Raw genomic sequence first — 56468 nt, forward strand, 5'->3', positions numbered from 1 at the left:
GCGGCCATGCTTGCCGGCCGGGAAGACCTCGCGGATTTCGGCGCGGCCGACGACCGTTTCGAACGCCTCGGGGCCAAGCTCGCCCGCCATGCCGGCGCGAATCTCGTCGATCAGGTCATAGATGATGTCGTAATATTTCAACGCCACCTTCTGCCGCTCGGCGATCTCGCGTGCCTTGGCATTGGCGCGCACGTTGAAGCCGATGATCGGCGCGCCGCTGGCACCCGCCAGCGTCACGTCGCTTTCGGTGATGCCGCCGACGCCCGAATGCAGCACGCGGGCACGGATGTCGGCTGTGCTGATCTTGTTGATCGAGGCAACGATCGCCTCGACCGATCCTTGCGTATCGGCCTTAACCACCAGCGGATATTCGATCGCCTGCTTTTCCTTCAGCGCGGAGAACATCATCTCCAGGCTGGCGGGCGCAGAGGTGGTGCGCTTGCTCGTCAGCACGCCCTGGCGATACTCCGCGACTTCGCGCGCCCGCGCTTCGTTTTCGACGACCTGCAACGGATCGCCTGCCATCGGGATGCCCGACAGGCCGAGCACCTCGACCGGCATCGAGGGGCCCGCTTCCTTGATCTGGCGGCCCTTGTCGTCGATCAGCGCACGGACCTTGCCGCTTTCGGCACCGACCACGAACACGTCACCGACCTTCAGCGTACCCCGGCTGATCAGGATGGTCGCGACCGGGCCGCGACCCTTGTCGAGCTTGGCCTCGATGACATTGCCCTCGGCCATCCGGTCGGGGTTGGCCTTCAGCTCCATCAGCTCGGCCTGGATCTGGATCTTCTCGATCAGCTCGTCGAGCCCGGTCTTCTTGAGCGCCGACACTTCGACATCCTGGACGTCGCCCGACAGTTCCTCGACGATGACTTCATATTGCAGCAGCGCCTCGCGCACCTTTTTGGCGTTCGCCTCGGGCTTGTCGATCTTGTTGATCGCCACGATCATCGGCACGCCCGCCGCCTTGGTATGGCTGATCGCCTCAATTGTCTGCGGCTTCAGGCCATCATCGGCGGCTACTACTAGGATGACGATGTCGGTAACATTGGCACCGCGCGCGCGCATCTCGGTAAAGGCCTCATGGCCCGGCGTATCGAGGAAGGTGATCTGCGACTTGTCCTTCATCGTCACCTGATAGGCGCCGATATGCTGGGTGATGCCGCCGGCCTCGCCACGCACCACGTCGGTCCCGCGCAGCGCATCAAGCAGGCTGGTTTTGCCGTGATCGACATGGCCCATGATCGTCACGACCGGGGGCCGTGGCAGCATCTGGTCTTCGGTGTCCTCGCCGGTGTCCAGCGCCAGATCGATGTCTGAGTCGCTGACACGCTGGATGTTGTGGCCGAATTCGGTGACGAGCAGCTCGGCGGTGTCCTGATCGATCGTCTGTGTCATGGTGACGGGCATGCCCATCTTGAACAGCGTCTTGACCAGGTCCGCGCCCTTTTCCGCCATGCGGTTGGCGAGTTCCTGGACGGTAATCGCCTCCGGCACGATCACATCGCGGACCTGCTTGGCTTGCGCCTCACGCGGGCCGCCGAAATGGCGCTTTTCCTTCTCACGTGCACGCTTGAGTGCAGCGAGCGAACGCGCGCGCGCGCCGTCACCATCGTTGAGCGCCCGGTTGACGGTGAGCTTGCCCGACTGGCGACGATCGTCGACGCCCTTGCGGTCGCGCGCGGGGCGTGCGGGCGGCTCGGACGGGCGCTTGGAGCCCGGTGCCGATGATGGGCCTGCATTGCCCGATGCGGGCGCGGGTGCGGGCGTAGCGGACGATGCGATCTCTGGCTCTGGCTCGGGCTTGCGCACGGGCTGCGGCCGTTCCGGACGCGGCACCGGCGTGAAGCGACGCGGTGCAGGCATGCTGCTGTCCAGCGTCAATTCCATCGGATTGGCGGCTGGCGCTTCTGGCGTGGGAGCGGGGTCGGCGGCCACGACGGGTTCGATCGGCGCCGATTCTGCGGCTGACTCTGGGGCCGCGACATCGATAACCGGTTCCGGCGCGGGCGGCGCATTGCGCGCTTCCTCGGCACGGCGGCGTTCTTCCTCAAGCGCTTCCTGACGCTCGCGCTCTTCGCGACGACGCGCTTCCTCAAGCGCGTTCATCCGTGCTTCGTCGGCCTCGCGCAGCAGCTTGGCCTGAAGTTCCTGGCGTGAAAGCAGGCTGTCGCCCGCCTTGCGCGCTGCACTTGGCGGCGGCGGCGCAGGGGTGACGGGCGCTGGAGCGGGGGCAGGGGCCGCGATAAAGGGTTCGTCCTGAACGACAGGCTCGGGCTCACCCGGCCGGCGAAGGACGCGGCGCGACTTCACCTCCACCACCACGGTGTTGGAACGGCCATGGCTGAAGCTCTGCTTCACCTTGCCGGTTTCGACCGTGCGCTTAAGGCCCAAAGGCGCGCGCATGCCCAGTTTCGGCTTTTCGTTGTCGGTATCGCTCATCAGGTCGCTCAAAGTCCTCAAATATTCATGTCGGCAATTGCCGCATCATCGTCAGCCGGTCCGGATGGTTCGCCGGAAAGGTCGCCAGAAATATCGGCCCCATTTTCAAACGCCGATGCGCCCTGCGAGGCCGTTTCGCAAGGCGCAGACTCCTGTTCGGGTCCGATAAAGTGCAGCCAGCGATCAAGCGCTTCGCTCAGTCGCCGGGCAGCGCCAGGGTCGGTAAGCCCGATATGTACCACGTTTTCGCGGCCCAGCGCCACGGACAATATAGGGCGCGCCAGCGGGATTACCATTCCACGCAAGCCCCCGCCCTCTTCATCGCGGCCAATGCGCCATGCCTGATCGAGTTTGCGGGTGCCGTCGGCGCCCGCATCGCTGGCATGCAGCAACATGTGCAATTTGCCGCTACGCGCCGCCTTTTCAATCCGTTCACCGCCGATCACGATGCTGCCCGCACGCGATTCGAGGCCAAGCCGATCGAGCACCGCCTTTTCAAGCGCCGTCGCAATCGCGCCGGGCAGATCATCGGGCAGGCGGAAATCGTTCGTCTTGAACGCGCGGGCCAGCGCGCCTTTCAGCTTGCCCTTGGCCATCGCGGTTTCAAGGCTGGCACGCGGCACGCCAATCCACGCCCCGCGCCCGGGCGCCTTGGCCCGCACATCGGGATGGATCATGCCATCGGGCGCGAGCGCCAGCCGCACGAGATTCGCACGCGCCGCCCGGTCGCCGGACAGGATGCAGCGGCGGATGGGATCGGTCATCGCTCGCCTCCCTTGTCAAAGGAAGGGCAAACCATGCCGCCCGGTTCTGTCTGAAGCCCTAGCGCCTCATCGGGGGGGAACCGCATGCGCGTCCTCCCTGGGTGCAGCAACGGGGGCATCGCGATCGGCAATTAATTGCCCACCGGCGCCGTAATTTTCGGTCGAGACTTCCTCGATAACGATCTGCACCGCATCCGGGTTCTTGCCCAGCCGGTCGACCAGCGAGCGAGTCACGTCGGCGACGATCCCCGCTTTTTGATCGCGCGTGGCTGAACCCGAAATGCGGATGCTGACGAATGGCATCAGGCGTCTTCGCCCTCCGCAGCAGCGTCCGCTTGCGGGCCGGTTTCCTCATCCTCGAACCAGTGCGCGCGGGCGGCCATGATGATCTCATTGCCCTGATCTTCGCTCAGGCCATATTCGGCGAGCACGCCGCCCTTGTCTTCGGGGCGCTTATTGTCGGTCTCGACGCGGCGGCGCTGCTCCTGGCGCTTCTTCTGCACCAGTTCGTCGGTCGCGAGATCAGCGAGATCGTCGAGCGTCTTGATCCCGGCCTTGCCGAGCGTGACCAGCATCGCCTCGGTCAGATGCGGCATGGCGGCGAGCGCATCCTCAACGCCCAACTCACGGCGCAGCGTGCGATTGGCTTCTTCGCGGCGCTCAAGTGCTTCGGTCGCGCGGTTCTGCAGCTCGGCGGCAAGATCTTCGTCAAAGCCCTCAATCGAGGCGATTTCATCGACCTCGACATAGGCGACCTCTTCCAGCGCACCAAAGCCCTCGGCAACCAGCAGCTGGGCGAGCGTCTCGTCGACGTCGAGCTCGTTCTGGAACATTTCTGAACGCTCGACGAATTCCTTCTGGCGCTTCTCGGACGCATCGGCCTCGGTCAGGATGTCGATCGCCTTGCCGGTCAGCTGGCTGGCAAGCCGCACATTCTGGCCGCGACGGCCAATCGCGAGCGAGAGCTGATCGTCAGGCACCACGACCTCAATCCGGTCCTCTTCCTCGTCGATCACGACGCGGCTGACTGATGCGGGCTGGAGCGCGTTGACCACGAAGGTCGCGGTATCGGGCGACCAGGGGATGATGTCGATCTTCTCGCCCTGCATTTCCTGCACGACGGCCTGAACGCGGCTGCCCTTCATGCCGACGCAGGCGCCGACCGGATCAATCGACGAATCATGCGAAATCACGCCGATTTTGGCGCGCGAACCGGGATCACGCGCAGCGGCCTTGATCTCGATGATGCCGTCGTAAATTTCGGGCACTTCCTGCGCGAACAGCTTCTTCATGAAATCGGGATGCGCGCGGCTGAGAAAAATCTGCGGGCCCCGGTTTTCGCGGCGGACGTTCAGGATCAGCGAGCGGATACGATCATTAACGCGCACCACTTCGCGCGGGATTTGCGCGTCGCGGCGGATAACGCCCTCGGCGCGGCCAAGATCAACCACGACATGGCCGAACTCGACACGCTTGACGACGCCCGTGATGATCTCCCCGACGCGGTCCTTGAATTCCTCGAACTGGCGGTCGCGCTCGGCATCGCGGACCTTCTGGAAAATCACCTGCTTGGCGGCCTGGGCGGCGATGCGGCCGAATTCGATCGGGGGCAGCGGATCGACGATATAATCGCCGACAACGGCACCAGCCTGAAGCTTCTGCGCTTCCTTCAGGTTCACCTGCTTGAAATAGTCATCAACCGCCTCGACCACTTCGACGACGCGCCACAACCGCAAGTCGCCACTTTGTGGATCGAGCTTGGCGCGGATGTCGTTCTCGGCGCCATAGCGCGCGCGTGCGGCGCGCTGGATCGCGTCCTCCATCGCTTCGATCACGATGCCGCGATCGATCAGCTTTTCCTTGGCGACGGCATCCGCAATCGCGATCAGTTCGGCTTTGTTGGCGGAGACGGCAGAGCCGCCGAGGGCAGTGGCCATGAATATCAGTCCTGTTCTTGCGTGTCGGGTTCGGCCATGTCGGCCGCAGGTTCATTGTTATCGTCTTCGAATTCGTCTGCGCCTGCGGTCGAAAGCGGCGCAGTCGCCGCCAGCAGCCGGTCGGTAAACAGCAATTTCGCATCGGCGACCTGATCAAAGCCGATTGTCATCGCTTTGTGCTTTTTTACGTCGATCGTGATCTGGTCGCCGTCGACGCCGACGAGATCGCCGGTCAGCTGTTTGCGTCCATCGATCGGCTCGACCAGGTGGATGCGCGCCTCATGGCCTTTCCAGACATCGAAATCGGCAAGGCGCGTCAGCGGCCGATCAATCCCCGGCGAGCTGACCTCAAGCCGGTACGCTTCCTTGATCGGACCACGACCGGCCTCTTCCAGTGAATCGAGCACATCGGAAACCCGGCGTGAAAGGGCGGCGCAATCGTCGATGTTGAGCTGGCGGGTGTCGGGCCGCTCGGCCATCACCTGCAGCGTCAAATCGCCCGCCCCACCAAACATCTTGACGCGCACCAGATCAAAACCCAGCGCACGCGCCTCGGGCTCGATCAGGTGCGACAAAAGCTGGGCGACATCCGCCAAAAACATTCTCCAGATAAGCGACCGCGCCGCCGGGCCCGGTGGGGTCCAGCCTCTGCAGCGTTGCCGATGTAGAGAAAAGCGCATGGGCGATATAGGCGGAAGCCGCTATGCTGGCAAGCATCCAAGCGCGCAGCAGTGCGTTTGCGGTTTTTATCCTGTTTCGGAGAGCCTGATGCGTCCTTTTCTTGTCCTGCCATTGCTGCTGATATCCTGTGCAGGCGTGGCCCAGCGCAACAGCCCGTCAACCTCGACGGACAAGCCCTTCACTGAAACCGTGATCTCCGATTTCGACGCGCCTTGGGCAATGACTTTCCTGCCCGATGGCGGGATGCTCGTCACCGAAAAGGACGGGCGGCTGTTGCTCGTCTCCGCCGATGGGAAGGAACGATCGGTGGTGAGCGGCACGCTGCCGGTCGATAGCGCTGGGCAGGGCGGGTTGATGGACGTGGTGCTGGCACCTGGCTTTGCCACCAATCACCAGGTCTATTTCAGCTTTTCCGAAAGTGGGGAGGGCGGCAAGGGCGTGGTGCTGGCGCGCGGCGTGCTCGCTATCCAGCAGGTCCAGTGCATCCGGGCACCGTGCCCGCCGATTGTGCGGCTCGACAAGGTAGAGATACTCCACCGCGCGACGCCCTATGTGCCCGGCAACGGCCATTATTCAGGCCGCATCGCCTTTTCGCCCGATGGCCAATATCTTTTCTACACCAATGGCGAGCGCCAGAAATTCGATCCCGCACAGGATATGACGGTCACGCTCGGCAAGGTGCTGCGGCTGACGCTGGAGGGGAAGCCAGCGTCCGGCAATCCCTTCTACCCCGAAACCCCGGTCAAGGCCGCCATCTGGTCCTATGGCCATCGCAACCTGCTGGGGCTCGCCTTTGATGCGGACGGGCGGCTATGGGAACAGGAAATGGGGCCAAAGGGCGGCGATGAGCTCAACCTGATTGAACCCGGCAAAAATTATGGCTGGCCGCGTGTATCCAATGGCAGCCATTATGACGGCCGCGATATTCCCGATCATGCGCCGGGGGATGGCTATGAACCCCCCAAGGTTTTCTGGAACCCCGTGATCTCGCCGGGTGGGTTAATCATCTATTCGGGCAAATTATTTCCAGCATGGAAGGGCGATGCTTTTATCGGTGGGCTGTCGAGTCAGGCGCTGGTCCGGGTCGACCTGAACGGCGCGAGCGCGAAAAAGGGCGATCAATGGGACATGGGCGCGCGCATCCGTGAAGTGGAACAAGGGCCGGATGGCGCGATCTATGTGCTGGAGGACGGCGATGATGGGTCGCAGGGGCGGCTGATCCGGCTGACGCCAAAGGAGTAAGCTCATGAAGCGTGCACTGCCATTATTGCTCACCGTCAGTCTCGCCGCGTGCAGCGGATCGGGAGGCTCGGGAAGTACGGGCGGGACCGGCAGCGTGCCGATCGTTTCCCCGGCACCGAACCCAACGCCGACCCCAACCCCAACGCCAACCGCGACACCCACGCCCACTGCTGCGGTTCAATCACAGGCAATCGCGACCTTCACCTCGCCCTGGGCGATGACCTTCCTGCCAGATGGCCGGATGCTGGTGACGCAGACCGGCGGCGTGCTTCGGCTGGTCACCCAGGCAGGTGTTCTGTCAACCGTTACCGGTGTGCCAACGGTTGCCACCGGCGGGCAGGGCGGCTTGCTCGACGTGGCGATCGATCCTGCCTTTGCCTCCAATCGCAGGGTGTATCTCAGCTATTCGGAAAGCGGCACCGACGGCGCCGGGCTTGCCGTGGCACGCGGTACGCTCGCGGCCAATGATGCCTCGCTCGAGAATGTTAGCGTAATCTGGCGGCAAGCACCGAAGGTCGCCAATGACACGCGGCACTTTGGCGGGCGCATCGCATTTTCGCCCGATGGCTTCCTGTTCGTCACTGCGGGCGAGCGGCATCAGGGCGCGCCGGCGCAGGATTTGGCACAGACGCTCGGCAAGACAATTCGCCTCAACCCGGACGGAACGATCCCGTCGACCAACCCCTTTTTCGGCACCGCCGGCGCTAGGGCCGAGATTTGGGCGCTTGGGCAGCGCAACCAATATGGCCTGGTATTCGCGCAGGACGGCCGATTGTTCGAAAGCGAGATGGGGCCGGCCGGTGGCGATGAGTTCAACCTGGTCACCCGCGGTGCCAATTATGGCTGGCGGATCGTCTCCGAAGGCGATGATGGCGAGGTGCTCCCCCGCCATTCGACCCGCCCCGAATTTGCTGCGCCGCTGGTTAGCTGGACCCCCGTCATCGCGCCAAGCGGGATGATCCAATATACCGGCACGCGTTTTATCGGCTGGACCAATGATTTCATCCTCGCTGGATTGGTGTCACAGGGTCTGGTCCGTGTGCGCGTGACCGGATCGACCGCCGCTGAAGTCGCCCGCATCCCGCTCGGCGCGCGCATTCGCGAAGTGGAGCAGGGGCCGGATGGAACGATTTGGGTGCTGGAGGACGGGGCAAGCGGCAGGCTGCTGAGGCTCACCCCGCAATAGAGGGTTGGGCGGTTTTTTAGGTTGGCCTCGCCACGCATCCCGTCAATCCCGGCGCGGGCGTGCAGTGACGAGAATGATGATTGTGGGCAATGACGCCCGCATATCGCGCTTACTCTAACCCCCGCCCCACCCATTTCCCCTTGCGCCTGCTCGTCAAATGAAACGCCCCACATCGGTCACAGCGATAGGGAAACAGCGCTAGGCCCGCCGTCTGCGCCGCCGTCACCGCTGCCTCGGCGGTGGGGTAGCGCTTTTTTCTGACGCAGGTGCTTAGCTTGGTGCGCAGGGCCGGTCCTCCTTGGGGCGATCGTGTTTTCTTCCATTGCGCAACGTCGAAAGCGTCCGCCCGGTCTGTGCCTGCGCAATATGGCCGGTTTCCCGCACGTTCCGGCACTTTATCCCTGTCTATTCCCCGCCGAGCGCCTCGATTCGCATCGTCGCCTCCGCCACGCCCGGATTGGCGGCACTGCCCGTCATTGCCTCGAACACGTCGCTGAGCTTGGCATAGCGCGTGCGTGCATCGCGCCACAGGTCGATCGCACCGGCCACATCGCCCACCGCCTCCGCCTGGCACGCGGCGCAGCGCACCGCGTTGGCGATGTCGAGCGGCGGCGCGTCGGGCACTTGTGCGTAAAACCACAAAGCCTGCGCGCAATCACTTTCCGCCTCGGCAGCGCGGCTCGCGCCGATCAGCATGTCGGCGCGGTGGCGCAGCGCATGGGCGAGCGCGAGCGGGTTGGTCCCCTGGCGCAGCATTTCAATCGCCACGCTCTGCTGCGCGATTGCGGTACCCAAATCGCCCGCCGCGCGCGCTGCCCGCGCGGCTTCGAGCAGCACCGCGATCTCCCTCATCCGCGCACGATCAGATAGTTCATCCGCGCGCTGGCAATGGGCTTGGTGCGATCATCCTGCCAGGCATGCGCCTCAACATTGGCGACGCGGTTGCCAAGCCGCGTGACAATGCCCCCGGCGCGGGTTTCCTTCTCGCGGCCGCCACGCATGAAATCGATCGTCACGTTGATCGGCTTGATCTGAACGTCATCGCCGTTGCTCTCTTCGGCCAGCGCATGCTGGAGCGAGGCGATCGCCGCCATTTCGAGCAACCCGCCAATCGCCCCGCCGTGCAAAAAGCCGGGGCGGCCCATCACGTCCACCGCAAAGGGCATCATCAGCAGCGGCGGCCCGCTGTCAGCGGGTTCGATCACCAGCCCGAGCAGATCGGCATAGGGCGGCAGCGTCATGTCGACGGCCCTGTCGGCAGGCCCGTCATCATGAACATGCCGGCGACATGCGCGAGCGGATTGGCCGGATCGCCATCGTGCGCCATGCCGCGCACGAACGAAATGTTGCGCGTGGTGCGATAGCATTCGCCGCGCCCGATCACCGTTTTGCCTGGGGTTGCCGGACGAAGATAATCGATCCGCAGATCAAGCGTGGCATGCGGACGAAACTGGCCGAGCCTGGTCCACACCGCCAGGCTCGTCGCCTGGTCCATCATCGTCAGAATCGGGCCAGAGGCGATCACGCCGGTGGCCGTGTCGCCGATCAGAAAGGGCGCATAGGGCAGTTCAAGCTCGACCCAATCGGGCCCATGGCAACGATAGCGCACGCCAAGCCGCCCGCCATGCCCGCGCCCGCCAAAGGCGAAAAAGGCCTCGGGGTCGAAAACAAATGGGGCGGCAGGGGCAGTCATGATCGCGCGTCTATACATGCCCCGGTCAAGGTGCAAAGCCCGGTCGCATTGGGGGCATCCGATCTTGCCCGTTGCCGCCGGGCGGCGCGCCCGATAGCGTGGCGCATAACCATATAGAGGAGAGGCGGATGCACCCCAGCGTCCATGCAGCGCTAACGCCTGATAAAGCAGCGCTGATTGTTGCCGAAACCGGCGAGACGATCAGCTTTGGCGCGCTCGACGCGCGCTCAAACCGGGCCGCCCATCTGTTCCGCGCGCACGGGTTGCAGACTGGCGACACGATCGCATTGTACCTCGACAATATCCCTGAATTTTACGACATCGCCTGGGGCGCGCAGCGGGCCGGGCTGTTTTACGTGTGCATCCCCAGCAAACTCACTGCGCCCGAAGTGGAGTATATCGTCCGCGATTCAGGCGCGACGTTGGTGATTGCTTCGGCAGCCACGGCCGCGGTCGCTGCAACGCTGACAGGTCCATTGGCGGATTGTACCCGGCTGATCATCGGCGGCGCGATGGCGGGTTGGCAGCCCTGGGCAGAGGCGGTCGCGGCCCTGCCCGATACGCCGATTGCCGATGAACGCGCCGGCATCGATATGCTCTACTCGTCCGGCACCACTGGCCGCCCAAAAGGCGTACGGGTCGCGCTGCCGCCCGAACCAGCAATTGCCGCGCCGACCGTGCTGACCATGCTCGCCCAGGGGCTCTACCGGCTCGGGCCCGACAGCATCTATCTCTCGCCCGCGCCGCTCTATCACGCGGCACCGCTGCGTTGGTCGATGACGGTGATGCGGCTGGGCGGCACCGTGGTGATGATGCAGCATTTCGATCCCGAAGCGGCGCTGGCCGCGATCGAACGCTATCAGGTCAATGCCAGCCAATGGGTGCCGACGCATTTCGTGCGGCTGTTGAAGCTCGATGAGGCGACCCGGGCGCGCTATGATCTGTCGAGCCTGAAGGTCGCGATCCACGCCGCCGCGCCCTGCCCGATCCCGGTGAAAGAGGCGATGATCGCCTGGTGGGGCCCCGTCCTCTACGAATATTATGCCGGATCAGAAGGCAATGGCCTGACGACGATCGACTCCACCCAGTGGCTCTCCCACAAGGGATCGGTCGGGAAGGCGGCCTATGGCGCGCTGCATATTTGCGACGAAGGGGGCAATGAGGTGCCGCCGGGGACCGAGGGCCTTGTCTATTTCGAAGGCGGCGGGGTGTTCGAATATCATAATGATCCCGCGAAGACCGCCGAGGCAAGGAACGCGCAGGGCTGGACCACGCTGGGGGACATTGGCCGGGTGGATGAAGAGGGCTATCTCTACCTCACTGACCGCAAGAGCTTCATGATCATTTCGGGTGGCGTGAACATCTATCCGCAGGAGATCGAAAACCGGCTGATCACGCATCCGCGCGTGGCCGATGTCGCTGTCATTGGCGGGCCGTGCCCCGATATGGGCGAACGCGTGATCGCGGTGGTGCAGCCCGTCGACATGGCCGAAGCCGGGGAGGGCCTTGCCGCCGAGCTTACCGCCTGGTGTCGCACCGAATTGTCGGGCGTGAAGACGCCGCGCCAGATCGATTTCGCAGCAGAGCTGCCACGTGCGCCGACCGGCAAACTCTATAAGCGGCTGTTGCGCGATCGCTATTGGGGTGAGATGAGCTCACGTATTGTCTAACCTTACCGTCACCCCGGACTTGTTCCGGGGTCCACCGTGCGGCAAGTATCGCCACTGGTTGACTTGCTGCATCGTGGGCCCCGGAACAAGTCCGGGGTGACGAAAGAAGGAATGAAATCTGATGGAAGACCGCGTTCGCATTACCGTTACCGATCATGTCGCCGACGTGAAATTGATTCGCAGCGAAAAGATGAACGCGCTCGATCCCGCTATGTTTCAGGGCATTGCCGACGCGATTGAGCAGCTCGCTGGGATGGCTGATGTCCGCTGCGTGGTGCTTTCAGGCGAGGGGCGGGCGTTTTGCGCGGGTCTCGACATGGCGAGCATGGCCGCAGGCGGCACCGGCACGTCGCTGGCGGATCGCACGCATGGCGATGCGAATCTGCCGCAGCACGTCGCCTGGGGCTGGCGGACTTTGCCGATGCCGGTGATTGCTGCCGTCCACGGCGTTGCCTTTGGCGGTGGCTTTCAGATCATGTCAGGCGCCGACATCCGCATCGCCAGCCCGCATACCCGGTTTGCCATCCGCGAAGTCTATTGGGGCCTGGTGCCCGATATGGCCGGTATCGCGCTGTGGCGCGGCATTGCGCGCGACGATGTGCTGCGCGAACTGACCTATACCGCGCGCGAGTTCGAAGGCGCGGAAGCGCTGGCGCTCGGTTTCGTGACCAAACTCGCCGACGATCCCTGGGCCGAGGCACACGCGCTCGCCAAGCAAATCGCTGCACGCAATCCGGAAGCGGTGCGGGGGTCAAAGAAGCTGTTCAATCTGCAACCTGATCTGGGCAGCGCTGCTATCCTGCAGGCCGAAAGCGATGTGCAGCTTGGGGTGATCCGCCGCCCGAACCAGATCGAACAGGTGATGGCGAATATGGAAAAGCGCAGCCCGGTGTTTGTGGATTAGAGAAACGACTAAAGAGGCAAGACGAGGAAATGAGTGACGATCATCTTCGTCGCATCGCGCCCGGTAAGTTCGTTATGGACGTTACCTTACCAAATCCGAAGAAGGGTGATTTCAAAGCTTCCGAAAATCAAATTCGTGCCGTTCAAGAATTCTATGGACCGTTTGCGAGTAACAGTCTGACAGATCACCAGTGTCATGTACTGTTATCCGTTCGTTCATATTCACGAGCTGTGACAAAATCGTTGCTGCCAAGTTTTGAGTTTTCTCAACGGGAAAACATTTCGCGAATAGCCGCCACTCTCTTGCTTAAGGACCCTCAAAAGATAAGGGCGGTTCTTGTTTGGTCCGGAATTCAATGGCATCGCCAACCAGATGATCCCACCGTTATCAGAACAAAATATTATTCGTGGCTCATAGCTGAACTAAAAAAGATAATTGTCGCGCAAAACCTTTAGACTATCTCATTTTTCCCGTTCGTATCGAGCGAAGTCGAGAAACATGCCGCGAGCGCCGCGTAGGGTTTCTCGACTTCGCTGGACCCGAGCGGTTGCGAGATGACCCAACAAGATTCATTCTTCCTCAGGCGTCCCGCACCTGCCACCGCTCTAGCGCCGCGCGGAAGTCATCGGGCAGCGCGGTCGCGCCGTCTTCGCTGCTCATCACCACCACCGTGTCGCACGTTGCTATCGCCACGCCATGCTGGAATGCGGTGGACAGGATCGTCCAGCTGCGCGTGCCGATCGTCCCAATGCCGCTCATCACCTCGACATCGGCGGGGAAATGCCCTTCGGCGAGGTAATTGATCACCACTTGGGCGACCAGCCAGCGTTGCGTGCGCCAACCTTCCAGCCCGACAGTGCGGTTGAACTTGACCCGCCCGGTTTCAAAGATCGCCGCCATGCCGACATTGTTGATATGGCCAAGCACGTCCAGGTCCTGAAAACGGGTCTGGACGCGCTCGGTATGCGGGTATGCGGCGGGGTCAAGCCGCCAGGGATCGGGCCGGGCCATTGATCGCCCCCGGTCAGAGTCCGGCGGCGAACAAGTCCATCTTGCCGATCTTGACGCCCTTCATCCGCAGGATCGCATAGACCATCGACAAGTGGAAATAGATGTTGGTCGTGCCGAACACCGTCAGCCACTGAGCGGCTGGCAGGGTGGGCTCCATCGTTTCGCCGAGCTGAACCGTCAGCGGCACGTCATCGCGTCCGGCGAACTGATCAGCGGTGATCGTGGCCAGGAACGCCTTGGCATCGGCAATTGCGGCACGATAGGCGGCAAGATCGAGATCGGCGGTGACTGGTTCGGGCACCGGCAGATCAGCGACGCGCGCTGTCCAGGAGCGGGTGAAATTGATGACGACCATCAGCTGGAAGCTCAAAGGGTGCATGTCATCGGCAAGCCGCCAGCCGAGCATGTCTTGCTCTGACACGCCGTTGGTGATGGCGAAATCTGCGCCCTTGGTGAGCAGGTGCGCCGCGGCGTCGAGCTGACGGCGATAGAGATCGACGAAGGAAAAAAGCGATACGGTCATCGGGGGAGGCTCCTTGATTAGTGACGCGACCCGGCAGTGCATGCCGGGTCGTCGGACGGGGCCGCGGCCCCGCCGTTCGCGCTTGGGCGAGTCAGCGCGCGCGCCCGCGCGCTGCTGCCCTGCGCGTCAGCGTGGTGCCATCCGGATTGCGCCGTCGAGCCGCACGTCTTCGCCATTGAAATAGCTGTTTTCGATCATCGTCAGCGCCAGATGCGCATATTCCGGCGGTGCGCCGAGCCGCTTTGGGAACGGTACGGATGCGGCGAGCGCATCCTTCACATTCTGCGGCGCGCCCTGCATCAGCGGGGTTTCGAAGATGCCAGGCAGGATGGTGTTGATGCGGATGCCTTCGCCCATCAAGTCGCGCGCGATGGGCAGCGTCATGCCGACGACACCGCCCTTGGAAGCGGAATAAGCGGCCTGGCCGATCTGGCCGTCCTCAGCAGCGACCGAAGCGGTCATCACCATCGCGCCACGTTCGCCGTCTTCTTGCGGTTCGAGCGTGAGCATCCCGGCAGCGGACTTCGCCACGCAGCGGAAGGTGCCGACCAGGTTGATCTGGATCAGCCAGTTGAACGCTTCCAGGCTGAAATGCTTGATGCTGCCATCTTCCTTGGAACGGCTGGCGGTCTTCATCGCATTGCCCGTGCCGGCGCAGCAGACCAGCACGCGTTCCTGGCCATGCGCTTCGCGCGCCTTGGCGAAACCGGCGTCGACCGATTCTTCGCTCGTCACGTTCACTTCGCAGAAAATGCCGCCGATTTCAGCAGCGACGGCCTCGCCCTTGGCGGCCTGCATGTCGAAGATAGCGACCTTGACGCCCTTGGCAGCAAGGGCGCGGGCAGTGGCGGCACCAAGGCCAGAAGCACCACCGGTGACAACGGCGGCAGTGGTTGAATCGAGTTTCATATGTGTTCTCCTAAGCCCCTCCCCTTCAGGAGTGCAGTGCAGTTTGTGCTCCCAGCACAAACTGAAATTGCCGGGGACAATTTCACCCTGCACTGGGTTGGGGTGGGGGCTGTCCACCCGGATCACGGTCGATGTGCCGGAGGACAGCCCCCACCCCCGGCCCCTCCCCTGAAGGGGAGGGGTGAAGAAGGTTAAAGCCGCTCGATGATCGTGACGTTGGCGATGCCGCCGCCTTCGCACATCGTCTGCAGGCCGTACTTGCCGCCGCGCGCCTTGAGCGCATGGACGAGCGTCGCCATCAGCTTGGTGCCCGATGCGCCAAGCGGGTGGCCGAGCGCGATCGCGCCGCCATTCACGTTCAGCTTGGCATGGTCGCCACCGGTGTGCTTCAGCCAGGCGAGCGGCACGGGGGCGAAGGCTTCGTTGACCTCATAAAGATCGATATCCTCGATCTTCATGCCTGCCCGCTTCAGCGCCCGGTCGGTCGCGAACAGCGGTTCTTCGAGCATGATGACAGGATCGCCGCCGGTCACGGTCAGATTGACGATGCGCGCGATGGGGGTGAGGTTGTGCTCCTTGAGCGCCGCCTCGCTGACGATCATCACCGCTGACGCGCCATCGCAAATCTGGCTGGCATTGGCGGCAGAAATCGACCCGCCTTCCTGCAGCAGTTTGACCGAGGAGATCGATTCGAGCGTCGCATCATAACGGATGCCTTCATCGGTGCGGTGCATCTCCATGCCCTCGGGCGTCTCTACCTCAATGCCGATGATCTCGTCATCGAACGCGCCGCTTTGCGTGGCGGCGATCGCGCGCTTGTGGCTTTCGAGCGCGAAGGCATCGAGCTGTTCGCGGTTGAAGCCGTGCTTCTTGACGATCATCTCGGCGCCCATGAACTGGCTGAACATGATGCCGGGATATTTCTCCTCCAGCCGTGGCGACTTATAGTTGCCCATGCCCTCTTTCATGTGGAGCATCATCGTCGAGCCCATCGGCACGCGGGTCATGCTTTCCACACCGGCGGCAATCACGATATCCTGCGTGCCCGACATCACCGCCTGAGCGGCAAACTGCATCGATTGCTGCGAGGATCCGCATTGACGGTCGATCGAGACGGCGGGGACGCTGTCGGGCAGCTTCTTGGCGGCGAGCACGGCATTGCGGCCAATCTGGCCCGCTTGCTGTCCGCCCTGCATCACACAGCCCATGATGACGTCGTCGACAGCCGCGCCATCAATGCCGGTGCGCTCGATGATTGCATCGAGCACAGCGGCGGCCATGTCTACAGGGTGGGTGCCAGCGAGTTTGCCGCCGCGGCGGCCTCCGGCGGTGCGGATTGCGTCCACGATATAGGCGTCGGGCATGCCATTCTCTCCATCAGCTATTGCGATTTGGAGCGCGTTGTTGCGCAAACCGAGCGGACCGGCAAGGGTAGTTGGTAACAGGAATGTCAGTAACAAGGGCCTCAGCATGAATGTAACGGATGCCGTAGCGGCACGTCGATCCGTTCGCGGATTTCTGGACAAGCCAGTCGATCCAGCGCTGGTCGAACGACTCGCGCAGACGGCGGCACGAGCGCCGTCTGGCGGCAATTTGCAGCCCTGGCATATCGATATTTTGTCAGGCGAGTCGCTCGCGGCCCTAAAGCGGGTCATTGCCGAAAAACAGGATGCGGGCCTGATGGAAGCGGCGGCCTACGACATCTATCCGCGCGAATTAAGCGTGCCCTATAAAGATCGGCGCTTTCAGGTCGGTATGGCGCTCTATGCCGCGATGGGCATCGAGCGCAGCGACAGCGAGGCGCGCAACCGCGAGTTTCGCCGCAACTTCCAGTTCTTCGGCGCGCCCGCCGCGTTATTCTGCACGGTTGATCGACGAATGGGTCCGCCACAGTGGAGCGACCTGGGCATGTATCTGCAAAGCTTCATGCTGCTCGCGGTCGAGGCCGGGCTGGCGACATGCGCGCAGGAATGCTGGGCGATCTATCCCGATACCGTTGACGCTTTTCTCGACACGCCGCCGGAGCGGATGCTCTTTTGCGGCATGGCGATCGGGTATGAAGACGAAAGCATCCCCGCCAACCGGCTACGCGCCGAACGCGCGCCGGTGGGGGAGTGGTTGACGGTCAGGGGGTAGGATTAAAGCCCCTCCCCTTCAGGGGAGGGGTTGGGGTGGGGGCTGTCCCAAAGCACGTCGGTCTCGGTGAGACTGAAAGTCCCCACCCCCTGCCCCTCCCCTGAAGGGGAGGGGTGAAAGGAGGCTTACGCCGACGCGCGGGCACCGCCGCCACCGCCACCGCCGCCACGGCCGCGTCCACCGCGACCACGACCGCCACCGGGGCGACCCTGGCCATTGCCGGCGGGACGACCCTGGCCTTGACCCTGGCCGTTACCAGCCGGACGGCCCTGACCCTGACCAGCAGGGCGAGCTGCCGCTGCCGCCGGATTGGCGACCGTGCGCGGGGCACCGCCAGCCGGCGCAGCACCCGCCGGGCGCGCACGATGCGTCGCCCGCGGATGGGCAGGCTGGCGGTTATTGCCGATGTCACGACGCACCCGCTCAGGCGTGTCAGACACGCCGGTTGCGGCGCGCGCTGCCTTCAACCGTGCGCCTTCAGCCACAAAGTCCGCTGGCAGCTGGCGATGCTCGATCTTCTGCTTGGTCAGCTTTTCGATGTCGCGCAGATAGCTCTTTTCGTCCTCCGCGCAGAACGCGATCGCGACGCCTGATGCGCCAGCGCGCGCGGTGCGGCCGATGCGGTGGACATATTGCTCGGCCACATTCGGCAGCTCAAAGTTGATGACATGGCTGACGCCCGACACGTCGATGCCGCGCGCAGCGATGTCGGTCGCGACCATGATCTTGACCCGGCCCGATTTGAACTCGGCGAGCGCGCGTTCACGCTGCGGCTGGCTCTTGTTGCCATGGATTGCGTTGGCGGGAATGCCGTTCGCGCCCAGCAGCTTCACGACGCGGTCGGCGCCGTGCTTGGTGCGGGTGAAGACGAGCACGCGCTCAATCTCGGTGGTCTTGAGGATGATCGTCAGCAGCGCCTGCTTTTCAGCCTGCTGGACGAAGGTGACATATTGCTCGACGCGCTCGGCGGTGCTGGCGACGGGCGTGACCGAGACCGTGACGGGATCGTCGAGGAACTTGTCGGCCAGATCGCGGATCGCCTTTGGCATCGTTGCCGAGAAGAACAGGCTCTGGCGCGTCTTGGGCAGCAATTGCACAATGCGCTTGAGCGCATGGATAAAGCCCAGATCAAGCATCTGATCGGCCTCATCCAGGACGAGGATTTCGATATCGCCGAGCGTGACAAAGCGCTGCTCGATCAGGTCGATCAGGCGGCCCGGCGTGGCGACGAGAATGTCGACGCCATTTGCCAGCGTATTGCGATCCTTGCTCACCGAGGTGCCGCCGAACACGGTCGCGATCGACAGCTTCGAAAAGCGGCCATAATCACGCGCGCTCTGGGCGATCTGGCTGGCGAGTTCGCGGGTCGGGGCAAGCACCAGCATGCGGCAGGCACGTGGGCGGACATGCTCGTTCGCAGCGACAAGGCGCTGGATCGAGGGGAGCATGAAGGCAGCGGTCTTGCCGGTGCCGGTTTGTGCAATGCCGAGCAGATCGCGGCCCTGGATCAACGGCGGGATTGCCTGGCGCTGGATGGGGGTCGCTTCGTTATAGCCTTTGTCGGCAAGCGCGCGCTGCAGGGACTCGTTGAGTCCGAGATTTTGGAAGGACATGGTATTCTTTCGATAAATGCCAGCATCCCGGGCCTTTTCTGGGCGCACGGGGAGGCGGGCGGGGACAAAAATGTCGCGCCCCGCGTGATGTGGGAAGCTTTGGGTTAGAACCGAGGCAGAGCCGGGGCGTTACGCCCGATCACGCTGCATAATGCCTCGCTGTGCAGCTTCTTTGCATGCTGCATTGCAAAATGTCAATCCCGGATGGTTTCCGAGCTGTCTTGGGCTGCCTTGGTTTGTCGGGCAGCGTTCAGAACATGCCTGGCACGTCACGCTGCGCCGGGCTCGGGGCGGCAGGGGCCAGCAGCTCTGATTTGGCGGCCGTGGCGCTTGCCGATTGCGGTCCCTGGCCGCCGCCCACACTGCCGGCAATGGCGGTGCAGCTGTTGCCAGCAAGATAGTCGAGCGCTGCGCGCACAGACGCCTCGCGCGGATCGCCCAATGGGAAGCTGATATCGTCATTGGCCCGGCAACTCGCCTGGACCACGCTGGCCAGCCCGTCGAAATAATCGCCGCGCCGATCGGCATTCTGGGTGGCGAAGGCGACAACGCGCAAGCGATCGTCGCAGATCGCGCGATCCAGCCCGATCTGGCCCACTGGCTTGCCGAACGTGTTTGACCCGATCAGGCCGACATTGGCGCGCAGATAGGGAATGAAGGCGTTGGTGACGAGTTCACTGGCCGACGCAGTCGATCCGGTGCCGATAAAGGCAATCCGGGTTGGCGTTATCGATTCGGGTTGGGGCCGGAAGAGCCGGGTGGAGTTGTTTGCCGATTTCTCGCTGCGAAAGCTGGTGATGCTGAACACTTCCGATGTCGCGCGATTGGCACCCAGCAGATCGCCCATTAGTTCAGCGATCGAAACCAAACCGCCGCCATTATAGCGAAAATCGATGATGATGTTGGTAATGCCCTGCGTCCGGAATGTGGCAAAGGCCTGGCGCAGCGCAGGATCGGCGGTCGAAATAAAGGTCCGTAAATTGAGATAGCCAACCCGGCGCCCGCCATCGTTGATGATTTGCGCGCCATAGCGGCTGGAGACCGGCGTCAGCGCAAAATCGGTCTTGGTGATCGTCACCTCGCGGGTGCCGCCGGCGTCCCGAATGCGGAGCAGGCGACTGGTGCCTGCGGTGCTCGGGCCAAGCGCGTTGGTCACGCCATTTACACCTTCGGCGGCGATGATGGCGCTCACGGTGCGCAGGTCGCTGGCCGTGGTACCGATCGCTAGAATTTCAGCGCCCCGGTCAATCCCTGCACCGAGCGCCGCCGTCCCCTCAAAAGCTTCGGCAATGAAGATGCGTTGCCCGGTCGAATCCGCGATCAGGCGGAAACCGAAGCCGGCGCTGGATCCGGCGTTGATGAACGCGTTCTCTTCGGCAATCGATGTCAAAAAGGTGAAAAACCGGTCGCGCCGCTGCGCGCGGGCGGTGGCTGTCAGCGCATCGACATAGGCGGATACCGATGCAAAGGGCGTGGGATCGAGCGACGCCGGCAGCGTTTCGGGAAACAGATACCATTCGCGCAATTGCGCCGCCGCCCAATCCTGGCGCTCACGCAGCGAACATCCGGCGGTTGCTGTCGGGGTCGGCGTGCTGACCGGTACAGGCGCGACAGCGGCAGCGCTTGTGCTGCCTGCATTGCCGCCGCTGCCGCCACCACTGCATGCGGAAAGCATCGCCAACACGCTGACCAGCGCGGTTGCCCGATGCCGAACCATACGCAAACTCGCCATTCTATCTTGTCCTGTCCAATCGATGCCCCTGCATCGCTTCGATCTCTGCCAATTGCAAATGGCTGGCTTGTCTCAATTTTGCCGAAGCCCAAAAAGGCCTATCGCTCATAGGCCTTGGGCAGCGCCCCTTCCTGCGGCTGCAGATAGCGCTTGAGCAACAGCGCCTGGCGCGTTTGCAGGGGTTGTTTGACGCCGCTGATCCATACTGACAGCGCAGCGGAATCGAGCTCGAGCGGATCGCCCGACCAGATCACCACATCGCCCTGCCGTCCGGGCTTGAGCGAGCCGATATCGCCGCCCAGTCCGACCGCTTCGGCGGGGACGGAGGTGATCGCGGCAAAGGCCGCATTCCAGTCAAGCCCGTTCGCGCCGGGCACCTTGCCGAGCGCGACAAGATTACCGGCATATTGTTTTTCGAGCCGTGCCTGCCGCGCTTCATTGTCGTTGATCGTGCCGATGGCCACCGTCACGCCAGCTGCCTTCATGCGCCCGACATTGGACTGGGTCGCCGCCAGCGTTTCAAAGGATTCGGGCAGATCGTTCAGCGCACTGGCGATCACCGGGATCTTTGCGGCGGCAAGCTCGCTGGCAATCGTCCAGCCTTCCGACACACCAACAAAAACCATGCGCAGTTGCGGCATCGTCTTTTTGATGTCGATCAGCGCCAGCATGTCAGACGCGCGTTCGACATGGATCAACAGCGGCATTTTACCCGTGACGACTGCGCCCAAAGCCTCCGCATCGGCGCGCGTCAGCAACGCGTCCTTGCCTTGATCAGCATAGCCTTTGGGATTGCTGGCATAGGCACGCGCCTGGACCAGCGCATTTTTGAACATGGCCAGCGCCGCCGGGCGGCTGCCCCCTGCCGCACCCGCGCCGCCTTCGCCATATTCCATGAATTGGAAGGCGTGTGGCGTGCTGATCGGATTGGTGTCCGCGCCCAGATCGATCACCGCGCCGAGCCCGGCAAAGATCGATCCGCGATTTTCCGGGGCAACAATGGCGCGAGTCACCCCCTCTGCGCGGTTGAGCGGGATTGAGCTGGTGTGCGGATTGACTGCCGGCGCGATGTCGATCGCTGCATGGAATGGGCTGCCGCTGGCACCGGCATCGTTGGTCTGATCGACACCATCGACCTCAACAATGCCCATCCGCGTGAAGCCCGCGACAATGCCGGGCGTCACATACCGCCCACCGGCATCAATCGTCTCGATCCCCGCTGGCACGGCGACCCCGACGCCTGCCGCAACGACCTTGCCGTTGCGGACGACGACAGTGCCGCCGTCAATCGGCGCGGACCCGTCCCCGATGACGAGCCGGGCGTTAGTGATCGCCACCGACTGAGCGGCGGCCGGGGTGGCCAGAATAGCGGCGGTGAGCAGGAGCAGATGCTTCACTTGGTGTCTCCCGAGCCTGGCTGGCCGAGTTCGAAATCGGATACGGGGCGCAATTTCGGATTGGTGGCGTCATAGAGCAACGCGCCATCGATCCAGACCTTTTCGGGCCGCGAATAGACGCTGAATGGGTTGCCGTTCCACAGCACCAGATCAGCCATCTTGCCGACCTTCAGGCTGCCGGTCTTGTCGGCAATGCCCAGCGCCTTGGCGGGGTTGATGGTGAGCCAGGTCCAGGCGGTTGCGTCGGAAATATCGATGCCCGCGCGGCGGCCGGCGGCCAGCGCCTTGGCGACTTCCTGGTTCAGCCGCTGGATACCGTTGGCATCATCGGAATGGATCATCCCGCACGCCCCCGCCTTCTGCAGCAGCGCCAGATTTTCGCTAATCGCGTCATAGCTTTCCATTTTGAAGCCCCACCAATCGGCCCAAACAGCCGCGCAAGTGCTATTGGCCTTCAGCAGATCGCCGATCTTGTACGCTTCAACGGCATGATGGAATGCAGTGACCTTATAGCCAAATTCCTTGGCCATATCCATGACAATGGCCATTTCATCGGCGCGGTAGCAATGATTCTGGACCAGAATTTCGCCGTCCAACACGCCGCGCAACGTATCCATCGCGATATCGCGGGTCGGGGGTTCGCCGCCGTCCTTTTCATATTTGTCCCAGCGGCGCTTATACTCAGCCGCGCGCGCCCAGGTCTGGCGGTCGACAGCGATATTGCCCATCCGGGTCGATGGCTGGCGACCCTTGCCGCCATAAATGCGCTTGGGGTTTTCGCCGCACGCCATTTTCAGGCCATAGGGTGCGCCGGGGAATTTCATCCCCTGTTCGGTGCGGGCATAAACATTCTTCACCACCACCGATCGGCCACCGAACAGGTTCGCTGATCCAGGCAGAATCTGCAGCGTGGTGACGCCGCCATTGGCGAGCGCCCGGCTGAAACCCGGGTCCTGCGGCCAGACGCTATGTTCGGCCCAGACATCGGCAGTAACCGGGCTCGTGGCTTCATTGCCGTCGGAATTGGCCTGGACGCCGGGGGAGGGGTAGTCGCCCAAATGGCTGTGGATATCGATGATGCCAGGGGTCAGCACCTTGCCGGTGCCGTCGATCACCGTCGCGCCAGCGGGGGCAGCAATGGTCTGGCCGATTTCGACGATCTTGCCATCAGCGAACAGCGCCGATGCCTTGGTCATCGTACCGCCTTCGCCGTCAAAAATCGTCACATTGGTCACGAGCGTCGGCACGCCGGGATAGGCTTTGTAGGTCGAAGGGAAGGGATCGTGGCTATAGCCCTTGCCCAAGCCAGGGCCGGATTTGGCCGGTGCGCTGGCGGTACTCTTTGGCTTGGCATCGCCGGTGGTCGCACAGGCGGAGAGCAAGGATGCGCCCAACAGTGCCGAAAACAACAGGCGTGGCCGCGCTGGCAAACTCCGGTAACGCATCGATTTCCCCTTTTGCGCCTTATCGGCGGCTGTTCACACCATTTCGAGATCGCGGTCCCAAGTCAACGGCTTGCCCTGGGGATTGGACTGCTGCGGGATGATCGACCCCGCAGCAAATCCCGGGTGACGGAACCGAGAATGAGGCGGCTTTAAGACCAGCCCTAAAGCGACCGCCCGATCAGCTCCTTCATGATCTCATTGGTGCCGCCATAAATCCGGCTGACACGCGCGGCGCGCCACATGCGGGCGATGGGATATTCGTTCATATAGCCAGCGCCGCCATGGAGCTGCAGGCACTTGTCCATCACTTCCCATTGCAATTCGGTATGCCACAATTTGGCGGCGGCGCCCTCAGTCGGCGTCAGTTCCTTGGCAAGGTGGCGCTTGATCGCCCAATCGAGATGCGCCCAGCCGACCTGCAATTTCGATTTGAGATCGGCCAGCACGAAGCGGGTGTTCTGGAAATCGAACACCATCCCGGCAAACGCCTTGCGCTCCTTGGTGAAGGCCACGGTGTCATCAAACGCGCGCTGGGCCGATGCCTGGGTCCCGATGGCAATCGACAAGCGCTCCTGCGGCAGCTGACTCATCAGATAGATAAAGCCCTTGCCCTCTTCGCCCAGGCAATTGGTCATCGGCACGCGGACATCTTCAAAGAATAATTCGCTCGTATCGGCGGCGTCCTGGCCGATCTTGTCGAGCTTGCGGCCGCGCTTGAAGCCCTCGCGATCACTTTCAACCAGGATGATCGACATGCCCTTATAAGCGGGCTTCGCATCGGGATCGGTCTTGGCGACGACCAGGATCAGATCGGCATTCTGGCCATTGGTGATATAGGTTTTGGACCCATTGATGACGTAATGATTGCCGTCCTTTTTGGCGGAGGTGCGGATCGCCTGCAGGTCAGAGCCAGTGCCCGGCTCGGTCATCGCAATCGCGGTGATCGTCTCGCCCGATACAAGCTTGGGCAGCCACTGCTTTTTCTCTTCTTCCGAGCCATATTGGACGAGGTAATCGCACACGATATCGGATTGCAGCGTGAACCCGGCGGGCACGCCCAGATAGCTCATTTCTTCGTCAACAATCGCATTATACCCAAAATCCAGGCCAAGCCCGCCATAAGCCTCTGGCACGGTTGGGCAGAGCATCCCGATTTCACCTGCATCGCGCCAGAACTTCTTGGGGACGATCCGATTCGCTTCCCATTCATTGACATTCGGCACGCCTTCTTTTTGCAGGAAGCTGCGCACCGTTTGGCGGAACGCCTCATGATCTTCGTTATAGGCGAAGCGGCCGGGGAGCGTGTCGAGCATGTCAGTCCTCTCTTGAAACCTTTCGCCCAAACTGCGGTGGCGCGGCGACGCGGTCAATAGCGCCGTTGGGCCTATTCGCTGGCCTCGACACGCTGGTTCAGGCGAGTAAGGTCAGCAAAACAAGAAAGCGCAGGAGAGACTATGAAACTGGCCAGCCTTAAAAAGGGTCGCGACGGGGCATTGATCGTCGTGTCCCCCGATCTCGCTTGGTATGCCGATGCCACGCATATCGCCCCCACCCTGCAGGCGGCGCTCGACAATTGGGATCGGCTGCTGCCCGATCTTAAGAACCTGTCGACCGACCTGGAGCATGAAGCGATCCCGATGCGGCGCTTCCACGAACATGGCGCGGCGGCCCCCTTGCCACGGGCCTATCAATGGGCCGATGGCTCCGCTTATGTGAACCATGTTGCGCTGGTGCGGCAAGCACGCGGGGCGGAGATGCCCGACAGTTTCTGGCATGACCCGCTCATGTATCAAGGCGGATCGGACGGCTTTTTGGGCCCGCGTGACGCCATTCCGCTGAAGGATGTGGCCTGGGGCTGCGATCTCGAAGCCGAAGTCGTGGTCGTCACCGGCGATGTGCCGATGGGCGCCAGCCGGGATGAGGCGCTGGCCGCCATCCGGTTGGTCGGGCTGACCAACGACGTATCGCTGCGCAACCTTATCCCCGGCGAACTGGCCAAGGGCTTCGGCTTCTTTCAATCGAAACCGGCAAGCGCCTTCTCACCCGTGTTCGTCACGCCCGATGCGCTGGGCAGCTGGTGGCAGGACGGCAAGCTCCACCGCAAGCTGATGATCGATCTGAATGGCAAGCCGCTCGGCAGGGTTGATGCAGGTGTCGATATGACCTTCGATTTTGGGACGTTGATTGCTCACGCAGCAAAGACGCGCGCGCTTGGTGCGGGCACCATCATCGGATCGGGGACCGTGTCGAATCGTGGGGTGGATGGCGGGCCCGGCAAGCCAATTTCGGATGGCGGTGCGGGCTATGCCTGCCTGGCCGAATTGCGCACCGTTGAGACAATTTTGGGCGGTGCGGCGGCCACGCCGTTCTTGCAACCTGGCGATTCAGTGCGGATTTGGGCCGAAGACGATCGGCATCATCCCATTTTCGGTGTGATCGAACAGTCTGTCGTAGCGATCTGATCGGCGCTCAGCGGCCGGCGCGCGGGTTTTTCCAAAACGCGCGGGCCACCAGCGCCGCTGCAACATAAACCGAATAGAGCGCCAGCGACGGGAGCAGCAGCATCGCCGATCCGGCCAGGATGACCATGCCGATGACCGCATCAATGGCGGGAACGCGAACGGTGCGGGCTTTGGTGCGGTAGATCGGCTGCATGTGCATGTCGCGGCTCCTGTCTCGGTGAGCATAATGCACGATCCGGGTTAATGATCCCTGACGATTGCCGTGTGTGATTTGACGGTTGCCGATCAAAGATTCAGTGATAAATTGACACATAACCTGCCAATAGAGGACATTATCGCGATGATCGAAGCCAAGCGCACCCCAGATGAACGCTTTGCAGCGATTCCGGATTTCGATTTTCCGGTCCATTATGTTGATGATCTGCCAGGATATGAGGGGCTGCGCAGCGCCTATGTTGATGCCGGGCCCGCCGATGCAGACCGGGTGTTCCTGTGTCAGCATGGCGAGCCAAGCTGGAGCTTCCTCTACCGGCGGATGATCCCGGTGTTTCTGGAAACCGGCGCGCGGGTGATCTGCCCCGATTTTCTGGGCTTTGGCCGCTCCGACAAGCCGGTGCGCCAGGAAGATTACAGCTTTGATTTCCACCGCAATTGGTTGATCGCGCTGATCGAACGGCTCGACCTAAAGCATGTTACGCTGGTGGTGCAGGATTGGGGCGGGCTGATCGGGCTGACCTTGCCAGTCGCGCCGGGCATGGCCGAACGGATCGATCGGCTGATCGTGATGAATACCGGCATCGGCACCGGCGCGCCTCCGGGTCCAGGCTTCATGATGTGGAAAACCTATGCGATGTCGACCCCTGATTTGCCGATCGGCGCGCTGATTGCACGCGGCACCCCGCACCTGACCGCAGCGGAGATCGCTGCTTATGACGCGCCCTATCCCGATGCGAGTTACAAAGCGGGCGCACAGATTTTCCCGGCTTTGGTGCCGATTGAGCGCGATATGCCGGGCGCGGCGATCGGCAGGGCGGCAAGCGAATTCTGGTCGCAGCGCTGGAACGGGCAAAGCTTCATGGCGGTCGGTGCGGCTGATCCGGTGTTGGGGCCCGTCCAGATGGAGGCGCTGCGCAAGCAGATTAAGGGGTGTCCTGAACCGATGATTATTGAGGACGGGGGTCATTTTGTCCAGGAATGGGGTGAACCCATTGCGCGGGCAGCTATTGCGGCATTTGGTGGTCGCTGACCCCTCGCCATTGCTGTTGAAATTTTATAACAAGGTGCCAATAAGCGAGTCCCGGACTGTCTGGGAACTCGCATTGGAGAGACCATGTCTGGCGATCCGCCGCGCGCCAATTTGCAACCGCTTTCGCTGCACGTGCCCGAACCAAAGTTCCGGCCGGGGGATGCGGTGGATTTTGTCCATGTCGATGTGCCGCCAGCGGGCAGCGCGGCGCGCCCCGATACCGCGGCGCGGCCCGATAGCTTCACGGAGCTTTCCTATACGCTGATCCGCGTGCTCGATGATGACGGGCAAGCGGTTGGCCCCTGGGATCCCAAATTGTCACCCGATATGCTGCGCCGTATGCTGCGCAGCATGGCGCTGGTCCGCGCGTTCGACGAACGCATGTTTCGCGCCCAGCGGCAGGGCAAGACCAGCTTTTATATGAAATGCACAGGCGAAGAGGCGATCGCCGTCGCCGCCGCCCATGCGCTTGATTATGAGGATATGTGTTTCCCTTCCTATCGGCAGCAGGGCTTGCTGATTGCGCGGGGCTGGAGCCTCGTTGACATGATGAACCAGATCTATTCGAACCGGGGTGATCGGTTGCAGGGCAAACAGCTGCCGATCATGTATTCGGTGAAGGAAGCGGGGTTCTTCTCGATCTCAGGCAACCTCACCACCCAATATCCGCAGGCCGTCGGCTGGGCGATGGCGAGCGCGGCCAAGGGCGATACGCGAATCGCCGCAACCTGGTGTGGCGAGGGATCGACGGCGGAGGGCGATTTTCACTCTGCCTGCACCTTTGCCAGCGTCTACCGTGCGCCAGTGATCTTCAACATCGTCAATAACCAATGGGCGATCAGCAGCTTTTCGGGCTTTGCCGGGGCGGAATCGACCACATTTGCGGCGCGCGCGGTCGGCTATGGCATTGCTGGCTTGCGCGTCGATGGCAATGACGCGCTTGCCGTGTACGCCGCAACCCAATGGGCGGCAGAGCGGGCGCGCACCAATCAGGGGCCAACGCTGATCGAGCATTTCACCTATCGTGCCGAAGGGCATTCGACGTCCGACGATCCCGGCCAGTATCGCTCGGCAGGGGAGCCGACCGCCTGGCCATTGGGTGATCCGGTCAAGCGGCTGAAGGACCATTTGATCGCGATTGGCGAATGGGATGAGGAACGGCACGCAGCGCAAGACCTTGAACTGGCCGAGACGGTAAAAGCCGCGCAGAAGGAAGCCGAAAAGAACGGCATTCTGGGCCACGGCCTGCACCAGCCGCTCGAAGGCCTTTTCGATGGCGTGTTCGAAGAAATGCCCTGGCATCTGCGCGAGCAGCAGGCGCAGATGATCGCCGAGGAAACGGCAAGTGGCCGACCATGGGCACTGAAGTGAGCAGCGCTTTTCTCGGCGGCGCAGCCGCAAAGCACTTTTTTGACTTCTTCCTCCGCGGCTCCGCGCCTCCGCGCGAACCAACCTGCTTTTTGTGCGCGCGGAGGCACAGAGGCGCGGAGAAAAAGATTTTTGGGGCCGCTGGCGCGGTGGGTGTCTCGTCATGACCGAATCCACCACGCGCATGAACATGATCCAAGCGATCAACTCCGCGATGGATGTGATGATGGATCGCGACCCCGATATTGTCGTGATGGGGGAGGATGTCGGCTATTTCGGCGGTGTGTTCCGGGCGACCGCTGGCCTGCAGGCGAAATATGGCACGCGCCGCGTGTTCGATACGCCGATCAGCGAATGCGGCATCATTGGTGTCGCGGTTGGCATGGGGGCGTATGGCCTGCGCCCGGTCCCCGAAATCCAGTTCGCTGATTATATCTACCCAGCGCTCGACCAGTTGGTGAGCGAGGCGGCGCGGCTGCGCTATCGCTCGGCGGGCGAGTTCACCGCGCCGATTACGGTTCGCTCTCCTTTTGGTGGCGGGATCTTCGGTGGCCAGACGCACAGCCAGAGCCCCGAGGGCATTTTCACCCATATCTCCGGTGTGAAGACGGTGATTCCGTCAACGCCCTATGATGCCAAGGGGCTGCTGATCGCGGCAATCGAGGATAATGATCCAACGATCTTCTTCGAACCCAAACGCATCTATAATGGCCCGTTCGACGGCCATTGGGACAAGCCGACGCAGAACTGGTCGCAACATCCCGCAGGCGAGGTGCCGACCGGCTATTACAAGATCGAGCTCGGCAAGGCGAAGGTTGTGCGCAGCGGTGAGGCACTGACGGTGCTTGCCTATGGCACGATGGTCCATGTCGCGCTGGCGGTGATGGTCGAGGCGGGGGTCGACGCCGAAGTGATTGACCTGCGCACCCTCGTCCCGCTCGACATTGAGACGATCGAGGCATCAGTCAAGAAAACCGGCCGCTGCATGATCGTGCATGAAGCGACACGGACCAGCGGTTTTGGCGCGGAACTTTCGGCCCTAGTGCAGGAGCGCTGCTTCTATCACCTGGAAGCGCCGATCGAGCGCGTCACCGGATTCGACACGCCTTATCCGCATAGCCTGGAATGGGCCTATTTCCCTGGGCCGGTCCGGATCGGCGAGGCACTCAAAAAGATCATGAAGGACGCATAATGGCTCGCTTCACCTTCAAATTGCCCGATATCGGCGAAGGCATTTCGGAAGCCGAAATCGTCGCCTGGCACGTCGCTGTTGGCGACCGGATCGAAGAAGATCAGCAGATCGCTGACATGATGACCGACAAGGCGACCGTCGAGATGGAATCGCCCGTGTCAGGCGTGGTGGTCGAGCTGGCGGGTGAAGTCGGGGATCAGGTGTCGATTGGTGCGGCTTTGGTGGTGATCGAAACCGAGGGGGATTTGTCGGCGGAAGAGGCGCCAGCGCTCGCGCCCGTCACTACCGAGCTGAAGGCGGCCCCGCCAAGTGCCGAGCAGACCGAGGTCGCCGAGCAATATGGTGCTGAGAATCCTGGGGTGAGGGGGGGGGCGCCTTCCCCCCTCCCGCTTGCGGGAGGGGACGGGGGTGGGCCCGTGCCACAAACGCAGTCATCGCCTGCCAAAACCGCGCTCCCACCCCCAACCCCTCCCGCAAGCGGGAGGGGAGTGGAGAAAATCCTCGCCTCGCCCGCCGTGCGTGCTCGCGCCACCGATCTCGGCATCGATCTCGCCGACGTGAAGACTGACAGCGACCGCGTCCGCCATGCTGACCTCGACGCCTATCTGCGCTATGGATCGGGCGAGGGCTATCACGCGCCGCATGCCAGCCGCGCCCGCGCTGACGAACCGATCAAGGTGATCGGCATGCGCCGCAAGATCGCCGAGAATATGCAGGCGGCGAAGCGCCACATCCCGCACTTCACCTATGTCGATGAAATCGACGTCACCGCGCTTGAAGCGATGCGCGCCGACCTGAACGACAATCGCGGTGCTCGCCCCAAACTCACTATGCTGCCGCTGCTGATCGCGGCCATCTGCAAAGCGATCCCCGATTTCCCGATGATCAACGCGCGCTATGACGATGAGGGCGGGGTGGTTACCCGCCACGGCGCAGTCCATCTCGGCATGGCGACGCAGACCCCCGCCGGCCTGATGGTCCCGGTGATCCGCGATGCGCAGGACAGGAATGTCTGGCAATTGGCGAGCGAGATCGGTCGCCTGGCTGAGGCTGCGCGCACGGGCAAGGCCAAGGTAGAGGAATTGTCGGGATCGACGCTCACCATCACCTCACTCGGCCCACTTGGCGGGATTGCCACGACACCCGTCATCAACCGGCCCGAAGTCGCGATCATTGGCCCCAACAAGATCGTCGAGCGGCCGGTGTTTGTCGGCGATGAGATCGTCCGTGCGAAACTGATGAACCTGTCGATCAGCTGCGATCACCGCGTCGTCGATGGCTGGGACGCAGCGAGCTTCGTGCAATTGCTGAAGAAATATCTCGAAACGCCAGTGTTGTTGTTCGCCGACTGAAATTCGTCACATCCCGCGGCTAAGGTGATGCGATGCGGTTTGATCTTCTTCAGTCGATCAGTCTGGCGGGCGAGTCCAGTGTCCCCAATGACGATCGCGTTGGCACCGGCGATGCGCTCGCCTGGGTAATCGATGGCGCGACCGATCTTGGCGATCCGGGATTGCTGGGCAGCCGGGGCGGTGCTGCCTGGATTGCGATGGAGGCCAATGCTGCCTTTGCAGCTGCTGGCGATGCCCCGTTGATGGCCGTGTGCAAGGGTGTGTTTGCGCGGCTGTCGCGGCGTTTTGATGCGGTGTGCACGCGGGCACCGGCGTCGCGCTGGGAATTGCCGAGTGCCGCCTTTCTGGTCGCGCGGGTGACGGCCGAGGGGCTGGAGCTTGGCTGGCTCGGTGACTGCTCAGTGCTGATCCGGCGCGGCACGCTGGTTGAGCGGATTGGTCCGCCAGCCGAACGGGGTGACGAATCGGCCCGTGCCGCCCGCCATGCCGGGCATGAGCTTGCCCAAAAGCCCCGGCCAGCGTCGATCATCGACAGCCTGCGGACCTCGCGCGAGCGCCCGGGTCGGCAAGTTCTTGGCGTGGAACCGGAAGGCGCGGACATGGTCAACCTGGCCATCGTCCCCGTTGCCGTGGGGGACGAATTATTGCTGATGACGGACGGCTTTGCCGCGCTGGTGGATGGCTATGGGGCGATGGACGAGGCGGCATTGATGGCGGCGGTGGCGGCAGAAGGGCTGGCCCCACTTGCCACCAAATTGCGCGCGATCGAAGCGGGCGATGCCGAATGCGTCCGCTTTCCGCGGTACAAAATCTCGGATGATGCCTCGGCGCTCTGGGTGCGGGTCGTCGCTTAACCTTCGCTGTGGGTCCGTCCGCGCTGCACGGCACCTGCCGCCTTGCGCGTTACCCAGCGCGGCGTGAAACGGGTTGCACTTGCCATCACCCGGTTCATCAACCCCGGAATTACGACCGGGCGATTGGCCTTCAACGCGGCCAGGCCATCGCGCACCACTGGCTCGGGCGCCGTGGCGAAGCGCCGGAAGAAGACATCTTCCATTGCTGCCGCTTCGAAAAATTCTGTCCGCGTCGGCCCGGGACACAAGGCCGTGACATGCACGCCATGTGGCTTGACCTCTTCATGCAGCGCTTCGGAAAAGCTCAGCACAAACGCCTTGGACGCATAATAGACCGCCATCCACGGCCCAGGCTGAAAGGCGGCAGTAGAGGCGACGTTCAATATCCCACCGCGCCGCATCTGCAGCATGCCGGGCAGCACCGCGTGGCAGAGCTCGATCAGCGCCCGGCAATTCACATCGATCATTTCAGCCTGCGCCGCACCATCCAGCGCCGCGAAATCACCGCGCGCGCCAAAGCCGGCATTGTTGACCAGCAGGTTCACCGCCAGGCCTTGTTTGGCGATATCCGCCATCAGCCCGGCAATCGCACCTGGCTGGGCAAGATTAGCGGGGATGACGTGCGCCTGCGTCCCAAAGCGGTCGCGGATTTGCTGGGCGAGCTGATCGAGCCGGTCGCTGCGCCGTGCTGTCAGGATCACATCATGCCCTTGCGCCGCCAGCGCCAGCGCAAAATGCACGCCCAGCCCGGCGGATGCGCCGGTGACCAGTGCCATATCCGCCATCTTGCTGCTCCACTTGCTGTGCCCAAATACTATAGTGGCAGGATAACTGATTAGGGAGAAGGCGGATGCGGCGCGACGTGGAATTCAGCAATGCCGCCGGCAATCGGCTTGTCGGGCGGCTGGAAATGCCGCCGGGCCGGGTCCGTGCCGTCGCCCTTTTTGCGCATTGCTTCACTTGCACATCCAACAGCCACGGCGCGCGCCGGATCAGCGTTGCGCTGGCGGCACACGGCATCGCCACGCTGGCCTTTGATTTCACCGGGCTTGGCAAAAGCGAGGGTCACTTCGCTGACAGCCATTTTGCGGCCAATGTCGGTGATCTGGTGGCAGCAGCGGGCTATTTGCGGGACAATGTTGGCGCGCCCGCGATTCTGGTTGGCCATTCGCTGGGGGGTGCAGCGGTGATCGCCGCCGCTGAGCAAATCCCGGAAACGACGGCAGTCGTGACGATCGGCGCGCCGTTTGATCCGGCGCATGTCCTCCACCAATTGGGCGATCAGGTCGCGCGGGTGCGTGCCGAAGGGCAAGCCGAAATCACCATAGGCGGCCGCCCGTTTGAGGTTTCAAGTGCGTTTCTGGATGCTGTTGAGGGGCATGATCAGGCCGGGCGCCTGGCGCGGCTGAAGCGCGCCCTGCTCGTCATGCACGCCCCGACCGACGCGACCGTGGGGATTGAAAATGCCGGCGAGATTTTCACCGCCGCCAAACATCCGAAAAGCTTTATCTCGCTCGATGGCGCGGATCACCTGCTTACCCAGGCGGGGCCGGCTGCCTATGCCGCCGCAATGATTTCGGCCTGGGTCGAGCCTTATTTGCTGCCGCCACTTGCCCGTGATGCGCCAGATGAAGGGCATGTTCGGGTGACGTCCACTGAGGCCAAATTCACCTCGATTGTCGATTCATCAGGCCACAGCTTCCTTGCCGATGAGCCGATTAAGGCAGGGGGGGCGGATCTTGGGCCGACGCCCTATGATCTGCTGCTGTCGGGGCTGGGGACCTGCACCGCGATGACCATCAAGCTCGTCGCCGATCGGGAAAAAATCCCGCTCGACGGGGTGTCGGTATCGCTCAGCCATAGCCGCTGCCATTCGGAGGACTGCCTGGCGACCGGCGAGGGCCGCCCCAAGATCGAAGTGATCGAGCGCGCGATCACGCTGAGTGGCAATTTAAGCGAGGCGCAGCGCGCGCGGTTGCTGGTGATCGCCGATAAATGCCCCGTCCACCGCACGATCGAATCGCACCCGGTGATCAAGACTCGGCTCGTCTAATCGCCGGGCGCTATCGCTTGCGCTCGATCAGATCGAACCGGATCCGCACCCAGGCACCCAGTAGCTGCTTGCCGCCTTTGCGCGGCGGGCGGACTTGGAATTGCCAGGATGCTTCGCGCACGCCGCGGGCAAGGCCGGTGCCGGGTGGGCTTTCGCCGAGCAGCACGCAATCAACCACCTTGTACCGGGGGGCGGTCTTGCAGGCGATCAACGCCGATCCGCCGCGCAGCCCTTTGGGCAAGTAAAAGGCCATCTGCGCCTCGGTTGGCTCGCGGTACCATTCGGCATCGAAGAGCGGTTCGCCATTGGGGCCAGTGCCGGCAACCTGACTGTCATCGGCTGAATCGCCCTCTGGCGCGGCATCGGCAACTTCCGCGCGGGTCGATTTGATCTTGCCGATATCGGCGGCGATATATTGCTCGCGGGTAAGCGTCAGCAGGCCGGGAATCGGACCGAGCGGGGTTGGGGGCGGCACGGGCGGGCTTGGCGGCGGTGGTGGCACCGCCTTGGTCACCTTGGCGGCGCGCTTTTTCTGCGGCGTTTTCTTGGCCTCGTTTTTCTCGGCGACTTGCGTGATGGTGAAGGTCTTGGGTTTGCCATCGCCACCCGGCACGCCAAATTTCGGCGGGCCCAGGGTCAGCAGGACGATGACCACCAACAGCTCGACCGCAACCGCCAGCAGGAATCCGATCGCCCGCCGCCGAAGCCGCGCGCGATCATCATCCCTGGCTTCTTCAACATATGCGGAACGCATCGGCGACTCGCCTTGGGGCAGGCGCTCCAAGGCGCGCAAATTGCTCTAATGGCCAGTTGCGGCGCGGAGAAGGCCTGTGTTGGTGCGGGTTAGACGATTTCGAACAACCCCGCAGCGCCCATCCCGCCAGCAGTGCACATCGACACCACGACATAGCGCACGCCACGCTTGCGGCCCTCAATAAGGGCATGGCCGACCAGCCGGCTGCCCGTCATCCCAAAGGGATGGCCAACCGCAATCGCGCCGCCATTGACGTTGTACTTTTCGGGATCGATGCCCAGCGTGTCACGGCAATAGAGGCACTGGCTGGCAAAAGCCTCGTTCAATTCCCACAACCCGATATCAGCGACCGACAGCCCGGCGCGGTCGAGCAATTTGGGGATGGCGAAAACCGGGCCGATTCCCATTTCATCAGGCGCGCAACCTGCCGCCTGAAATCCGCGATAGATGCCCAGAATTTCCTTGCCCTCTGCCACGGCGGTTGCGCGGTCCATCACGATCTGCGCGCTCGCGCCGTCCGATAGTTGGCTGGCATTGCCTGCGGTAATGTTGGTGCCGGGGCCGGTGAACTGGCCGCCGGGCCACACCGTTTTCAGGCCCTCCAGCGCGGCCAAAGTCGTGCCGGGCCGAATGCCTTCGTCCTGGCTGACGGTGATCGTCTCAGTGCCGGTCTTGTTGCCCTCCTTGTCGAACAGGGCGCGGTCAACGGTGATCGGGGCAATTTCCTCGACAAAGGCGCCCGTTTCCAGCCCGCGTGCGGCGCGCTGCTGGCTCATGGCCCCATAGGCGTCCTGGGCGGCGCGGCTGATGCCATAGCGATCGGCGACGATCTCGGCGGTTTCGATCATCGGAATATAGGCTGCCGGCTCATGGGCGATGACCGACTGGTTGATATAGCGCGGCGCGTCCTTGGTCACCGTCATGCTCACCGATTCCATCCCGCCGGCCAGCGCCACATCGGCCTCGTTACAGATGATCGTCCGCGCGGCGAGCGCGACGGCGGTCAGCCCTGATCCGCATTTGCGATCGAGCGTGAAGGCGGGTACCGATTGCGGCAGCTGCCCGGCAAAGATCGCCATCCGTCCGGCATTGCCGCCTTGCGTGCCCCATTGATTGCCGACGCCCCAGAACGCCTCGTCAATCCGGGCCGGATCGATGCCGGCGCGCTCGATCGCCGCATTCATCACATGGCCGGCCAGCACGGGTGCTTCGGTGGCATTATAGGCGCCGCGATAGGCCTTGCCGATCGGGGTGCGGGCAGTGGCGATAATGGCGGCTTCGCGCATGGCAAATTCTCTCGCAGACAATGGTGTTGCGATCGAATGGCGCATCGGCCCGTGCTTGTCGATGGGGAGTGTATCCCATAACGAGCGGCGCGACCCTTGGGGGAAATCGCGCCGCCCGACAACCTGGGAGGCCCCGAAAGGCAGGTCGTGGTTGCTTTTTCGCGGCGCAGCGAAACATGGTTACAACTGGGTAAGAAAAATTCTATCGGCATGGGCTGGCGACCGAATTGTAACCTTCCGCGCGGATGAACCGAATGGCGTTATCAGGAACACGGCGAGGAATGAGCGAGGAACAGCTCAAGGCGTTGATGGTGCGCGGGCTCGATGGAGACGCCGCCGCCCAAAACGCCTTGCTGACCGCGATGCTGCCTTTGTTGCGCTCTTTCTTCGGTCGCCGCTTGCGCGGTGCCGGTGATGATGTCGAGGATCTGGTGCAGGATACGTTGATTGCGATTCACACAAGGCGCGCGAGTTACGATCGCGACCGGCCGTTCACGGCCTGGGCCTATGCGGTTGCGCGGTACAAGATGATCGATCATTTCCGGCGCACGAAGAACAACGTGTCGTTCGAAGGACTTGAAGAGATATTGATGGCGGAAGGATTCCAGGAGGCGGCGTCCGCACAACTGGATGTCGACAAGCTGCTGGAGGGTATTTCCCCCAAGCAGGCCAAGGCGATCCGCCAGACGAAGATTGATGGGTTGAGCGTTGCCGAGGCTGCCGAAAGCGCTGGCATCAGCGAGGCCGATGTGAAGGTTTCCGTCCACCGCGGGCTTAAGGCGCTCGCTGAACGACTGAAGGGCAAGTAATGCGTAGCGAAGATCTGATCCAGTCCCTCAGCGCCGATACCCGCGCGATTTCCCCCTATGCTGCCGAACAGCGGCTGGCGATCGGGCTGATCGGTGGTGGGCTGGCCGCGCTTGCCGTGATGGTGCCGTGGATGGGCTTTCGGCCTGATCTGCCCGGCGCGATGATGACCGTCGGCTTTGCGATGAAATGGGCCTATACGATTTCGCTGGCGCTGCTCGCGCTGGTCGCCACGCTGCATGTCGCCCGGCCGGATGCGCCGCGGATGCGCCATGCCTGGTTGCTCCTGGTCCCGTTCGCGCTGCTCGCGGTCGCTTCGATTGTCGAACTGTCCGAAACACCCGTTGGCGGCTGGCTGCCGATGTGGTTGGGCGGCAGCTGGCGTGAATGTTCGGCGCGGGTCGCGATGCTGTCGCTGCCGGTGTTCGGCGGCATGCTCTGGGCATTCCGCGCGCTTGCGCCGACAAGGCTGACCGCAGCGGGGGCAGCGGCCGGGCTAGTCTCGGGCGCCTGCGCCGCGACGATCTATGGGCTGCATTGCCCCGAAGTATCGGCGACCTTTGTGCTCACCTGGTATACGCTGGGCATGGTGCTGGCAGCGGGCGCGGGCGCGCTGGTGGGGCCGAAGCTGCTTCGCTGGTAGTAAACGGCGCGCCTTGGCGCCCGGTTACACCATCCGCGCCGCGATTGTTCTAAGCGCAACAGCCAACGCATCGACCTGATCCAGCGTCGTAAACAACGCCGGCGTAATCCGGACGCAACACCCCGCCGCGACGCCGACGCGGTGAACCGAAAAAATGCCAAATTCGTCAAGCAGCTGCTTGGCGATCGCGATATTGTCGGCCCGTGATCCTTTCCCCTTGAATCGAAACGACGTGATGCCGCCGGATAGGCGGGAGTCTGCGGGCGTCAAAATCTGCAACGCGTCGACCTGGCGCAGCGGTTCCACCCAGCGATTGCGCAACAGCTTCAGCCGCGCCGCGCGCGGGCCGGCCCCGATTGTCTCCTGGAAGGCGATCGCATCGGGCACAGTCAACTGAGCGGCATAATCAGGGGTGCCCGTGTGAACGCGCGCCTGAAGATCGTCTGCTTCGCCTCCCCCGTTGGCGGGATCGACATCGATATCGCGCACCCGCGTTTTGCGGACATAAGCGACGCCAACCCCCAATGGCGCGCCCATCCATTTGTGGAGGTTGAACCCAGCAAAATCGACGCCCAGGCCGGGGAAGGAAAAGTCGATTTGGCCCCAGCTATGCGCGGCATCCAGAATGACATCGACGCCTTTTGCCCGTGCCAGCGCGGTGATCTCGCGCACCGGCAGGACAAGCCCCGTCCGGTGGCTGAGATGGGTGAGCAAAATCAACTTGATCCGTGGATTGGCCTCCAGGGCCTGCGCATAGGCATCGATCAGCCCCTGCCAGGTCGCGGGCTCGGGCAAAGCGATGCGCGTGACCTCGACACCGCGCCGCGCGCGCAGTCCTTCGACATAGCCCTGCATGCTGTCATAATCGAGATCGGCGTAGAGCACAGCGTCGCCGGGGCGCAGCTTGGTATAGCCCTCGATCAGCGCGCGCAGCGCTTCGGTTGCATTGCGGGTCAGCGCGATCTCGTCTGTCGCCACGCCCAACGCTGACGCGACGCGCGCCCGAACCGCGAGCAGATCCTGCTCCATCGTCCGCCTGGCGTAGAAGCTATTCTCGCGATTGACCCGCTCGATCGCGCGTTCATAGGCGGCGAGCACCGGACGCGCCATGATGCCCCAATTGCCATTCTCCAGCTGAATGACTTGTGAGGTGACGTCGTATTGCGCGGCGATGCTGGCCCAATAGGCCTCATCATCGGAACGTGCCGCACCACCCTTGGGGAGGGCGGCGGCGCGGGCGGCGAGCGGAAACGCTACCGGGCCCATCATCATGTTCCGGCGATTGATCGACATGATGGTTTTTCCAAACGGATCGTGGAGCGTGCAGCCTAAACCCCCGCCCTCCAACCGTCCATGCATCGTGCGCCGCTCAATTTTTTGCGCGCCCTGTAACCACCCTAGCGGCCCCCGCGAATAGGGTAGCATGAGGCAGCCAGATGGCCTGCTTCTCCAGGACACTCAGGAGCCTATCATGCGTACCATCCTCGCTGCTTCGACTGCTCTCTTCCTCGCTGCCTGCTCGGGCGCGACGGCGACCCCTTCGGCGCTTGCTGGTGAGGGCGAAGGCGCCGGCGCACCCGCAACCGCGATTGCCGCCACTGGCGATGCCGCCCACCCAACCGTTATCGAACTCTACCAGAGCCAGGGCTGCTCCTCCTGCCCACCGGCGATCAACGTGGTCAACAAATATGCCGACCGCGCTGACGTCATCCCGCTGACTTTTTCGGTCACCTATTGGGATAATCTTGGCTGGAAAGACACCTTCGCCAGCCCCGCCTTCACCGCGCGCCAATGGGATTATGCCCACACCGCCGGTCGTGGCCAGGTCGCGACGCCGCAGGTGATCGTCAACGGGCGTGACGCGGTCCTCGGCAGCCGCGAAGGCGAGTTGAACCAGGCGATTGCGCGTAACGCCAACTCGGCGGGCCCGGAAATCGACGTGGTCGGCAACCAGGTGACGGTCGGCGCAGGCAATGGTGGCGCAACGGTGTGGGCGGTCAACTATGACCCGCGCACGGTAGAAGTTGCAATTCAGGCCGGCGAAAATGGCGGCCGCACGATCCCGCATCGCAACATCGTCCGCCAGCTGACCAGCATCGGCCAGTGGCAGGGCCGGGCGCAGAGCTTCACGCTCCCCGCAGCGCCTGCTGGTTTGAAGACCGCCGTGCTGGTGCAGCAAGGCAAGGGCGGCGCGATCATCGCCGCACGCAAAATCTAATCTTCTCCTCCCTTCCTGCGCCTCCGTTTTCCCCCCTTTGCGGGGGCGCAGACCCGGAAAGACCGGGACCCGCCCGTCGCCCCCTCCCCTGGGGCGGCGGGCTTTTTTTGCTTGGGGGGCAACGACCGCCCCATGTTTCACAAGCCCGTCACCCCGGGCCTGACCCGGGGTCCCGCTGCCTTGCCCGGTCGAAGAAAAGCGGGACCCCGGATCAAGTCCTGGGTGACGGATAGGGAAGGGCAGGAATCGCCCAGTAGCGGACATTCGTCAGGGATATTCGCGCTCGATTGCGGAAAGATCGAGGGCAAATTTTCGGAGGGCAGTCTCAAACCGTGCGTCTAAGCTTGCAGTAAGTCGAGAGCAGCGGCCCAATGCAATCGCCTCAAAGCCGGTATCCACGCCCCATTTCGCAATATCTTTCCGCTTCAATGCCGCGATACGGGTGCCAAAGCGTCGCTCGAACTCGCGTCGCTGCCGTTTCGCTACTTTGCGATCACATGAGATCACACCCTGCTCATACGGGTCTGCATAGTAGAGCCGTTCACTTAGCCGCTGCACTGGCGGCGATAGGCTCTGCGCCTGAAGAACGATTGCAAGGCCGAGCAATTTGATCATCAATCATCCCCTACATGACGCACACTAGTCGGCGAGTTGCTAACGGCAGCTAACTACCCAATTCCGGCCGGTGAAGTCAGCCTCACACCGCCCGCTTCAACCTCACCAACGCCGCATCGAGCGCCGACAAAAACCGCGACCGATCCACCTTCCCGAAGGGCGCGGGGCCGCCGATCACGTCGCCGCCAGCGCGCAGGTCGGCCATGATCGCGCGGGTGGCGATGGCGCTGCCGATCGAGCTGGTCGTGAAGGGCTTGCCGGTCGGGGCAATGACGGTCGCGCCTGCCTTCAGGCAACGATCAGCAAGCAATATATCGGCGGTGATAACGATGCTGCGGGCGTTCGCTCGTTCGGCGATCCAGTCGTCGGCGGCGTCGAAGCTGTCGTTCACCACCACGCGTTCGACCATCGGACTGACGGGTACGCGGAAGGCGCTGTTGGCGACGATCGAGACGGGCACGGCGTGGCGTTCGGCGACGCGGTAGATTTCGTCCTTTACCGGGCAGGCATCGGCGTCGACCAGGATGCGGCGGGCGGCGGTGTTCATGAGCCTATCCATGCCATCTTCTCGTCACCCCGGGCTTGACCCGGGGTCCCGCCCCTTGTCGCCGCTGTTGAGCAGCGGGACCCCGGATCAAGTCCGGGGTGACGGAAGAAGAAAAAAGAATAGCGATCGGGCTGCAACGCGCGCCCAGCCTTACTTCGGTCGAAACGCCGGTTTCGGCCGCCCACCAGGACCACCCGGACCACCGCGCGGTGGGCCGCCGGGGCGTGCCCCTGGAGGACCCCCCGGGCGACCGCCCGAAGGCTTGGGCGCATAGCGCTTCACCGGCGGGCCACCGCGCTTGTGGCGATCATTGCCGCCCTCGGCGGCGGGGCCCGTCGCCGACGCTTCGATCTCGACGCCGCCGTCATCATCGCTGCCACCGGCAGTGCGCTTCAGTGAATCCTTGAATTTGGCAGCGGCGGCGCGCGGAATCTGGAAGAAGGTTTCGTTCGCGCCGATGCGGATCGCGCCGATCTCGTTCTTGGTGATGTGGCCGCGGCGGCAGATGAGCGGCAAAATCCAGCGCGGATCGGCATTTTGCCGACGGCCAATGCCCATTTTGAACCAGACGGTGTCCTCAAAGCCAGCGCGGTGGCCGTCAGCGCTGCCCAACGGCTGCTTGTCACGGTCGATCAATTCCTCGGGCGCGGGCATTTTCGCGCGGAAGGCGCGGACGAGTGCGGCGGCGATTTCCTCGGGCGGGCGCTCGGTCAGCAGGCGCTGCGCCAGCTCGCGATCATCCTCGTCGATCTCGACGGGTTCGAGCAACTGGGTGATCAACCGCTCGCGATCATTCTTGCGGATGTCCTCGCTCGATGGCGGGTTGATCCAGTCGGCGTTGATCTTGGCGCCTGTCAGCATCCGCTCGACCATGCGGCGGCGCGGATAGGGGACGATCAGGATCGCGGTGCCCTTTTTGCCCGCGCGACCGGTGCGGCCCGACCGGTGCTGAAGCGCCTCGGCATCGCGCGGCAGCTCGACATGGATGACGAGGCTCAGCGTCGGCAGATCGATGCCGCGTGCGGCGACATCGGTCGCGACGCAGACGCGCGCGCGCTGATCGCGCAGCGCCTGGAGTGCGGCGTTGCGCTCATTCTGGCTATGCTCGCCCGACAAAGCCACCGCGCCGAAACCACGCTCGGTCAGCCCGGCATGAAGGTGGCGGACATTGTCGCGCGTTGCGCAGAACAGCATCGCGGTTTCGGCTTCGTGGAAGCGCAGCAGATTGACGACGACATTCTCGATATCGGCAGGCGCGACAGTCACCGCCTGATAGCTGATGTCGCCATGCCCGCGATCCTCGCCGACGGTCGAAATGCGCAGCGCGTCGCGCTGATAGCGCTTGGCGAGCGCGATGATCGGCTTGGGCATCGTTGCCGAGAACAGCAGCGTGCGGCGCTCGGTTGGCGTCGCGTCGAGGATCTGCTCCAGGTCTTCGCGGAAGCCCATGTCGAGCATTTCGTCGGCCTCATCGAGCACCGCAACGCGCAACGAGCGCAGGTCAAGCGAGCCGCGCTCGAGGTGATCGCGCAACCGTCCCGGCGTGCCGACCACGATATGCGCGCCCTGCGAAAGGCTGCGGCGTTCCTTGGCGGCGTCCATCCCGCCGACACAGGTCGCGATGCGCGCGCCGAGCTTGCCGTAGAGCCACATCAGCTCGCGGCTCACCTGCAGCGCCAGTTCGCGCGTCGGCGCAATCACCAGCGCGAGCGGTTCGCGGATAAAGGGCAGTGCGCCATTTTCGTCGAGAATCTCGCCCGACATCGCCATGCCGAACGCCACGGTCTTGCCGGAGCCCGTTTGCGCCGAGACGACCAGGTCGCGGCCCAGCGCTTCGGGCTCGATCACCTGCGTCTGCACGGGGGTGAAGGCAGTATAACCACGGGCGGTGAGCGCTTCTGACAGAAGCGGGGGGAGAGCGGTGAAGGGCATGGACGTCCAATTGGGATGCGCCGCAAAAGGGCGGCTGGGCGGGTCTCGGCAAAAAGGACCGGACGAGCGAGCGGGCGATGCGCCATAACTGGCCCCGCGTCAAGTTTTGCGTGGCCCGTTGCCAGGGCGGGGGCGGGGGGATAGCCTGACGCGGCGGCCAGTTCAGGGCCGTTTGGGGCACCCGATGGTCTATATCCTCCTCAACCTGATGCCCATTCTTGCCGCGGCCGCGCTGGGGCTGAGCATCGATGCGGCGCATCATCTGCTCGTCGGCTGGGGCGCAAAGCCGCCGTCGCTGGGGTTGATCGTGCTGGCGGCGCTCGCGCAGTTCTGGCTGGCGTCGATTCTGGCGGGCGCGCTGATCCTCGCCCCGGACAAGGCCAGCCCGTGGATCATGGCGGTGGGCAGTGCCGTGGTGATCTGGGCGGGCTTCGTGCTGCCGGTGCTGGCGGTGACGCTCAGCTATCGTGGGATGGAGTCGCGCGTGGTGATAGCCGATGTCGTTCACTGGCTGATTGTAATGGTCGCGCAGGCGGTGCTGATGAAGAGCTGGGGGCTGGTGCCGCCGCCGGCGTGACTGCGGGCAAATCGCTATGCCTTAGCCTATGTTACACAGCCCCATTTCTGCTAGCCTGAAGCGTCTGTCGGAGAGTTCCCATGCGAAATTACTCGATCGTCGTCATTGCCACCCTTGGTTTGTTCGGTTGCGTCACGGACCGGGGCCAAAAGCCGCTTTTGACCGCCAGCGCTAGCCGCAATATCGCCTCAAGCTGTGGTGCGGTGGGCAGCGAATTTCACCGTTCGAAGGGCGATCTTCCCTTCGCCACCTTCATCATCAGCAAAAAGGAGGTGGTGCCGGACGATCAGGTATCGCCCACAGTCCGTTGCCTCGGTGTGGCACTCGACGCGTATCGGCATTCCATGCTGTCATTCGCGCCCGAACAATGATGTGTCACGTGGCGCACCGACGCGCTGGCCTTTGTCATCGCAAGACCAGGGAGGTCCGCCATCCACCATCCAACCCCTGACCCCATTCAGCCCGGCCAGGAGAGCGTGTGGGACTATCCCCGCCCCGCCATCGCGCAATTGACCGATGCCCATTTGCGCATCCTGTTCGACGGGCAGGTCCTGGCCGAAACCCGAAGCGGCGTCCGCACATTGGAGACGAGCCACCCGCCCAGCTATTATTTTCCGCCCGCCGATGTCGATCAGGCGATGCTCGCACTGGCCGGCGGCTCGGCGAGCATGTGCGAATGGAAGGGCCAGGCGCGCTATTTCGATGTTGTCGGGCCGACAAAACGGGCAAGCCGCGTCGGCTGGGCCTATCCCGCACCCACCCCGAGCTTTGCAATGCTGCGCGATCACATCGCCTTTTATGCAGGCCCGATGGACGCCTGCTTTGTGAATGGTGAGCAAGTGACACCACAGCCGGGCGGCTTCTACGGCGGCTGGATTACCAGCGCAGTCGCCGGGCCGTTCAAGGGGCCACCGGGCACTCAGTTCTGGTAGCGGGAGCGCTCCAGCCCGGCGCTGGGTCGGCAGGCGTGGATCAGGCCGGGCGCGCGGCCGATGGCAGCGAAATGGTCGAGCGCTGCCTGCCTCAGTGCGGGTAAACGGTCTTGCCGAGTGAGCGCAACGACGCAGCCGCCAAAGCCGCCGCCCGTCATCCGCGCGCCGCCGACGCCGCCGGTTGCTGCCGATAGCGTCCCGGCGAGCTGATCGATTTCGGGCAATGTAATCTCGAAATCATCGCGCATCGAGGCGTGCGATTCGGCCATCAGCGCGCCAATCCTGGTCCAGTCGCTCGCGGCGAGCACGGCAGGCATCGCCAGCGTTCGCGCATTTTCGGTCACGACGTGGCGGGCGCGGCGGAAGGCGACGGGGTCGAGTGCGCCCTCATTCGCCGCCAGCGACGCCGCGTCCAGATCGCGCAAAGCGCCGATGCCGAAATGCGCCGCCACCGCCTCGCACGCGGCGCGGCGCTCATTATAGGCGCTGTCGACCAGCCCGCGCGTGATGCCCGAATGGACGATCAGCACGGCCATATCGGCGGGCAGCGGCACCGATCTGGCCTCAAGCGACCGGCAATCAATCAGCAGCGCCGCGCCCGCTTCGCCGCGCGCGGAGATCAACTGGTCCATGATCCCGCAGGCGCAGCCGACGAAATCATTCTCCGCCGCCTGGGCGATCAGCGCGAGCTCGGTTGGGTGGAGCGCCCCCTCGATGTCGAACGTCGCGCCCAGCGCCACGCCGAGCGAGGCGGAGGAGGAGAGGCCTGCCCCCTGCGGCACGTCGCCCGCAATCGCGATCCGCATCCCGCCGATCGCAATGCCGCGTGCGCGGAACACGCCCGCCACAGCGCGAACATGGGTGCGCCAGCCCGGTGCTGCCTCGAACGGCGCGGTGGGATCGAACCGGTCGACCTCGCCATAATCAGCGCTCACGACGTCGATCATCGCGTCGGAAGCCGAACCAAAAGCGACCGCCGTTCCCCGATCGATCGCGCAAGGAAAGACAAAGCCGTCATTATAATCGGTATGTTCGCCGATCAGATTGACGCGGCCCGGCGCATAGCTCAGCCGGGCAGGTGCCTCGCCATAGGCCGCGCGATAAGCGGCGACGGCACGCTCTTTGGGCCCGGTCATGCCAGCACATCCGGCACCGCGCGCAGCATCGCGGCGGCGGCTTCCGGCGTCAGGTCGCGCTGTGGTTCGGCGAGCATTTCATAGCCGACCATGAACTTGCGCACGCTCGCCGAGCGCAGCAGCGGCGGGTAAAAATGCGCGTGAAGCTGCCAATGAGTCACGTCGGCCTCCCCGAACGGCGCGCCGTGCCACCCCATCGAATAGGGAAAGCGCGTGGCGAATAAATTGTCATAGCGCGCGGTCAGCCGGCGCAGGATATCAGCCAGGCTGTCGCGCTGATTGGGCGTCAGGTCGGGCATGCGCTGCACGGCAAAGCGCGGCAGCAGCAGCGTCTCGAACGGCCAGCTCGCCCAATAGGGGACGATCGCCAGCCAATCACCGTTGGCCGCAACCTGCCGCTCCCCGTCCGCCTCGCGCGCAGCAAGGTCGAGCAGCATCGGGGCGTTTTGCTGATCCCGATAGCCGCGCTGCGTCGCGTCCTCGGTCGCTGCCTCATCAGGCAGATGCGCTGTCGCCCAGATTTGCCCGTGCGGATGCGGGTTGGAACAGCCCATCATCGCGCCCTTGTTTTCGAAGACTTGCACCGATCGATAGGTCGCGCCCAGCGCCGCGCTCTGCGCGCACCAGCAATCGACAATCCCGCGCACCGCCGCCTGCGACAGCTCGGGCATCGTCAGCGCATGATCGGGCGAATAGCAAATCACTCGCGCCACCCCGCGCGCCTGTTCGGCAGCGAAGAGCGGGTCTTCGGTTGCGGCCTCTGCGGTACTGGGCAGCATGGCGGCGAAGTCGTTGTCGAAGACGAAGGTGCCGGCATATTCGGGGTTGCGATGCCCACCGGCACGTTCATTGCCGGGGCACAGATAACAGCTTGAATCATAGGACGGCCCCGTGCTCCGGTCGGGCGCATCCTCCTGACCCTGCCAGGGTCGTGCCAGCCGGTGTGGCGAGACCAGCACCCAGCGCCCGTTCAGCGGATTGCGCCGTCGGTGCGGCTGGTCCGTCGCCAGCGTCACGCCGCGGCCCGTTTCCAGCCGACGAACTCCGCGCGCCGCCCCAAAGCAAAGCGATTGACCGCCAGCGCGAACAGCACCGAACTCACCAATGTGATGACCATGAAATCGATATAATGCAGCGTCACGATCCCCGCCGGTTGCAACCCAAAGCTGTAGAGCGCGTAAAGCGCCACACCCCACACCACGCCCGACGTCGCCGCGCTCGCGCCCACCCCCCTAAACATCAGCCCGACGATAAAGGCAGACAGGATCGGCATCGACGACAGCCCGTTCAATTGCTGAAGCAGATTGATGATGCTGGTCGCGTTCTCATAAACCGGCACCAGCAGCACTGACGAAATCGTCACGATGACCGTCACGATCATGCTCAGGCGCCAGTTATCGGCAGCTTCGCCGAAAAACGGTTTGTGGAAATCGACGGCATAGAGCGCAACGGTGGAATTGAGCACCGCGCTGGTATGCGCGATCACCGCCGCTGCGATCATCGCCGCGAACGCGCCCGACAGCCAGCCCGGCAGCACCTGCGCGACCAGCAGCCCATAGGCTTTGTCGCCGACATCGCCGATCAGCTTGAACGCCACCACCCCCGGCACCGTGACGATGATGGGGATGATCATGATGCGGATCGCCGCCGCTGCCAGCACGCCCTTTTGCGCCTCACGCACCGTCGGCGCGGTCATCGCCTTTTGGGTGATGTTCTGGTTCGTCGACCAATAGAAGATCTGGATGAAGATCATGCCGGTGAACAGCGTGTGGAACGGGATCGGCGAATCCGGCCCGCCGATCATTGATGTGCGCTCGGCCGGCACCCCGCCGAACAAGTCATAATTCACCGCCGCCAGCGCCAGAACGACAATCAGCACCGCAATCGCCAGCACGCCAAAGCCTGAATAAGTGTCCATCACCGCCACCGCGCGCAGGCCGCCCAAGATGGTATAGGCCGCGCTGATCACTGCCAGGATAATCGCAAAAACGATCAGCGGCGCGCCGTCGCCGAACAGCGATTCCAGGAACAACGCACCGCTATACAGCCCTGCCGGCAGGTAGATCAGGATGTTGCCGAACAGGAACAGCGCCGAAATCAACATCCGAACGCTCCTTGTATCCCCCTTATAGCGCCGGTCGAGCAGCTCGGTGACGGTTGTGCAGTCGTTGCGATAATAGATTGGCACGAAGATGAAGGCGAGAATCAGCAGCCCGATAAAGCCCGAAATTTCCCACCAGGCGAGCAGCAACATCTGGTTGCCGTTCATGCCGACGAGCTGATCGGTCGATAAATTGGTGAGCGTGATCGATCCCGCGACGAACACCCAGCTTAAGCCCCCGCCCGCCAGATAGACGTCCTTCTCGCTACCGTCGTGCCGGGCACTGCGTACCTTCAGCCAGGTCGCCAGGCCAATCGCGGCGAGCAACAGGATCGCCACGCCCATCTGGACGCCGCCATTCAATGCCATGCCAATCCACTCCCCGCGCTGATTTTCACGCGACCATAGGGGCTAGCACCTTGCGTGCAAGCGCGAGCGTGGCAAGGGTTACCGGATGGAGAGTCCACAGCGCATAGACGGCACCGCAATCACGATCGTGTTTGATGCATTGGCCGGTGCGCCGCCGTCGCTGCTTCATGTCGGCGGCAAACTCCCCGACGACGAAGACCTCCACGCGCTGCGGCTGGCGGTTCGCCCCAAGCGGCACGGGTCGCAGCCTGATGTGCCCGATCTCGCGACGATCTGGCCGCAGCTGGGTCGCGGTTATTTGGGGTTGCCCGCCATGGCACTGCGTCGCGGCATGGCTGCCTTGCCCAGCAATCTAGTGCTTGGCAGCGGCGCGCGGATTGCGGATCGATCTGCGCATATCGAGCTGGAGGATTTGGTCGCCGGGGTCCGCGTGCTTGTCGATTGGCGGATTGGTGCGGGTGATGTCATCCGGGCGAGCGCGACGATCATCAATGCGGGAGACACCCCGCTTGCCATCGACCGTCTCGTCAGCATCGCGCTGCCGCTGCCCGGCTGGGCGACGTACGCGACGCGCTTTCACGGTCATTGGGCAGGCGAGATGCATCAGGACACCACGCCGATCCCGCATGGGCGAAGCGGCGGAGAGTCGCGCGGCGGGCGGCCCGGTTTTGGCGGGGCCAATTGGCTGATCGCGCATAACGGCGGTTTCAGCGCGGATCATGGCCGTGCCGTCGCGCTTCATCTCGCCTGGAGTGGCGACCATGAAACCGTCATTGAGCGCGATGCCGATGGGGCGATTCTGCAAATGGGTGCGCGGTACGATCCGGGCGAGATCATCCTTGCCCCCGGTGCGCGCTTCACGACCCCCGATGCGGTGCTGGCGATTGTTGATGGTGGGCGAAAAGAAGTGCGTCGTGCCTTGCACACGCATGTGCGATCCGATGTGTTAATCGGTCGCGCCAATTGGGCCCCCCGCCGTGTCCATCTCAACAGCTGGGAGGCGCTCGCCTTTGACATGAACGAGGCGAGCCTGATGCGGTTGGCGAGCGACGCCGCCGCGATCGGAATCGAACGCTTTATCGTCGATGATGGCTGGTTCACCGGGCGGCGGGACGACACCACCAGCCTCGGCGATTGGACGCCGGACTCCCGGCTATTCCCGAACGGTCTGACCCCGTTGATCGATCATGTCACAGCACTCGGCATGGATTTCGGCCTGTGGGTCGAACCCGAAATGGTCAGTCCGGACAGCGATCTGTACCGCGCGCATCCCGATTGGTGCCTGCATCGGCCCGGCGTTGATCGCCCGACGCAGCGGCACCAATTGGTGCTCGACCTTGCGAAGCCCGAGGTGAGCGACCATCTGTTCGGCGTGCTCGACGGGCTGCTCTCGGTGCATCGCATCGCCTATCTCAAATGGGATCACAACCGCGAGCTCTTCCCCAATGACGGTGCTGGTCACAACCAGACGCTGGCGCTCTATGCGCTGATCGATCGGCTCCGCGCCGCGCACCGAAATGTTGAGATCGAAAGCTGTGCCAGCGGCGGCGGGCGGATCGATTGTGGCATGCTCAGCCGCTGCCACCGCGTCTGGCCGAGCGACAATAATGACGCGATCGAACGCTTGCGCATCAACCGCGCCTGGAGCCTGTTCCTGCCGCCCGAGGTGATGGGCAACCATGTCGGCCCCAGCCCCAACCCGATCACCGGGCGCATGCTGCCAATGGACTTCCGCGCTAAGGTCGCGCTGTTCGGGCATATGGGGGTGGAGGCCGATCCGGCGGCGATGAGTGACGCTGACCGGGCAACGCTTGCCGCGCATATCGCCTGCTACAAGCAGTATCGCGATCTGCTGCACAATGGCACCCTCTACGAAATCGCCTTTGACGACGCTGGCCTGTTCGGCACGCTGATCGAACGGGATGGCAAGGCGCTGGCACTGGTCGCGCGCGCGGACATGGCAACCGATTACAACGCAGGACCCGTCCGTTTCCCGGGGTTGCAAGCCGATCGCCGCTACATCGTCACTTTCCCGCTCGCGGGACCAAAGCCACCAAATGGCGTTGCGGGTCAGCTGCTCAGCGGCCGCCTGTTGCGCGACACTGGCCTAGTGCTGCCGCTGTCGCGCCCGGCAACCGCCTGGCTGGTTGCGTTTGACCAAGAGGATGAACCCGCATGATGCGCCTGGGCTGCTGCTATTATCCCGAACATTGGCCCGAAGAGATTTGGGCCGATGACGCACGCCGCATGGTCGAGATGGGTCTGACGCGCGTACGGATCGGCGAATTCGCTTGGAGCCGGATCGAACCGCAACCCTGGCGCTACGATTGGGGCTGGCTCGACCGCGCGATTGATACGCTCCACGCCGCCGGGCTCGGCATCATCCTCGGTACGCCCACCGCGACGCCGCCCAAATGGCTCGTCAACAAAATGCCCGACATGCTGGCCATCGATGCGCAAGGGCAGGAACGGCGCTTTGGCTCGCGCCGCCATTATTGCTTCTCGCATCTCGGCTATCGCGGTGAATGCGCGCGGATCACGGCTGCGCTGGCGGAGCGCTATGGCAACCACCCCGGCATCGTCGCGTGGCAGACCGACAATGAATATGGCTGCCACGATACGATCGTCAGCTATTCAGAAAGCGCCGCGCAAGGCTTCCGCCGCTGGTTGGAGCGCCAATATCAAGATGTGGCTGCGCTCAACACTGCCTGGGGCACTGTGTTCTGGAGCCAGGAATACCGGTCCTTCGCCGAGATCGATCCGCCGCATTTGACCGTCACCGAACCCAATCCGGCGCATGTCCTCGATTATCGCCGCTTCGCCTCCGACGAGGTCGTGACGTTCAACCGGCTGCAGGTTGATCTCCTGCGCAGCGGTTCGCCGGGTCGCGATATCGTCCATAACTATATGGGCTTCTTCACCGAATTCGATCACCACGCCGTTTCTCGCGATCTCGATGTGGCGACATGGGACAGCTACCCGATCGGCTTTCTCGAACAATTCTGGTTTGGGCGCGACGACAAGCTGCGTTACGCGCGGCAAGGCCACCCCGACATCGCCGCCTTCCACCATGATCTCTATCGCGGCTGCGCCAAAGGGCGTTGGTGGGTGATGGAGCAGCAGCCCGGCCCGGTGAACTGGGCCGCGCACAACCCAGCACCACTCCCCGGCATGGTCCGGCTCTGGACGCTGGAGGCAGCCGCACACGGCGCCGAACTGGTCAGCTATTTCCGCTGGCGACAGGCCCCGTTTGCGCAGGAAATGCACCATGCCGGGCTGCTCCGCCCCGACAGCGTCGACGATGTCGGCGCGCATGAAGCGCGCGCTGCGGCGGGCGATCTGGCGGTGCTGGGCGATCTCGGGCCGCCCCCTAAATCGGTCGCGCTGCTGTTTTCCTACGAAGCCGCCTGGCTGTTCGAGGCGCAACCGCAAGGACGCAGTTTTCGGTATATGGAGCTGGTCTTCGCCTTCTACTCGGCGCTTCGGCAGCTCGGCCTCGATGTCGATATCCTGCCGTCCGGTGCCCCGCTCGACGGCTACAAGCTGGTCGTCGCGCCGTCGCTGCCGATCCTCGATCCGGCGCTGACCGAACGGCTGACGGGGCTGGGCGTGCCGGTTCTGTTCGGCCCGCGTAGCGGCAGCCGAACGCGTGACTTCCAGATTCCGGAAGGGCTGCCACCGGGGCCGCTGCGCGATGTCCTTCCGATCACGATCCCGCGCGTGGAATCGCTCCGCGAGGGACTGGTCGAGCAAGGCGATGGCTTTACCGTCGCGCGCTGGTTCGAGCATGTCGAAACCGCGCTCGAGCCCGAGATCGCAGTGCAAGACGGACGGGGCATCGTTTATCGGCAGGGCGCGCTGCGCTATCTAGCGGGCTGGCCCGATGCGGCACTGTTAGAACGGCTGCTGAGCATGATGGCGTCGGAGTCTGGCGTTGCCGTCACAATGCTGCCCTGCGATATTAGATTGCGGCGGGCAGGTGATATGACCTTTGCTTTCAACTATGGGCCAGAGCCGGTCGATATCACCGATTTCGTCGGCGCGCCGCTGATCATCGGTGATCGGTTGCTGCCCTCTACCGGCGTCGCCGCGTGGCGCGATTGAAGGCCGGGCTATCGCCTGACCCATAAACATGCTTCCTTCGCGGTCGGGCTTTCGGGGGTAGCGTACATGACCACGCAATCACGACCATTTGGCTTCTGGACGGCAACCGCGCTTGTCGTCGGCGGGATGATCGGCTCGGGCATTTTTGTCCAGCCAGCGCAGCTTGCGCCGTTCGGCTGGACGGGGGCGGCCGCTTGGCTCGTCGCCATTCCGGGCGCTTTGCTGTTGGCCTATGTCCTTTCCCGGCTGACGGCTGCGCGCCCCGATGCGACCGGCACAATTGCCATCGTAGCGGAGGGGCTGGGGCCGTTACCAGGGTTGCTGGTCGGCTGGAGCTATTGGGTCGGCATCTGTTCGGCCAATGCCATCATCGCGTTGACGGCGGTACGCTATGGCGCGGCGTTTTTCCCCGCGCTCACCGCCACGCCGCTCGCCACCGCGATGGCGGCGACGGCATTGATCTGGGCGCTGACCGCGCTCAATTTTGGCGGGGCAAAGGGGGCTGGCCGGTTTCAAGTGCTGACGACGGTGCTGAAATTGCTGCCGCTGGTGGCAGTCGCGGCGATCCTCGCTGGCCTGTCCGTGGTCGATCCGGCGCGGTTCTCGGCTAACCCGCATACGCCGTTTGATGCGGGTAAGTTCACGATGGTGCTGACGCTTGCCTTTTTTCCGCTCGTCGGGTTCGAATGCGCGTCGCTGGCAGCAGAGCGCGTGCGCGATCCGGCGCGCAACGTGCTGCGGGCGACCTTGGTCGGCACGTTGCTGACGGGGATCTTATACATCATCCTGTGCAACGGCATCGTGCTTGCCTTGCCCGAAGCAATGGTTGCTGCGTCTGATGCGCCGATTGCGATGTTTGTCGAAAATTTCTGGGGGCGTGGCGCCGGTCTCGTCATTGCTGCCTTTGCGTCGATCGCGGCGATCGGGTGCCTCAATGGCTGGGTGTTGATGCAGGGTGAACTGCCGCTCGGCATGGCCCGCGCGGGCATAATCCCGGCGGTTCTGGGGCGGACTACGGATCGCGACGTGCCGATCATCGCTATGCTGCTGTCGAGCACGGTTGCCAGCCTGTTGGTGCTGTCGGGCGCGATTCCCGGCATCACCGATGTGCTCACCTTCATGCTGCAACTAACGACGGCGGCGACGGTGTGGTTCTATTTCGGTGCCTGCGCTGCGGCACTGGCGTTTGGCATCGTTCGCCCGCTTGCGGTGGTCGGCATGGCGTTTTCGGCCTGGGTGTTGTGGGGATCGGGCATGGAGGCGCTGCTGCTCAGCATCGCCTTGATGCTGACCGCGCTGCCGCTCTATTGGCTGCGCTCAGGCCGCCGCCCGCTTACGAAACAACCGGCCTAGAATCGTCCGGTCCTTCAAAATCTCGCGCGCTGCATTGTGCCCCGGCGCGCCCGTAACACCGCCGCCCGGATGCGTGCCTGAACCGCACATATAAAGCCCGGCAATCGGGCTACGATAATCGCCATGCCCCAGCACCGGCCGCGCCGCCCAAAGCTGATCAAGGCCCATCTTGCCGTGGAAGATATCGCCGCCGATGAGGCCGAACTTGCGCTCGAGATCGAGCGGCGAATGGATCTGCCGCGCGATGATGCTCGCTTTGAAATTGGGCGCATGTTGGGTGACGCAATCGATGATGTGATCGGCCGCCGCCTCGCGCGCGTCATCCCATGACCGGCCATCCGGCAACTCGGGCGCAAATTGCTGGCAGAACAGGCTGGCGACGTGCAGCCCTTCAGGCGCCAGCGAATCGTCGACGGTCGATGGCAATTTCATCTCGACAATCGGTGCCTTCGACCAGCCAAAGGCGCGCGCATCGTCATAGGCCTGGTCCATATAGTCCATGCCCGGCGCGATGATGATCCCAGCGGTGTGGTGTTCTGCCTTTTCCTTGCCCGGCAGCACCGTGAAATCGGGCAGTTCCGACAGCGCGACGTTCATCCGGAAGGTGCCCGACCCGGTCTTGAAGTTATCGATCCGGCGCTTGAAATCGGGCTTCAGGTCGCTCCCCGCAATCAGCTGGCGATAGAGCAACGCCGGGCCGACATTGGCCGCGATGATATCGGCAGCGATCTCCTCGCCCGATTCGAGCTTTACACCGACCGCCTTGCCGCCATCGACCAAAACATGCGCGACCGGCGCTTCCAGGCTGATCTCGACGCCATGTTCGACGCATGCCTCGGCCATCGCCTTGGTGATCGCGCCCATCCCGCCGACACTATGCCCCCAGGCGCCCTTCTTGCCGTTCACTTCGCCGAACACGTGGTGGAGCAGCACATAGGCGGACCCCGGCGTGCTGACGCCCGCATAATTGCCGACCACCGCATCAAACGCGAAGGCGGTCTTGACGTGATCGTCCTCATACCAGCCATCGAGGAAATCGCGCGCGCTCTTGGTGAACATGTCGAGCACATCGGCCTGCGCATCGACGCTCATCCCGGCGAGCTTGCGCCCCTGCGATGCGGCGCTCAGCAACGCTGGGATGCCACCGCCGGCATTGGGTGGAGTCTTGAGCGACAAATCACGCAGCACCTCGGCCACGCGCTCCAGCGCTTCCTCATAGGCGGGGAAGGTATCGGCATCCTTCTGCGAGAAGCGCGCGAACTCCACCTGGGTGCGTGCTGTGCCGCCGCCGAGTTTCAGATAGGTATCCGGAAAGGGGAAGAAATTGCTGATCGTGCGTTCGATGATGCGAAAGCCGCGATCGTGCAGCTTCATGTCGGCAATCACTTGCGGGCGCAGCAGCGACACCGTGTAGCTCGCGGTTGAATTGCGGAAGCCGGGGTGGAATTCCTCGGTAACGCAAGCGCCGCCGATGATGGCGCGGCGTTCAAGCACCCGGACCTTGAGCCCTGCGCGCGCGAGGTAAAAAGCGCAGACAAGCCCGTTATGGCCGCCGCCGATGATCAGTGCGTCGTATTTTTTGGTCATGGGGGGAGTGGTGCCGTGACGGGCGGGAATTGTCGAGAGGCGGGCAACTATACACTTAGGCCTTCCCTGATATAGCTGCATTAGCAACGCAAATGACGTGAAAGGGGGAGCCATGCAGTCTCGACACATGCTGCAGATTGGGATGGCACTCGCGATTGGGTTGTTTTCGTCCTGCATTGCCATCGCCGAAGAGCAGGCGCGATTCGTGTCGCAGACACCGACCGCCCGGGTCGATTATTGGCAAAAACGCGATGCTGAAATCACCCAGCACCTGTCGACCAAAGCGACCCTTGAATCGGTCAGGATCGTTTTCGTCGGGGATTCGATCACGGATTTTTGGCACTTGGACGCCAATCCCTGGTTCCCCGGCAAGTTTTGCGGACGATCAGTTTGGGACGAAAGTTTCGGGCCCGCTTCGCCAACACGTTTTGCGCTCAACCTGGGCGTATCCGGCGACCGTATCGAACATGTGTTGCACCGGCTGTTGCCAGCAGCACAGGGCGGCGAAGGCTGGCTCGACCGGCCCGACCTGAAACCGGAATGGGTGTTCGTGATGCTGGGCATCAACAACTCGTTTGACGTTGAGCAGCCCGCTGTCGCCAGCATCACTCAAGGGGTTGAGGCGGTCATTGCCCGCATCCGAGAGCGCAAACCGACGGCACGGATCGTGGTGCAATCGCTCCTGCCGACCGACGACGATGCCAAAAACCACGACCTCGTCCAGCCCGTCAACGCCAATTTGCGCGCTCATGTAAAGGCCACCAAAGGGCTGTACTTCCTCGATTTATACCCCGCATTCGTGGATTCAACCGGCGCCCAAAGGCGAGAATTATTCAATGACAGCCTGCACCCCAGTCGCGAAGGCTACCGGCTTTGGCGCGATCAGGTGCTGGCGTTTCAGGCTAGTTAAGCCATTGGGCAGAAACATAAATAATCTTGTTGCCGCTTGAAAAACGGTATTCGGGCCAAAACGAAAAGCCGGGGTTAGATACGAGGTGAGTAAATCGCCCTTTAGCTGATCCATAGACGTCACAATTTGCGGCGTCGGCAGCCGAGATGCCCCTCAGCATCCCCCCGCCGCTACTTCATCAGCACCAGTTCTTCGGCCATGGTCGGGTGCAGGGCGATGGTCTGGTCGAACACGTCCTTGGTCAGCCCGGCCTTTAGCGCGACGGCGGCCAACTGGATGATCTCGCCCGATTCCGGGCCGATCATGTGCAGGCCCACCACGCGATTGGTCGCGGCATCGCACACCATCTTGTACAGCGCGCGCTCGTTGCGGCCGGCCAGCACATTCTTCATCGGCCGGAAATCGGAGGTGTAGACCCGCACCGATCCATATTTCTGCTTGGCCTGGCTTTCGGTCAGCCCGACGGCACCGATTGGCGGATGGCTGAACACCGCGCTCGGGATACAGCCATAGTCAACCCGGGTCGGTTTGCCCCCAAAAACCGTGTCAGCAAAGGCCTGGCCTTCGCGGATCGCCACGGGGGTCAGTTGCACCCGGTTGGTCACATCGCCAACCGCATAGATGCTGGGGATGTTGGTCTGGTTATCGTCGTCGACCTTCACTGCCCCATTTTCAAGCAGCACGCCTGCAGCCTCCAGCCCCAGCCCCGCGATATGCGGCACCCGGCCGGTGGCAAACATCACGCAATCCACGGTCATCGGTTCGCCGGTGGTGAATTCGAC

General features: G+C 63.2%; 53 protein-coding genes (1 of these 53 running past the window's edge). 23 read left to right on the plus strand and 30 right to left on the minus strand.

Features of this window, described 5'->3' with window-relative positions; translation table 11 throughout:
• From infB to rimP, 5 genes are all read right to left on the minus strand, one after another.
• On the minus strand, positions 1 to 2445 hold a 2445-nt coding region (gene infB / locus B7Y43_RS14990), incomplete at its 3' end, for a translation initiation factor IF-2 (RefSeq protein WP_374132477.1).
• A 17-nt stretch (positions 2446 to 2462) separates the two neighbouring features.
• Positions 2463 to 3209, minus strand: coding sequence for a DUF448 domain-containing protein (locus B7Y43_RS14995; RefSeq protein WP_374132478.1), 747 nt, complete (start codon positions 3207 to 3209; stop codon positions 2463 to 2465).
• 66 nt (positions 3210 to 3275) lie between these two features.
• Positions 3276 to 3512: a 4-oxalocrotonate tautomerase family protein gene (locus B7Y43_RS15000; RefSeq protein ID WP_374132479.1), complete on the minus strand. Its 237-nt coding sequence runs from the start codon at positions 3510 to 3512 to the stop codon at positions 3276 to 3278.
• Positions 3512 to 5146, minus strand: a complete 1635-nt coding sequence (gene nusA / locus B7Y43_RS15005; protein WP_374132480.1) for a transcription termination/antitermination protein NusA — start codon at positions 5144 to 5146, stop codon at positions 3512 to 3514. The genes B7Y43_RS15000 and nusA overlap by 1 nt, the downstream gene beginning before the upstream one ends.
• Before the next feature lie 5 nt (positions 5147 to 5151).
• Positions 5152 to 5748 (minus strand): ribosome maturation protein RimP, encoded by a 597-nt coding sequence (rimP, locus tag B7Y43_RS15010; protein ID WP_374132481.1) that lies wholly within the window; start codon positions 5746 to 5748, stop codon positions 5152 to 5154.
• 166 nt (positions 5749 to 5914) lie between these two features.
• Here rimP and B7Y43_RS15015 point away from each other — a divergent pair, with 166 nt between their 5' ends.
• Both B7Y43_RS15015 and B7Y43_RS15020 read left to right on the plus strand, forming a co-directional pair.
• Positions 5915 to 7069 (plus strand): PQQ-dependent sugar dehydrogenase, encoded by a 1155-nt coding sequence (locus tag B7Y43_RS15015; RefSeq protein WP_374132482.1) that lies wholly within the window; start codon positions 5915 to 5917, stop codon positions 7067 to 7069.
• 4 nt (positions 7070 to 7073) lie between these two features.
• The gene (locus tag B7Y43_RS15020; RefSeq protein ID WP_374132483.1) at positions 7074 to 8255 is read left to right on the plus strand and encodes a PQQ-dependent sugar dehydrogenase; all 1182 of its coding nucleotides are present in this window, start codon (positions 7074 to 7076) and stop codon (positions 8253 to 8255) included.
• A 405-nt stretch (positions 8256 to 8660) separates the two neighbouring features.
• Here B7Y43_RS15020 and B7Y43_RS15025 read toward each other — a convergent pair whose 3' ends face one another.
• Genes B7Y43_RS15025 through B7Y43_RS15035 form a run of 3 tightly spaced genes read right to left on the minus strand, consistent with a single transcriptional unit; the run spans position 8661 to position 9948 of the window.
• Positions 8661 to 9092, minus strand: coding sequence for a hypothetical protein (locus B7Y43_RS15025; RefSeq protein ID WP_374132484.1), 432 nt, complete (start codon positions 9090 to 9092; stop codon positions 8661 to 8663).
• Positions 9093 to 9103: 11 nt separating this feature from the next.
• Positions 9104 to 9496 carry a PaaI family thioesterase gene (locus tag B7Y43_RS15030; protein ID WP_374132485.1) on the minus strand — a complete coding sequence of 131 codons (393 nt, stop codon included), beginning with the start codon at positions 9494 to 9496 and terminating at the stop codon, positions 9104 to 9106.
• Positions 9493 to 9948, minus strand: coding sequence for a PaaI family thioesterase (locus B7Y43_RS15035; protein WP_374132486.1), 456 nt, complete (start codon positions 9946 to 9948; stop codon positions 9493 to 9495). The genes B7Y43_RS15030 and B7Y43_RS15035 overlap by 4 nt, the downstream gene beginning before the upstream one ends.
• A gap of 128 nt (positions 9949 to 10076) precedes the next feature.
• Between B7Y43_RS15035 and B7Y43_RS15040 the strand changes: the two genes are divergently transcribed.
• The 3 genes from B7Y43_RS15040 (at position 10077) to B7Y43_RS15050 (ending at position 12977) form a co-directional block, all read left to right on the plus strand.
• Positions 10077 to 11618: an acyl-CoA synthetase gene (locus B7Y43_RS15040; RefSeq protein ID WP_374132487.1), complete on the plus strand. Its 1542-nt coding sequence runs from the start codon at positions 10077 to 10079 to the stop codon at positions 11616 to 11618.
• 121 nt (positions 11619 to 11739) lie between these two features.
• Complete coding sequence (locus B7Y43_RS15045; protein WP_374132488.1) at positions 11740 to 12522, plus strand: crotonase/enoyl-CoA hydratase family protein; 783 nt, start codon at positions 11740 to 11742, stop codon at positions 12520 to 12522.
• A gap of 29 nt (positions 12523 to 12551) precedes the next feature.
• Positions 12552 to 12977, plus strand: a complete 426-nt coding sequence (locus B7Y43_RS15050) for a hypothetical protein (protein ID WP_374132489.1) — start codon at positions 12552 to 12554, stop codon at positions 12975 to 12977.
• Positions 12978 to 13101: 124 nt separating this feature from the next.
• On the opposite strand, the gene B7Y43_RS15055 is transcribed toward B7Y43_RS15050, so the two are convergent.
• The 4 genes from B7Y43_RS15055 to B7Y43_RS15070 all read right to left on the minus strand — a co-directional run bounded on the left by B7Y43_RS15055 (position 13102) and on the right by B7Y43_RS15070 (position 16329).
• A complete protein-coding gene (locus B7Y43_RS15055; protein WP_374132490.1) occupies positions 13102 to 13533 on the minus strand; it encodes a thioesterase family protein in 432 nt (143 codons plus the stop codon).
• A 13-nt stretch (positions 13534 to 13546) separates the two neighbouring features.
• Complete coding sequence (locus tag B7Y43_RS15060) at positions 13547 to 14056, minus strand: DUF1993 family protein (protein WP_374132491.1); 510 nt, start codon at positions 14054 to 14056, stop codon at positions 13547 to 13549.
• A 126-nt stretch (positions 14057 to 14182) separates the two neighbouring features.
• Positions 14183 to 14965, minus strand: a complete 783-nt coding sequence (locus B7Y43_RS15065) for an SDR family NAD(P)-dependent oxidoreductase (protein ID WP_374132492.1) — start codon at positions 14963 to 14965, stop codon at positions 14183 to 14185.
• 191 nt (positions 14966 to 15156) lie between these two features.
• A complete protein-coding gene (locus B7Y43_RS15070; RefSeq protein WP_374132493.1) occupies positions 15157 to 16329 on the minus strand; it encodes an acetyl-CoA C-acetyltransferase in 1173 nt (390 codons plus the stop codon).
• A 106-nt stretch (positions 16330 to 16435) separates the two neighbouring features.
• Here B7Y43_RS15070 and B7Y43_RS15075 point away from each other — a divergent pair, with 106 nt between their 5' ends.
• A complete protein-coding gene (locus B7Y43_RS15075; RefSeq protein ID WP_374132494.1) occupies positions 16436 to 17101 on the plus strand; it encodes a nitroreductase in 666 nt (221 codons plus the stop codon).
• A 125-nt stretch (positions 17102 to 17226) separates the two neighbouring features.
• Here B7Y43_RS15075 and B7Y43_RS15080 read toward each other — a convergent pair whose 3' ends face one another.
• From B7Y43_RS15080 to B7Y43_RS15100, 5 genes are all read right to left on the minus strand, one after another.
• Positions 17227 to 18714 (minus strand): DEAD/DEAH box helicase, encoded by a 1488-nt coding sequence (locus tag B7Y43_RS15080; RefSeq protein ID WP_374132495.1) that lies wholly within the window; start codon positions 18712 to 18714, stop codon positions 17227 to 17229.
• Positions 18715 to 18964: 250 nt separating this feature from the next.
• Positions 18965 to 20446: a S41 family peptidase gene (locus tag B7Y43_RS15085; RefSeq protein WP_374132496.1), complete on the minus strand. Its 1482-nt coding sequence runs from the start codon at positions 20444 to 20446 to the stop codon at positions 18965 to 18967.
• Positions 20447 to 20544: 98 nt separating this feature from the next.
• Entirely contained in the window at positions 20545 to 21843 is a 1299-nt protein-coding gene (locus B7Y43_RS15090) for an amidohydrolase family protein (protein WP_374132497.1), read from the minus strand.
• Positions 21840 to 23288 carry an amidohydrolase gene (locus tag B7Y43_RS15095; protein ID WP_374132498.1) on the minus strand — a complete coding sequence of 483 codons (1449 nt, stop codon included), beginning with the start codon at positions 23286 to 23288 and terminating at the stop codon, positions 21840 to 21842. Before B7Y43_RS15095 ends, B7Y43_RS15090 begins: the two co-directional genes overlap by 4 nt.
• Before the next feature lie 161 nt (positions 23289 to 23449).
• A complete protein-coding gene (locus tag B7Y43_RS15100; RefSeq protein ID WP_374132499.1) occupies positions 23450 to 24601 on the minus strand; it encodes an acyl-CoA dehydrogenase family protein in 1152 nt (383 codons plus the stop codon).
• Between the two features lie 141 nt (positions 24602 to 24742).
• Between B7Y43_RS15100 and B7Y43_RS15105 the strand changes: the two genes are divergently transcribed.
• The gene (locus B7Y43_RS15105; protein ID WP_374132500.1) at positions 24743 to 25750 is read left to right on the plus strand and encodes a fumarylacetoacetate hydrolase family protein; all 1008 of its coding nucleotides are present in this window, start codon (positions 24743 to 24745) and stop codon (positions 25748 to 25750) included.
• A 7-nt stretch (positions 25751 to 25757) separates the two neighbouring features.
• Here the strand turns inward: B7Y43_RS15105 and B7Y43_RS15110 are convergent, their stop codons facing one another.
• Positions 25758 to 25949, minus strand: coding sequence for a hypothetical protein (locus tag B7Y43_RS15110; RefSeq protein ID WP_374132501.1), 192 nt, complete (start codon positions 25947 to 25949; stop codon positions 25758 to 25760).
• 141 nt (positions 25950 to 26090) lie between these two features.
• On the opposite strand from B7Y43_RS15110, the gene B7Y43_RS15115 reads away from it, so the two are divergent.
• The 5 genes from B7Y43_RS15115 to B7Y43_RS15135 all read left to right on the plus strand — a co-directional run bounded on the left by B7Y43_RS15115 (position 26091) and on the right by B7Y43_RS15135 (position 31762).
• Complete coding sequence (locus tag B7Y43_RS15115; RefSeq protein ID WP_374132502.1) at positions 26091 to 26996, plus strand: haloalkane dehalogenase; 906 nt, start codon at positions 26091 to 26093, stop codon at positions 26994 to 26996.
• An 84-nt stretch (positions 26997 to 27080) separates the two neighbouring features.
• Entirely contained in the window at positions 27081 to 28367 is a 1287-nt protein-coding gene (locus tag B7Y43_RS15120) for a 3-methyl-2-oxobutanoate dehydrogenase (2-methylpropanoyl-transferring) subunit alpha (protein ID WP_374132503.1), read from the plus strand.
• 181 nt (positions 28368 to 28548) lie between these two features.
• Complete coding sequence (locus tag B7Y43_RS15125; protein WP_374132534.1) at positions 28549 to 29556, plus strand: alpha-ketoacid dehydrogenase subunit beta; 1008 nt, start codon at positions 28549 to 28551, stop codon at positions 29554 to 29556.
• A complete protein-coding gene (locus B7Y43_RS15130) occupies positions 29556 to 30908 on the plus strand; it encodes a dihydrolipoamide acetyltransferase family protein (protein WP_374132504.1) in 1353 nt (450 codons plus the stop codon). The genes B7Y43_RS15125 and B7Y43_RS15130 overlap by 1 nt, the downstream gene beginning before the upstream one ends.
• Positions 30909 to 30940: 32 nt before the next feature.
• Positions 30941 to 31762 carry a protein phosphatase 2C domain-containing protein gene (locus B7Y43_RS15135; protein WP_374132505.1) on the plus strand — a complete coding sequence of 274 codons (822 nt, stop codon included), beginning with the start codon at positions 30941 to 30943 and terminating at the stop codon, positions 31760 to 31762.
• On the opposite strand, the gene B7Y43_RS15140 is transcribed toward B7Y43_RS15135, so the two are convergent.
• A complete protein-coding gene (locus tag B7Y43_RS15140) occupies positions 31759 to 32547 on the minus strand; it encodes an SDR family oxidoreductase (RefSeq protein WP_374132506.1) in 789 nt (262 codons plus the stop codon). The two genes, B7Y43_RS15135 and B7Y43_RS15140, sit on opposite strands and share 4 nt — an antisense overlap.
• Positions 32548 to 32612: 65 nt before the next feature.
• On the opposite strand from B7Y43_RS15140, the gene B7Y43_RS15145 reads away from it, so the two are divergent.
• Complete coding sequence (locus B7Y43_RS15145) at positions 32613 to 33815, plus strand: bifunctional alpha/beta hydrolase/OsmC family protein (protein ID WP_374132507.1); 1203 nt, start codon at positions 32613 to 32615, stop codon at positions 33813 to 33815.
• Between the two features lie 10 nt (positions 33816 to 33825).
• Here the strand turns inward: B7Y43_RS15145 and B7Y43_RS15150 are convergent, their stop codons facing one another.
• Together B7Y43_RS15150 and B7Y43_RS15155 are read right to left on the minus strand one after the other, a co-directional pair.
• Positions 33826 to 34569 (minus strand): hypothetical protein, encoded by a 744-nt coding sequence (locus tag B7Y43_RS15150; RefSeq protein ID WP_374132508.1) that lies wholly within the window; start codon positions 34567 to 34569, stop codon positions 33826 to 33828.
• A gap of 89 nt (positions 34570 to 34658) precedes the next feature.
• Positions 34659 to 35855: an acetyl-CoA C-acyltransferase gene (locus B7Y43_RS15155; protein WP_374132509.1), complete on the minus strand. Its 1197-nt coding sequence runs from the start codon at positions 35853 to 35855 to the stop codon at positions 34659 to 34661.
• A gap of 281 nt (positions 35856 to 36136) precedes the next feature.
• Here B7Y43_RS15155 and B7Y43_RS15160 point away from each other — a divergent pair, with 281 nt between their 5' ends.
• Both B7Y43_RS15160 and B7Y43_RS15165 read left to right on the plus strand, forming a co-directional pair.
• Positions 36137 to 36664 (plus strand): sigma-70 family RNA polymerase sigma factor, encoded by a 528-nt coding sequence (locus B7Y43_RS15160; protein ID WP_374132510.1) that lies wholly within the window; start codon positions 36137 to 36139, stop codon positions 36662 to 36664.
• Positions 36664 to 37305 carry a DUF1109 domain-containing protein gene (locus B7Y43_RS15165; RefSeq protein ID WP_374132511.1) on the plus strand — a complete coding sequence of 214 codons (642 nt, stop codon included), beginning with the start codon at positions 36664 to 36666 and terminating at the stop codon, positions 37303 to 37305. The genes B7Y43_RS15160 and B7Y43_RS15165 overlap by 1 nt, the downstream gene beginning before the upstream one ends.
• Before the next feature lie 24 nt (positions 37306 to 37329).
• On the opposite strand, the gene B7Y43_RS15170 is transcribed toward B7Y43_RS15165, so the two are convergent.
• Positions 37330 to 38598, minus strand: a complete 1269-nt coding sequence (locus B7Y43_RS15170; RefSeq protein ID WP_374132512.1) for an aminotransferase class V-fold PLP-dependent enzyme — start codon at positions 38596 to 38598, stop codon at positions 37330 to 37332.
• Between the two features lie 178 nt (positions 38599 to 38776).
• On the opposite strand from B7Y43_RS15170, the gene B7Y43_RS15175 reads away from it, so the two are divergent.
• Positions 38777 to 39523 (plus strand): thioredoxin family protein, encoded by a 747-nt coding sequence (locus B7Y43_RS15175; protein WP_374132513.1) that lies wholly within the window; start codon positions 38777 to 38779, stop codon positions 39521 to 39523.
• Between the two features lie 267 nt (positions 39524 to 39790).
• Here B7Y43_RS15175 and B7Y43_RS15180 read toward each other — a convergent pair whose 3' ends face one another.
• The 3 genes from B7Y43_RS15180 to B7Y43_RS15190 form a co-directional block, all read right to left on the minus strand.
• Positions 39791 to 40138 (minus strand): hypothetical protein, encoded by a 348-nt coding sequence (locus B7Y43_RS15180; RefSeq protein ID WP_374132514.1) that lies wholly within the window; start codon positions 40136 to 40138, stop codon positions 39791 to 39793.
• Between the two features lie 82 nt (positions 40139 to 40220).
• Positions 40221 to 40685, minus strand: coding sequence for a YaiI/YqxD family protein (locus tag B7Y43_RS15185; protein WP_374132515.1), 465 nt, complete (start codon positions 40683 to 40685; stop codon positions 40221 to 40223).
• 150 nt (positions 40686 to 40835) lie between these two features.
• Entirely contained in the window at positions 40836 to 42617 is a 1782-nt protein-coding gene (locus tag B7Y43_RS15190; protein WP_374132516.1) for a DEAD/DEAH box helicase, read from the minus strand.
• Positions 42618 to 42801: 184 nt separating this feature from the next.
• Between B7Y43_RS15190 and B7Y43_RS15195 the strand changes: the two genes are divergently transcribed.
• The 3 genes from B7Y43_RS15195 (at position 42802) to B7Y43_RS15205 (ending at position 44126) form a co-directional block, all read left to right on the plus strand.
• Complete coding sequence (locus B7Y43_RS15195; protein ID WP_374132517.1) at positions 42802 to 43194, plus strand: hypothetical protein; 393 nt, start codon at positions 42802 to 42804, stop codon at positions 43192 to 43194.
• A gap of 158 nt (positions 43195 to 43352) precedes the next feature.
• Positions 43353 to 43565 (plus strand): hypothetical protein, encoded by a 213-nt coding sequence (locus B7Y43_RS15200; protein WP_374132518.1) that lies wholly within the window; start codon positions 43353 to 43355, stop codon positions 43563 to 43565.
• A gap of 105 nt (positions 43566 to 43670) precedes the next feature.
• The gene (locus tag B7Y43_RS15205; RefSeq protein WP_374132519.1) at positions 43671 to 44126 is read left to right on the plus strand and encodes a DUF427 domain-containing protein; all 456 of its coding nucleotides are present in this window, start codon (positions 43671 to 43673) and stop codon (positions 44124 to 44126) included.
• On the opposite strand, the gene galK is transcribed toward B7Y43_RS15205, so the two are convergent.
• The 3 genes from galK to B7Y43_RS15220 are packed head-to-tail and all read right to left on the minus strand — an operon-like array spanning position 44114 to position 47732.
• Complete coding sequence (gene galK, locus B7Y43_RS15210) at positions 44114 to 45262, minus strand: galactokinase (protein ID WP_374132520.1); 1149 nt, start codon at positions 45260 to 45262, stop codon at positions 44114 to 44116. The two genes, B7Y43_RS15205 and galK, sit on opposite strands and share 13 nt — an antisense overlap.
• On the minus strand, positions 45259 to 46278 hold the full coding sequence (locus B7Y43_RS15215) for a galactose-1-phosphate uridylyltransferase (RefSeq protein WP_374132521.1): 1020 nt from the start codon (positions 46276 to 46278) through the stop codon (positions 45259 to 45261). Before B7Y43_RS15215 ends, galK begins: the two co-directional genes overlap by 4 nt.
• Positions 46275 to 47732, minus strand: coding sequence for an SLC5 family protein (locus B7Y43_RS15220; protein WP_374132522.1), 1458 nt, complete (start codon positions 47730 to 47732; stop codon positions 46275 to 46277). The genes B7Y43_RS15215 and B7Y43_RS15220 overlap by 4 nt, the downstream gene beginning before the upstream one ends.
• Positions 47733 to 47817: 85 nt before the next feature.
• On the opposite strand from B7Y43_RS15220, the gene B7Y43_RS15225 reads away from it, so the two are divergent.
• The 3 genes from B7Y43_RS15225 to B7Y43_RS15235 all read left to right on the plus strand — a co-directional run bounded on the left by B7Y43_RS15225 (position 47818) and on the right by B7Y43_RS15235 (position 53189).
• On the plus strand, positions 47818 to 49911 hold the full coding sequence (locus B7Y43_RS15225; RefSeq protein ID WP_374132523.1) for an alpha-galactosidase: 2094 nt from the start codon (positions 47818 to 47820) through the stop codon (positions 49909 to 49911).
• Positions 49908 to 51836, plus strand: coding sequence for a beta-galactosidase (locus B7Y43_RS15230; protein WP_374132524.1), 1929 nt, complete (start codon positions 49908 to 49910; stop codon positions 51834 to 51836). The genes B7Y43_RS15225 and B7Y43_RS15230 overlap by 4 nt, the downstream gene beginning before the upstream one ends.
• 66 nt (positions 51837 to 51902) lie before the next feature.
• A complete protein-coding gene (locus B7Y43_RS15235) occupies positions 51903 to 53189 on the plus strand; it encodes an APC family permease (protein WP_374132525.1) in 1287 nt (428 codons plus the stop codon).
• Here B7Y43_RS15235 and B7Y43_RS15240 read toward each other — a convergent pair.
• The gene (locus B7Y43_RS15240; RefSeq protein ID WP_374132526.1) at positions 53154 to 54776 is read right to left on the minus strand and encodes an NAD(P)/FAD-dependent oxidoreductase; all 1623 of its coding nucleotides are present in this window, start codon (positions 54774 to 54776) and stop codon (positions 53154 to 53156) included. The genes B7Y43_RS15235 and B7Y43_RS15240 overlap by 36 nt on opposite strands.
• A gap of 112 nt (positions 54777 to 54888) precedes the next feature.
• Between B7Y43_RS15240 and B7Y43_RS15245 the strand changes: the two genes are divergently transcribed.
• Positions 54889 to 55686: a GDSL-type esterase/lipase family protein gene (locus B7Y43_RS15245; RefSeq protein ID WP_374132527.1), complete on the plus strand. Its 798-nt coding sequence runs from the start codon at positions 54889 to 54891 to the stop codon at positions 55684 to 55686.
• 170 nt (positions 55687 to 55856) lie between these two features.
• Here the strand turns inward: B7Y43_RS15245 and gorA are convergent, their stop codons facing one another.
• Positions 55857 to 56468 carry the 3' portion of a glutathione-disulfide reductase gene (gene gorA, locus B7Y43_RS15250; RefSeq protein ID WP_374132528.1) on the minus strand. 732 nt of this gene lie beyond the right edge of the window, so the window shows 612 of its 1344 coding nt (coding positions 733-1344); its start codon lies off the right edge, out of view; the stop codon is at positions 55857 to 55859.

It is taken from the genome of Sphingomonas sp. 28-62-20, assembly GCF_002281505.1.

Bases quoted from the DNA above. Each gene is read 5' to 3' on its own strand.
- B7Y43_RS15040 (WP_374132487.1), top strand. From the start codon at position 10,077: ATGCACCCCAGCGTCCATGCAGCGCTAACGCCTGATAAAGCAGCGCTG.
- B7Y43_RS15045 (WP_374132488.1), top strand. From the start codon at position 11,740: ATGGAAGACCGCGTTCGCATTACCGTTACCGATCATGTCGCCGACGTG.
- B7Y43_RS15135 (WP_374132505.1), top strand. From the start codon at position 30,941: ATGCGGTTTGATCTTCTTCAGTCGATCAGTCTGGCGGGCGAGTCCAGT.
- B7Y43_RS15165 (WP_374132511.1), top strand. From the start codon at position 36,664: ATGCGTAGCGAAGATCTGATCCAGTCCCTCAGCGCCGATACCCGCGCG.
- B7Y43_RS15175 (WP_374132513.1), top strand. From the start codon at position 38,777: ATGCGTACCATCCTCGCTGCTTCGACTGCTCTCTTCCTCGCTGCCTGC.
- B7Y43_RS15015 (WP_374132482.1), top strand. From the start codon at position 5,915: ATGCGTCCTTTTCTTGTCCTGCCATTGCTGCTGATATCCTGTGCAGGC.
- B7Y43_RS15070 (WP_374132493.1), bottom strand. From the start codon at position 16,329: ATGCCCGACGCCTATATCGTGGACGCAATCCGCACCGCCGGAGGCCGC.
- B7Y43_RS15195 (WP_374132517.1), top strand. From the start codon at position 42,802: ATGGTCTATATCCTCCTCAACCTGATGCCCATTCTTGCCGCGGCCGCG.
- galK (WP_374132520.1), bottom strand. From the start codon at position 45,262: ATGACCGGGCCCAAAGAGCGTGCCGTCGCCGCTTATCGCGCGGCCTAT.
- nusA (WP_374132480.1), bottom strand. From the start codon at position 5,146: ATGGCCACTGCCCTCGGCGGCTCTGCCGTCTCCGCCAACAAAGCCGAA.
- B7Y43_RS15100 (WP_374132499.1), bottom strand. From the start codon at position 24,601: ATGCTCGACACGCTCCCCGGCCGCTTCGCCTATAACGAAGATCATGAG.
- B7Y43_RS15180 (WP_374132514.1), bottom strand. From the start codon at position 40,138: ATGATCAAATTGCTCGGCCTTGCAATCGTTCTTCAGGCGCAGAGCCTA.
- B7Y43_RS15035 (WP_374132486.1), bottom strand. From the start codon at position 9,948: ATGACTGCCCCTGCCGCCCCATTTGTTTTCGACCCCGAGGCCTTTTTC.
- B7Y43_RS15170 (WP_374132512.1), bottom strand. From the start codon at position 38,598: ATGTCGATCAATCGCCGGAACATGATGATGGGCCCGGTAGCGTTTCCG.
- B7Y43_RS15190 (WP_374132516.1), bottom strand. From the start codon at position 42,617: ATGCCCTTCACCGCTCTCCCCCCGCTTCTGTCAGAAGCGCTCACCGCC.
- B7Y43_RS15145 (WP_374132507.1), top strand. From the start codon at position 32,613: ATGCGGCGCGACGTGGAATTCAGCAATGCCGCCGGCAATCGGCTTGTC.
- B7Y43_RS15230 (WP_374132524.1), top strand. From the start codon at position 49,908: ATGATGCGCCTGGGCTGCTGCTATTATCCCGAACATTGGCCCGAAGAG.
- B7Y43_RS15085 (WP_374132496.1), bottom strand. From the start codon at position 20,446: ATGGCGAGTTTGCGTATGGTTCGGCATCGGGCAACCGCGCTGGTCAGC.
- B7Y43_RS15110 (WP_374132501.1), bottom strand. From the start codon at position 25,949: ATGCACATGCAGCCGATCTACCGCACCAAAGCCCGCACCGTTCGCGTT.
- B7Y43_RS15055 (WP_374132490.1), bottom strand. From the start codon at position 13,533: ATGGCCCGGCCCGATCCCTGGCGGCTTGACCCCGCCGCATACCCGCAT.
- B7Y43_RS15130 (WP_374132504.1), top strand. From the start codon at position 29,556: ATGGCTCGCTTCACCTTCAAATTGCCCGATATCGGCGAAGGCATTTCG.
- B7Y43_RS15000 (WP_374132479.1), bottom strand. From the start codon at position 3,512: ATGCCATTCGTCAGCATCCGCATTTCGGGTTCAGCCACGCGCGATCAA.
- rimP (WP_374132481.1), bottom strand. From the start codon at position 5,748: ATGTTTTTGGCGGATGTCGCCCAGCTTTTGTCGCACCTGATCGAGCCC.
- B7Y43_RS15080 (WP_374132495.1), bottom strand. From the start codon at position 18,714: ATGTCCTTCCAAAATCTCGGACTCAACGAGTCCCTGCAGCGCGCGCTT.
- B7Y43_RS15020 (WP_374132483.1), top strand. From the start codon at position 7,074: ATGAAGCGTGCACTGCCATTATTGCTCACCGTCAGTCTCGCCGCGTGC.
- B7Y43_RS15060 (WP_374132491.1), bottom strand. From the start codon at position 14,056: ATGACCGTATCGCTTTTTTCCTTCGTCGATCTCTATCGCCGTCAGCTC.
- B7Y43_RS14995 (WP_374132478.1), bottom strand. From the start codon at position 3,209: ATGACCGATCCCATCCGCCGCTGCATCCTGTCCGGCGACCGGGCGGCG.
- B7Y43_RS15105 (WP_374132500.1), top strand. From the start codon at position 24,743: ATGAAACTGGCCAGCCTTAAAAAGGGTCGCGACGGGGCATTGATCGTC.
- B7Y43_RS15120 (WP_374132503.1), top strand. From the start codon at position 27,081: ATGTCTGGCGATCCGCCGCGCGCCAATTTGCAACCGCTTTCGCTGCAC.
- B7Y43_RS15245 (WP_374132527.1), top strand. From the start codon at position 54,889: ATGCAGTCTCGACACATGCTGCAGATTGGGATGGCACTCGCGATTGGG.
- B7Y43_RS15225 (WP_374132523.1), top strand. From the start codon at position 47,818: ATGGAGAGTCCACAGCGCATAGACGGCACCGCAATCACGATCGTGTTT.
- B7Y43_RS15095 (WP_374132498.1), bottom strand. From the start codon at position 23,288: ATGCGTTACCGGAGTTTGCCAGCGCGGCCACGCCTGTTGTTTTCGGCA.
- B7Y43_RS15220 (WP_374132522.1), bottom strand. From the start codon at position 47,732: ATGGCATTGAATGGCGGCGTCCAGATGGGCGTGGCGATCCTGTTGCTC.
- B7Y43_RS15125 (WP_374132534.1), top strand. From the start codon at position 28,549: ATGAACATGATCCAAGCGATCAACTCCGCGATGGATGTGATGATGGAT.
- B7Y43_RS15140 (WP_374132506.1), bottom strand. From the start codon at position 32,547: ATGGCGGATATGGCACTGGTCACCGGCGCATCCGCCGGGCTGGGCGTG.
- B7Y43_RS15115 (WP_374132502.1), top strand. From the start codon at position 26,091: ATGATCGAAGCCAAGCGCACCCCAGATGAACGCTTTGCAGCGATTCCG.
- B7Y43_RS15185 (WP_374132515.1), bottom strand. From the start codon at position 40,685: ATGAACACCGCCGCCCGCCGCATCCTGGTCGACGCCGATGCCTGCCCG.
- B7Y43_RS15160 (WP_374132510.1), top strand. From the start codon at position 36,137: ATGAGCGAGGAACAGCTCAAGGCGTTGATGGTGCGCGGGCTCGATGGA.
- B7Y43_RS15050 (WP_374132489.1), top strand. From the start codon at position 12,552: ATGAGTGACGATCATCTTCGTCGCATCGCGCCCGGTAAGTTCGTTATG.
- B7Y43_RS15065 (WP_374132492.1), bottom strand. From the start codon at position 14,965: ATGAAACTCGATTCAACCACTGCCGCCGTTGTCACCGGTGGTGCTTCT.
- B7Y43_RS15155 (WP_374132509.1), bottom strand. From the start codon at position 35,855: ATGCGCGAAGCCGCCATTATCGCCACTGCCCGCACCCCGATCGGCAAG.
- B7Y43_RS15235 (WP_374132525.1), top strand. From the start codon at position 51,903: ATGACCACGCAATCACGACCATTTGGCTTCTGGACGGCAACCGCGCTT.
- B7Y43_RS15030 (WP_374132485.1), bottom strand. From the start codon at position 9,496: ATGACGCTGCCGCCCTATGCCGATCTGCTCGGGCTGGTGATCGAACCC.
- B7Y43_RS15240 (WP_374132526.1), bottom strand. From the start codon at position 54,776: ATGACCAAAAAATACGACGCACTGATCATCGGCGGCGGCCATAACGGG.
- B7Y43_RS15150 (WP_374132508.1), bottom strand. From the start codon at position 34,569: ATGCGTTCCGCATATGTTGAAGAAGCCAGGGATGATGATCGCGCGCGG.
- B7Y43_RS15075 (WP_374132494.1), top strand. From the start codon at position 16,436: ATGAATGTAACGGATGCCGTAGCGGCACGTCGATCCGTTCGCGGATTT.